At 64.0% G+C, this 53,782-nt stretch carries 62 protein-coding genes and 1 riboswitch (1 of these 63 cut by a window edge); of the genes, 21 read left to right on the top strand and 41 right to left on the bottom strand.

The genetic code is table 11. The annotated features are described in order from the left end of the window. A protein-coding gene (ileS, locus tag HYH08_RS33275) for an isoleucine--tRNA ligase (RefSeq protein WP_220014047.1) crosses the window boundary here: on the bottom strand, window positions 1-667 show its 5' portion. The gene continues 2,333 nt to the left of window position 1, outside the view; the window shows 667 of its 3,000 coding nt (coding positions 1-667); its start codon is at window positions 665-667; its stop codon lies off the left edge, out of view. 203 nt (window positions 668-870) lie between these two features. Next, window positions 871-1,842, bottom strand: coding sequence for a bifunctional riboflavin kinase/FAD synthetase (locus HYH08_RS33270; protein ID WP_220014046.1), 972 nt, complete (start codon window positions 1,840-1,842; stop codon window positions 871-873). A 230-nt stretch (window positions 1,843-2,072) separates the two neighbouring features. Here HYH08_RS33270 and HYH08_RS33265 point away from each other — a divergent pair, with 230 nt between their 5' ends. After that, window positions 2,073-2,468 (top strand): response regulator, encoded by a 396-nt coding sequence (locus tag HYH08_RS33265; RefSeq protein ID WP_220014045.1) that lies wholly within the window; start codon window positions 2,073-2,075, stop codon window positions 2,466-2,468. 142 nt (window positions 2,469-2,610) lie between these two features. Here the strand turns inward: HYH08_RS33265 and HYH08_RS33260 are convergent, their stop codons facing one another. The 9 genes from HYH08_RS33260 to uvrC form a co-directional block, all read right to left on the bottom strand. Continuing rightward, the gene (locus HYH08_RS33260; RefSeq protein ID WP_220014044.1) at window positions 2,611-3,465 is read right to left on the bottom strand and encodes a TIGR01459 family HAD-type hydrolase; all 855 of its coding nucleotides are present in this window, start codon (window positions 3,463-3,465) and stop codon (window positions 2,611-2,613) included. 15 nt (window positions 3,466-3,480) lie between these two features. Continuing rightward, window positions 3,481-4,968 (bottom strand): EAL domain-containing protein, encoded by a 1,488-nt coding sequence (locus HYH08_RS33255; protein WP_220014043.1) that lies wholly within the window; start codon window positions 4,966-4,968, stop codon window positions 3,481-3,483. Window positions 4,969-5,115: 147 nt separating this feature from the next. Beyond that, the gene (locus HYH08_RS33250; protein ID WP_220014042.1) at window positions 5,116-6,246 is read right to left on the bottom strand and encodes a YihY/virulence factor BrkB family protein; all 1,131 of its coding nucleotides are present in this window, start codon (window positions 6,244-6,246) and stop codon (window positions 5,116-5,118) included. Next, the gene (locus HYH08_RS33245) at window positions 6,247-6,834 is read right to left on the bottom strand and encodes a phage holin family protein (RefSeq protein WP_220014041.1); all 588 of its coding nucleotides are present in this window, start codon (window positions 6,832-6,834) and stop codon (window positions 6,247-6,249) included. 91 nt (window positions 6,835-6,925) lie between these two features. Continuing rightward, window positions 6,926-7,885, bottom strand: coding sequence for a 50S ribosomal protein L3 N(5)-glutamine methyltransferase (gene prmB, locus HYH08_RS33240; RefSeq protein WP_220014040.1), 960 nt, complete (start codon window positions 7,883-7,885; stop codon window positions 6,926-6,928). Further along, on the bottom strand, window positions 7,885-8,352 hold the full coding sequence (locus tag HYH08_RS33235; RefSeq protein ID WP_220014039.1) for a molybdenum cofactor biosynthesis protein MoaE: 468 nt from the start codon (window positions 8,350-8,352) through the stop codon (window positions 7,885-7,887). The genes prmB and HYH08_RS33235 overlap by 1 nt, the downstream gene beginning before the upstream one ends. A gap of 178 nt (window positions 8,353-8,530) precedes the next feature. Beyond that, the gene (gene moaD / locus HYH08_RS33230; RefSeq protein WP_018318355.1) at window positions 8,531-8,782 is read right to left on the bottom strand and encodes a molybdopterin converting factor subunit 1; all 252 of its coding nucleotides are present in this window, start codon (window positions 8,780-8,782) and stop codon (window positions 8,531-8,533) included. Beyond that, window positions 8,779-9,396, bottom strand: coding sequence for a CDP-diacylglycerol--glycerol-3-phosphate 3-phosphatidyltransferase (pgsA, locus tag HYH08_RS33225; protein ID WP_220014038.1), 618 nt, complete (start codon window positions 9,394-9,396; stop codon window positions 8,779-8,781). The genes moaD and pgsA overlap by 4 nt, the downstream gene beginning before the upstream one ends. Before the next feature lie 96 nt (window positions 9,397-9,492). After that, window positions 9,493-11,550 carry an excinuclease ABC subunit UvrC gene (gene uvrC, locus HYH08_RS33220; RefSeq protein WP_220014037.1) on the bottom strand — a complete coding sequence of 686 codons (2,058 nt, stop codon included), beginning with the start codon at window positions 11,548-11,550 and terminating at the stop codon, window positions 9,493-9,495. A gap of 249 nt (window positions 11,551-11,799) precedes the next feature. Between uvrC and HYH08_RS33215 the strand changes: the two genes are divergently transcribed. Then, window positions 11,800-12,423, top strand: a complete 624-nt coding sequence (locus HYH08_RS33215) for an outer membrane protein (RefSeq protein ID WP_220014036.1) — start codon at window positions 11,800-11,802, stop codon at window positions 12,421-12,423. A 118-nt stretch (window positions 12,424-12,541) separates the two neighbouring features. Here HYH08_RS33215 and HYH08_RS33210 read toward each other — a convergent pair whose 3' ends face one another. The 4 genes from HYH08_RS33210 to HYH08_RS33195 all read right to left on the bottom strand — a co-directional run bounded on the left by HYH08_RS33210 (window position 12,542) and on the right by HYH08_RS33195 (window position 15,333). After that, entirely contained in the window at window positions 12,542-12,757 is a 216-nt protein-coding gene (locus tag HYH08_RS33210; protein WP_008544396.1) for a cold-shock protein, read from the bottom strand. Between the two features lie 252 nt (window positions 12,758-13,009). Then, entirely contained in the window at window positions 13,010-13,870 is an 861-nt protein-coding gene (locus HYH08_RS33205; protein ID WP_220014035.1) for a 23S rRNA (adenine(2030)-N(6))-methyltransferase RlmJ, read from the bottom strand. Between the two features lie 190 nt (window positions 13,871-14,060). Next, window positions 14,061-14,753: a ribonuclease T2 family protein gene (locus HYH08_RS33200; RefSeq protein ID WP_220014034.1), complete on the bottom strand. Its 693-nt coding sequence runs from the start codon at window positions 14,751-14,753 to the stop codon at window positions 14,061-14,063. Between the two features lie 118 nt (window positions 14,754-14,871). Beyond that, window positions 14,872-15,333, bottom strand: coding sequence for a hypothetical protein (locus HYH08_RS33195; RefSeq protein WP_220014033.1), 462 nt, complete (start codon window positions 15,331-15,333; stop codon window positions 14,872-14,874). Window positions 15,334-15,516: 183 nt separating this feature from the next. Here HYH08_RS33195 and HYH08_RS33190 point away from each other — a divergent pair, with 183 nt between their 5' ends. Next, window positions 15,517-15,822 carry a hypothetical protein gene (locus tag HYH08_RS33190; RefSeq protein ID WP_220014032.1) on the top strand — a complete coding sequence of 102 codons (306 nt, stop codon included), beginning with the start codon at window positions 15,517-15,519 and terminating at the stop codon, window positions 15,820-15,822. Between the two features lie 44 nt (window positions 15,823-15,866). Beyond that, complete coding sequence (locus HYH08_RS33185; RefSeq protein ID WP_220014031.1) at window positions 15,867-16,397, top strand: DUF3617 domain-containing protein; 531 nt, start codon at window positions 15,867-15,869, stop codon at window positions 16,395-16,397. 62 nt (window positions 16,398-16,459) lie between these two features. On the opposite strand, the gene HYH08_RS33180 is transcribed toward HYH08_RS33185, so the two are convergent. Genes HYH08_RS33180 through HYH08_RS33170 form a run of 3 tightly spaced genes read right to left on the bottom strand, consistent with a single transcriptional unit; the run spans window position 16,460 to window position 19,137 of the window. Next, window positions 16,460-17,848: an ATP-binding protein gene (locus HYH08_RS33180; RefSeq protein WP_220014030.1), complete on the bottom strand. Its 1,389-nt coding sequence runs from the start codon at window positions 17,846-17,848 to the stop codon at window positions 16,460-16,462. An 18-nt stretch (window positions 17,849-17,866) separates the two neighbouring features. Beyond that, window positions 17,867-18,598 (bottom strand): response regulator, encoded by a 732-nt coding sequence (locus HYH08_RS33175; RefSeq protein ID WP_220014029.1) that lies wholly within the window; start codon window positions 18,596-18,598, stop codon window positions 17,867-17,869. Beyond that, the gene (locus tag HYH08_RS33170) at window positions 18,595-19,137 is read right to left on the bottom strand and encodes a MarR family winged helix-turn-helix transcriptional regulator (RefSeq protein ID WP_220014028.1); all 543 of its coding nucleotides are present in this window, start codon (window positions 19,135-19,137) and stop codon (window positions 18,595-18,597) included. Before HYH08_RS33170 ends, HYH08_RS33175 begins: the two co-directional genes overlap by 4 nt. A 339-nt stretch (window positions 19,138-19,476) precedes the next feature. Here HYH08_RS33170 and HYH08_RS33165 point away from each other — a divergent pair, with 339 nt between their 5' ends. The 5 genes from HYH08_RS33165 (at window position 19,477) to HYH08_RS33145 (ending at window position 23,797) form a co-directional block, all read left to right on the top strand. Further along, entirely contained in the window at window positions 19,477-20,559 is a 1,083-nt protein-coding gene (locus tag HYH08_RS33165; protein WP_220014027.1) for a branched-chain amino acid aminotransferase, read from the top strand. A gap of 160 nt (window positions 20,560-20,719) precedes the next feature. Continuing rightward, window positions 20,720-21,235, top strand: a complete 516-nt coding sequence (locus tag HYH08_RS33160) for a YegJ family protein (protein ID WP_220014026.1) — start codon at window positions 20,720-20,722, stop codon at window positions 21,233-21,235. A 39-nt stretch (window positions 21,236-21,274) separates the two neighbouring features. Beyond that, window positions 21,275-22,903 (top strand): histidine--tRNA ligase, encoded by a 1,629-nt coding sequence (gene hisS, locus HYH08_RS33155; RefSeq protein WP_220014025.1) that lies wholly within the window; start codon window positions 21,275-21,277, stop codon window positions 22,901-22,903. Between the two features lie 120 nt (window positions 22,904-23,023). After that, a complete protein-coding gene (locus HYH08_RS33150) occupies window positions 23,024-23,227 on the top strand; it encodes a tautomerase family protein (protein ID WP_008144861.1) in 204 nt (67 codons plus the stop codon). 177 nt (window positions 23,228-23,404) lie between these two features. After that, the gene (locus tag HYH08_RS33145) at window positions 23,405-23,797 is read left to right on the top strand and encodes a thioesterase family protein (RefSeq protein WP_220014024.1); all 393 of its coding nucleotides are present in this window, start codon (window positions 23,405-23,407) and stop codon (window positions 23,795-23,797) included. A gap of 3 nt (window positions 23,798-23,800) precedes the next feature. On the opposite strand, the gene proC is transcribed toward HYH08_RS33145, so the two are convergent. Together proC and HYH08_RS33135 are read right to left on the bottom strand one after the other, a co-directional pair. Beyond that, window positions 23,801-24,625 carry a pyrroline-5-carboxylate reductase gene (gene proC, locus HYH08_RS33140; RefSeq protein ID WP_220014023.1) on the bottom strand — a complete coding sequence of 275 codons (825 nt, stop codon included), beginning with the start codon at window positions 24,623-24,625 and terminating at the stop codon, window positions 23,801-23,803. A gap of 183 nt (window positions 24,626-24,808) precedes the next feature. Next, entirely contained in the window at window positions 24,809-25,309 is a 501-nt protein-coding gene (locus HYH08_RS33135) for a type III secretion system chaperone family protein (protein WP_220014022.1), read from the bottom strand. A 402-nt stretch (window positions 25,310-25,711) separates the two neighbouring features. Then, window positions 25,712-25,888: riboswitch (FMN riboswitch) on the top strand. A 75-nt stretch (window positions 25,889-25,963) separates the two neighbouring features. On the opposite strand from HYH08_RS33135, the gene HYH08_RS33130 reads away from it, so the two are divergent. Beyond that, window positions 25,964-26,509: a 6,7-dimethyl-8-ribityllumazine synthase gene (locus HYH08_RS33130; RefSeq protein ID WP_220014021.1), complete on the top strand. Its 546-nt coding sequence runs from the start codon at window positions 25,964-25,966 to the stop codon at window positions 26,507-26,509. Between the two features lie 109 nt (window positions 26,510-26,618). Here the strand turns inward: HYH08_RS33130 and HYH08_RS33125 are convergent, their stop codons facing one another. The 8 genes from HYH08_RS33125 to HYH08_RS33090 all read right to left on the bottom strand — a co-directional run bounded on the left by HYH08_RS33125 (window position 26,619) and on the right by HYH08_RS33090 (window position 34,201). Beyond that, entirely contained in the window at window positions 26,619-27,653 is a 1,035-nt protein-coding gene (locus tag HYH08_RS33125; protein WP_220014020.1) for a D-alanine--D-alanine ligase family protein, read from the bottom strand. Next, on the bottom strand, window positions 27,650-28,678 hold the full coding sequence (locus tag HYH08_RS33120) for a putative zinc-binding metallopeptidase (RefSeq protein WP_220014019.1): 1,029 nt from the start codon (window positions 28,676-28,678) through the stop codon (window positions 27,650-27,652). The genes HYH08_RS33125 and HYH08_RS33120 overlap by 4 nt, the downstream gene beginning before the upstream one ends. A gap of 151 nt (window positions 28,679-28,829) precedes the next feature. After that, entirely contained in the window at window positions 28,830-29,783 is a 954-nt protein-coding gene (locus HYH08_RS33115; protein ID WP_194464375.1) for a ribose-phosphate pyrophosphokinase, read from the bottom strand. A 194-nt stretch (window positions 29,784-29,977) separates the two neighbouring features. Continuing rightward, on the bottom strand, window positions 29,978-30,586 hold the full coding sequence (locus HYH08_RS33110) for a hypothetical protein (RefSeq protein ID WP_220014018.1): 609 nt from the start codon (window positions 30,584-30,586) through the stop codon (window positions 29,978-29,980). Between the two features lie 119 nt (window positions 30,587-30,705). Beyond that, entirely contained in the window at window positions 30,706-31,473 is a 768-nt protein-coding gene (pgeF, locus tag HYH08_RS33105; RefSeq protein WP_220014017.1) for a peptidoglycan editing factor PgeF, read from the bottom strand. Beyond that, window positions 31,473-32,588: a class I SAM-dependent methyltransferase gene (locus tag HYH08_RS33100; protein ID WP_220014016.1), complete on the bottom strand. Its 1,116-nt coding sequence runs from the start codon at window positions 32,586-32,588 to the stop codon at window positions 31,473-31,475. The genes pgeF and HYH08_RS33100 overlap by 1 nt, the downstream gene beginning before the upstream one ends. 21 nt (window positions 32,589-32,609) lie before the next feature. After that, complete coding sequence (gene lgt / locus HYH08_RS33095) at window positions 32,610-33,455, bottom strand: prolipoprotein diacylglyceryl transferase (protein WP_220014015.1); 846 nt, start codon at window positions 33,453-33,455, stop codon at window positions 32,610-32,612. A 14-nt stretch (window positions 33,456-33,469) separates the two neighbouring features. Then, the gene (locus HYH08_RS33090) at window positions 33,470-34,201 is read right to left on the bottom strand and encodes a dienelactone hydrolase family protein (protein WP_220014014.1); all 732 of its coding nucleotides are present in this window, start codon (window positions 34,199-34,201) and stop codon (window positions 33,470-33,472) included. A gap of 228 nt (window positions 34,202-34,429) precedes the next feature. On the opposite strand from HYH08_RS33090, the gene HYH08_RS33085 reads away from it, so the two are divergent. The 4 genes from HYH08_RS33085 (at window position 34,430) to ychF (ending at window position 37,416) form a co-directional block, all read left to right on the top strand. Continuing rightward, window positions 34,430-34,681, top strand: a complete 252-nt coding sequence (locus HYH08_RS33085; RefSeq protein ID WP_220014013.1) for an accessory factor UbiK family protein — start codon at window positions 34,430-34,432, stop codon at window positions 34,679-34,681. 252 nt (window positions 34,682-34,933) lie between these two features. Beyond that, the gene (locus HYH08_RS33080; protein WP_220014012.1) at window positions 34,934-35,650 is read left to right on the top strand and encodes a 50S ribosomal protein L25/general stress protein Ctc; all 717 of its coding nucleotides are present in this window, start codon (window positions 34,934-34,936) and stop codon (window positions 35,648-35,650) included. A gap of 58 nt (window positions 35,651-35,708) precedes the next feature. Next, window positions 35,709-36,314 carry an aminoacyl-tRNA hydrolase gene (gene pth / locus HYH08_RS33075; RefSeq protein WP_220014011.1) on the top strand — a complete coding sequence of 202 codons (606 nt, stop codon included), beginning with the start codon at window positions 35,709-35,711 and terminating at the stop codon, window positions 36,312-36,314. A gap of 4 nt (window positions 36,315-36,318) precedes the next feature. Further along, window positions 36,319-37,416 carry a redox-regulated ATPase YchF gene (gene ychF / locus HYH08_RS33070; protein WP_220014010.1) on the top strand — a complete coding sequence of 366 codons (1,098 nt, stop codon included), beginning with the start codon at window positions 36,319-36,321 and terminating at the stop codon, window positions 37,414-37,416. A gap of 147 nt (window positions 37,417-37,563) precedes the next feature. On the opposite strand, the gene HYH08_RS33065 is transcribed toward ychF, so the two are convergent. Further along, window positions 37,564-37,860 (bottom strand): DUF4282 domain-containing protein, encoded by a 297-nt coding sequence (locus tag HYH08_RS33065; protein WP_018648333.1) that lies wholly within the window; start codon window positions 37,858-37,860, stop codon window positions 37,564-37,566. A 171-nt stretch (window positions 37,861-38,031) separates the two neighbouring features. On the opposite strand from HYH08_RS33065, the gene HYH08_RS33060 reads away from it, so the two are divergent. The 3 genes from HYH08_RS33060 to HYH08_RS33050 all read left to right on the top strand — a co-directional run bounded on the left by HYH08_RS33060 (window position 38,032) and on the right by HYH08_RS33050 (window position 39,308). After that, window positions 38,032-38,484: a MaoC family dehydratase gene (locus HYH08_RS33060; protein ID WP_220014009.1), complete on the top strand. Its 453-nt coding sequence runs from the start codon at window positions 38,032-38,034 to the stop codon at window positions 38,482-38,484. Beyond that, a complete protein-coding gene (locus tag HYH08_RS33055) occupies window positions 38,484-38,963 on the top strand; it encodes a MaoC family dehydratase (protein ID WP_220014008.1) in 480 nt (159 codons plus the stop codon). The genes HYH08_RS33060 and HYH08_RS33055 overlap by 1 nt, the downstream gene beginning before the upstream one ends. A 198-nt stretch (window positions 38,964-39,161) precedes the next feature. Continuing rightward, window positions 39,162-39,308 carry a hypothetical protein gene (locus HYH08_RS33050; RefSeq protein ID WP_212080335.1) on the top strand — a complete coding sequence of 49 codons (147 nt, stop codon included), beginning with the start codon at window positions 39,162-39,164 and terminating at the stop codon, window positions 39,306-39,308. Window positions 39,309-39,349: 41 nt separating this feature from the next. On the opposite strand, the gene HYH08_RS33045 is transcribed toward HYH08_RS33050, so the two are convergent. From HYH08_RS33045 to HYH08_RS33020, 6 genes are all read right to left on the bottom strand, one after another. After that, on the bottom strand, window positions 39,350-39,487 hold the full coding sequence (locus HYH08_RS33045; protein ID WP_164987744.1) for a hypothetical protein: 138 nt from the start codon (window positions 39,485-39,487) through the stop codon (window positions 39,350-39,352). A gap of 322 nt (window positions 39,488-39,809) precedes the next feature. Further along, a complete protein-coding gene (locus HYH08_RS33040) occupies window positions 39,810-40,232 on the bottom strand; it encodes a hypothetical protein (RefSeq protein WP_220014007.1) in 423 nt (140 codons plus the stop codon). A gap of 239 nt (window positions 40,233-40,471) precedes the next feature. Beyond that, a complete protein-coding gene (locus HYH08_RS33035; protein WP_220014006.1) occupies window positions 40,472-41,395 on the bottom strand; it encodes a hypothetical protein in 924 nt (307 codons plus the stop codon). A 217-nt stretch (window positions 41,396-41,612) separates the two neighbouring features. After that, entirely contained in the window at window positions 41,613-42,053 is a 441-nt protein-coding gene (locus HYH08_RS33030; RefSeq protein ID WP_220014005.1) for a nuclear transport factor 2 family protein, read from the bottom strand. A 196-nt stretch (window positions 42,054-42,249) separates the two neighbouring features. Further along, the gene (locus tag HYH08_RS33025; RefSeq protein ID WP_220014004.1) at window positions 42,250-42,507 is read right to left on the bottom strand and encodes a hypothetical protein; all 258 of its coding nucleotides are present in this window, start codon (window positions 42,505-42,507) and stop codon (window positions 42,250-42,252) included. Between the two features lie 223 nt (window positions 42,508-42,730). Then, window positions 42,731-43,183, bottom strand: coding sequence for a nuclear transport factor 2 family protein (locus HYH08_RS33020; protein WP_220014003.1), 453 nt, complete (start codon window positions 43,181-43,183; stop codon window positions 42,731-42,733). 289 nt (window positions 43,184-43,472) lie between these two features. Between HYH08_RS33020 and HYH08_RS33015 the strand changes: the two genes are divergently transcribed. Continuing rightward, the gene (locus HYH08_RS33015) at window positions 43,473-43,709 is read left to right on the top strand and encodes a hypothetical protein (protein ID WP_220014002.1); all 237 of its coding nucleotides are present in this window, start codon (window positions 43,473-43,475) and stop codon (window positions 43,707-43,709) included. 280 nt (window positions 43,710-43,989) lie between these two features. After that, window positions 43,990-44,376 (top strand): hypothetical protein, encoded by a 387-nt coding sequence (locus tag HYH08_RS33010; protein WP_220014001.1) that lies wholly within the window; start codon window positions 43,990-43,992, stop codon window positions 44,374-44,376. Between the two features lie 80 nt (window positions 44,377-44,456). Here HYH08_RS33010 and HYH08_RS33005 read toward each other — a convergent pair whose 3' ends face one another. From HYH08_RS33005 to HYH08_RS32980, 6 genes are all read right to left on the bottom strand, one after another. Next, the gene (locus tag HYH08_RS33005) at window positions 44,457-46,415 is read right to left on the bottom strand and encodes an NACHT domain-containing protein (RefSeq protein WP_220014000.1); all 1,959 of its coding nucleotides are present in this window, start codon (window positions 46,413-46,415) and stop codon (window positions 44,457-44,459) included. Window positions 46,416-46,440: 25 nt separating this feature from the next. Beyond that, window positions 46,441-47,532, bottom strand: a complete 1,092-nt coding sequence (locus HYH08_RS33000; RefSeq protein WP_220013999.1) for a nucleotidyltransferase family protein — start codon at window positions 47,530-47,532, stop codon at window positions 46,441-46,443. A 67-nt stretch (window positions 47,533-47,599) separates the two neighbouring features. Beyond that, a complete protein-coding gene (uvrB, locus tag HYH08_RS32995; protein ID WP_220013998.1) occupies window positions 47,600-50,554 on the bottom strand; it encodes an excinuclease ABC subunit UvrB in 2,955 nt (984 codons plus the stop codon). A 104-nt stretch (window positions 50,555-50,658) separates the two neighbouring features. Then, window positions 50,659-50,889 (bottom strand): hypothetical protein, encoded by a 231-nt coding sequence (locus HYH08_RS32990; RefSeq protein ID WP_220013997.1) that lies wholly within the window; start codon window positions 50,887-50,889, stop codon window positions 50,659-50,661. 46 nt (window positions 50,890-50,935) lie between these two features. Then, the gene (locus HYH08_RS32985; RefSeq protein ID WP_220013996.1) at window positions 50,936-51,163 is read right to left on the bottom strand and encodes a hypothetical protein; all 228 of its coding nucleotides are present in this window, start codon (window positions 51,161-51,163) and stop codon (window positions 50,936-50,938) included. Between the two features lie 142 nt (window positions 51,164-51,305). After that, window positions 51,306-52,223, bottom strand: a complete 918-nt coding sequence (locus tag HYH08_RS32980; RefSeq protein ID WP_220014067.1) for a LysR substrate-binding domain-containing protein — start codon at window positions 52,221-52,223, stop codon at window positions 51,306-51,308. Window positions 52,224-52,487: 264 nt separating this feature from the next. Here HYH08_RS32980 and HYH08_RS32975 point away from each other — a divergent pair, with 264 nt between their 5' ends. Both HYH08_RS32975 and HYH08_RS32970 read left to right on the top strand, forming a co-directional pair. After that, window positions 52,488-53,267: a TSUP family transporter gene (locus tag HYH08_RS32975; protein WP_220013995.1), complete on the top strand. Its 780-nt coding sequence runs from the start codon at window positions 52,488-52,490 to the stop codon at window positions 53,265-53,267. Beyond that, window positions 53,264-53,494: a hypothetical protein gene (locus HYH08_RS32970; protein WP_220013994.1), complete on the top strand. Its 231-nt coding sequence runs from the start codon at window positions 53,264-53,266 to the stop codon at window positions 53,492-53,494. The genes HYH08_RS32975 and HYH08_RS32970 overlap by 4 nt, the downstream gene beginning before the upstream one ends. The last annotated feature ends 288 nt before the right edge of the window (window positions 53,495-53,782 follow it).

The following is a 53,782-nucleotide window of genomic DNA, read 5'->3' as shown; positions in this document are numbered from 1 at the left end:
TGTGGTCCTCGTACTCGACCTCGGCCTCCGCCAGCGCGGTCTTCTCGACCACGCTCCACATCACCGGCTTGGAACCGCGATAGAGCGTGCCGTTGGCCGCGAACTTCATCAGCTCACGGGCGATCTGCGCTTCGGCCGGATAGCTCATGGTCTGATAGGGATGATCCCAGTCGCCGATGATGCCGAGCCGCTTGAACTCCTCCCGCTGCACGTTGATCCAGTGCGTCGCATAGGCACGGCACTCTTTCCGGAACGCCACCATCGCGGCGGAGTCGCGGAAATCGGGCTTCTGCTTGCCCTTCTTGCGGTAGTTCTCCTCCTCGATCTTCCATTCGATCGGCAGGCCGTGGCAGTCCCAGCCGGGGACGTAATTGGAGTCGAAGCCGAGCATCTGCTGGCTCTTGGTCACGACGTCCTTGAGGATCTTGTTCAGCGCGTGCCCGATATGGATGTTGCCGTTGGCGTAGGGCGGGCCGTCATGCAGCACGAACTTGGCCCGGCCCTCCGCTTCCTTGCGCAGCTTGTCGTAGAGACCGATGTCGTTCCAGTATTTCAGGATCTCCGGCTCGCGCTGCGGCAGGCCGGCGCGCATCGGGAATTCGGTCTGCGGCAGGAACAGGGTCTTCGAATAGTCTTTAGCGTCGGACTTTTGCGGCTTTTCGGACATGAGGCTGACTGGCTCGGAAATGGCGCGGGAACGGATGGCGACATGGAATCGCGGGGGTGAAACGACGAAATCCCGGTCTTGCGCCGAGCCTTCAGGCTCAGGCGGAAGCCGGGCCGCTAATCCCTATGATGCGCCGCGCAAACATGGGCTCTCCATAGCAGGGGGCCGGGGGAAGCGCAAAGGCAGCAGGGGTCGGTTTGGCCTTAATCAATCGCCCCCAGCCGCGGAAAGGCGTCCGGGGCGGCGGCCAGCATGGCGCGGGCGCGGGCGGAATCGTCGTCCATCTGGCGGATCAGGGCCTCCAGGCTGTCGAATTTCAGCTCCTCGCGGATGAAGCCGATGAAGGCGCAGTCGAGCGCTTGGCCGTAGAGGTCGCCCTTGAAGTCGAACAGGAAGATTTCCAGCAGCGGCGCGCCATTATCAAAGGTCGGGCGGCGGCCGAAGCTTGCCACCCCGTCCAGCCGCTCGGGCCCGCGGCCGACCCGCACGGCGTAGATGCCGTGCTTGAGGCCGCAATTGGCGTCCAGGCGGATATTGGCGGTGGGGTAGCCGAGGTCGCGGCCGCGCTTCTCGCCGTGGATCACCTCGCCGGTGACGAACCAGGGCGCGCCCAGCATGGTGGTGGCCTCATTGAGGAGGCCTTCGGCCAGCGCGATCCGGATCGCGCTGGAGGAGACCGGCCGCTCGTCGATGTCGACATGCGGCTGCACGTCGACCTCGATGCCGAGCCGGGGGGCCTCGTTGACCAGCAGGCTCGGTGAGCCGACGCGCCCCTTGCCGAAATGAAAGTCGTAACCGACCGCGATCCCGCTGACGCCGAGGCGTCCGATCAGGTCATGGTGAATGAAATCTTGCGCGCTGGTGCCGGCCCGCGCCTTGTCGAAGGTCATCACCACGGCGCCGGAGAGCCCGGTGCCGGCCAGTAGCCGCAGCTTGGCCCGCTCGTCCGTCAGGCGGAATTGTGGGGTGTTCGGGCTGAAAAACCGCCGCGGATGCGGCTCGAAGGTCAACGCCAGCGCAGGGCGGCCATGCGTCCGGCCCATTTCCAGGGCTGCCGCAATGACCGCGCGATGGCCCAGGTGAACGCCGTCGAAATTGCCCATGGCGACGACGGCGCCTTTTAAAATCGCGGAATCCGGCGTGGTGTCGCGGATAACGGTAAAATGCGGAGCCATCAGGGGAATTCTCGAAGCGGCAGGACCGGTCCGGACCGTGGCTTGACCGGCCGGATGAAGTCAAGCGGCAGGGGCGGGGCGGATTGAACGAGATTTCAGTCCTTCGAGGGCGCCCGCGATTAACGCGCTGTTTAACGCCTTGGTGCTAGTGCTTGAAATGTGGAACTGCGGGGCAAGAGCCCGACAGGTCCGATTAGAGCAATCCTGGGTTTGCGTTTGGGGGAGTCGAGATGGCGGTTGATTTGTCGATGTCGGTTCTGGTGGTAGACGACTACAGCACCATGATCCGTATCATCAGGAATCTGCTGAAGCAGCTTGGCTTCGAGAATATCGATGATGCCAGCGACGGTTCGGCAGCGCTGAACAAGATGCGCAGCAAGAAGTACGGGCTCGTGATTTCCGACTGGAACATGGAGCCGATGACGGGCTACGACCTGCTGCGCGAAGTGCGCGCGGATCCGAACCTCGCCACCACGCCGTTCATCATGATCACGGCGGAATCGAAGACCGAGAACGTGATCGCGGCCAAGAAAGCCGGCGTGAACAATTACATCGTCAAGCCGTTCAACGCGGCGACGCTGAAGACCAAGATCGAGGCGGTCTTCCCGGACATGGCGAGCGCGTAAGCGCGTTTTCGTGTCCCGGACAAGGCGCGTCACTTCAGTGACGCGACGCTGAGCCGGGACCCAGCCTATCCACGACGTCACTTGCAGCTTCTGGGCCCCGGCTCTGCAGCGCTTTCGCGCTGCGTCCGGGGCACGATAGTTTCTACCACTTCAATTCGCGCATCAGCGCCTTCGGCGGGTGACCGAACAATTCCATCACCGAAGCCGGGTCGAGCTGGTCGAGGCCCTCGAACTCCTCGGCATGGATGCCGCGGGTGACGAACAGGCAGTCGATGCCGAATTCGCGCGCGCCGGTCAGATCGGTACGGACGGAATCGCCGATCGCCAGCACCTTCTTCCGGTCGATCTGGTGGCCCTGGCGCTCGCCGGCCAGCCGCATGGCGCGCTCGTAGATCGGCCGGTGCGGCTTGCCGTAGAAGATCACCTCGCCGCCGAGCTCGCGATAGAGCTCCGCGATCGCACCGGCGCAATAGATCAGCCGGTCGCCGCGCTCCACCACGATGTCGGGGTTGGCGCAGATCAGCGTCAGTTTGCGCTCGCGCGCCTGCAGCATCATGCCGCGGTAATCTTCCGGCGTTTCGGTCTCGTCGTCATAGAGACCGGTGCAGACGATATAGTCGGCCTGTTCCAGCGGCGCGGTGGTGGCATCGAGGCCGCGATAGATCGAATTGTCGCGTTCGGGGCCTAGCCAGAACATCTTGGCTCCGGGATGCTCGGCGACATAGAGCCGCGTCAAATCGCCGGAGGAGACGATGGCATCATAGGTCTCGTCGGCGACGCCGAGCTTGCGCAGCTGCCGCTGCACCGAGTCGGCCGGACGCGGCGCGTTGGTGATCAGGATCACCGTGCCGCCGCGGCTGCGATAGGTGTGCAGCGCCTCGCAGGCTTCGGGGAAGGATTCCAGCCCGTTATGGACCACGCCCCAGATGTCGCTGAGCACGACTTCGACGCCGCCCACGAGTTCGCGCAGGCTCTTGGAGAAATGCAGCGTTGTCATGATACGAGCGGCCGATCAGATACGGCGCGCGAGCGCCGCGTTTCCGGTGATGCGCTGTGCCGGAGGTACGGCTGACGTCGCGCCAGATGTCGTACCTTGGCTGGGGGAAGCGGAGCCATTGGATCCCTGAATATCCTGCGCCTGGTTCGGCGAGGCCCCGCCGGTAGCAGATGCCCCCTCGGGCCGCAATGGCCGGGGCGGGGCGAACAGGAATCCCTGGCCGAACCGCACGTCATAGTCGAGCAGGTCCACCACCGCACGTTCGCCCTCGATCCGCTCGGCGATCAGGTCGATGCCGAAACGGCCGAGCAGGTCGGAGAGGTCGGACGGGTGGATGTCCGAGGTCGAGGCCTGCCGGGGATCGAGCAGCAGCGAGGCCGGCACCTTGATGAAGCGCACGCCGCGGTCGGCGAGCTCGCGCGGCTCGATCCTGAGATCGGTGACGTGGTCGATCGAGAAGCGGAAGCCGCGCTGGGCAAGCGCTGCGAGGTTTTCGGTCTCGGTCGGGCCGAGACTGCGGAAGGTCGACTGCTTGAACTCCAGCACCAGCGACGGCGCCAGCGCCCGGTTGGCTTCGAGGAAGTCGAGGCATTGCGCAAAGCTGGTGGAATTGCCGAGCGTGGAGGCCGCGACGTTGCAGAACACGCCGACATCCTTGTTGCGCACCATCAGGCGGCGCAGCACCTGCACACAACGCAGCATCACCATGTTGTCGATGCGCCCGATCAGGCCGGAGGCCTCGGCGATGCTGATGAACTCCTCGGCGGCGATCAATTGGTCGCGCTCGTCGCGCAGGCGCGTCACCGCCTCGTAGAACCGCACCTTGCGCTGCGGCAGCGTCACCATCGGCTGGAGGAAGATGTCGATGCGGTTCTCGTCGATGGCGCCGCGCAGCGTCGCCAGCATCTGGCTCTGGTTGCGCCCGTTGGCGACCTGAACGGGATTGGCGGCCTGGGTCTGGACCACCGGCGGGGCCGGCCGCGGTGGCGGCGCGGGAAGCGGGGGAGGGGCGACCCGCTCCTCGAAGGGCGCAACCAGGTCAAGCGGCGTTTCTGGCTCCAGCCGCGCGGCCGGGCCGGAGGCCGGCACGGGCGCGCTGCCGGCCAGGAGGTCTTCATGGGCCGATACGGTGGTGGCGAGCTGCTTGACCAGTCCGCCGAGCTCGTTGATCTCGCCGACCACCGACTGGATGCGGTCGGAGTTGGTCGAATTCGACGAGGCGATACGTCCCTCGATCGCAGCCAGCCGGCGGCCGAACTCGGCGACCTGGCGGGCGAGGTCGGCGGTGCCGCGGGAGAGGTCGGCGATCTGGCCGCCGACGTCGCTGCGGTCGCGCAGCCGCATCGACACCGCGTTGTAGAGGATCAGGAAGGTCAGCGCGGTCAATGCCACGATCGCGGATTCCGTCCCGCTGATGCCGGCGACCGAGTAGAGCACAAGCCCGAGCGAGGCCGCGACCAGAACCATGCAGATGGCGATGAAGATCGTCGAAATGCGAATCATGCCGCGCGTTACGCCTCAAAGAGCTGACAGTCTCACCCGGGAAAACACGGGTCACACTGCGCGACCCGTCACGCCTCGTGCTTCCCCAAGTGGCGCGAGCCTAACATCATTGTTGATTCGAGGGGATAGCGGCCCGCTCCCAGGCGGTCAGGCCGGTGCGGCGGCGCCGACCGTGTCGGCCGAGACGGCGTCGCGGGTGCCGAGCGGCTTGGGCGGCCCCTCGGTCGTGTCCTTCAGTGTCTGCCGTTCGATCTCCGAATTCAGCTCGGCGCCGAACATGATGACGATCGCCGACATCCACATCCAGGTCATCAAACCGATCGCGGCGCCCAGCGAGCCGTAGGTCGCGTTGTAATTGGCGAATTCCGACAGATACCAGGAGAGCAGGGCCGAGCCGGCGATCCAGAGGATGGCGGCGATCACCGCGCCGAGGCTCAGCCATTGCCATCGCGGCGCATCGCGGCTGGGCGCGAAGCGGTAGAGGATTGCAAGCGCCCCCAGCAGGATGAGAAACATCAGCGGCCATCGCGCCAGCGCCACGATCAGCTTGCTTTCGGGCGCCATGCCGAGACGATTGAGCGCGAGTGGGAAGGCGACGACAACTCCCACCATCACCAGCAGCGCCACGATGCCGCCGACCGTGAAGGCCAGCGACACCATGTTGAGTTTGATGAAGCTGCGCTTCTCGCGCTCCTCATAGGCGACGTTGAGGGCGTCGAAGATCGATTTGACCCCGGCATTGGCGCTCCAGATCGCAAGCACGAGGCCGAACAGGAAGGTGGCACCCAGCGTCGTATTGCCGTTCGAGACCACGCGCGCGACCTGGTCCTCGACGATCTGGAACGAGCCTTCGGGCAGCATCGTCGCGAGCGTCTGGAGGTTGTCGCTGATCGTCTTGGGATCGGCGAACAAGCCGTAGGAGGAGACAAGCGCCGTGACCGCGGGAAAGATCGCGAGCAGCCCGAAGAACACGACGCCGCCCGCCGTGGCAAGCAGACGATCCTCATCGATGCGCTGATAAGTACGCCAGAAGATATCCTTCCAGCCCTTCCAGGGGATCTCGAACGGGCTCCTGGCACGGCGGCCGTGGCCGGGCTGCGCGGCCGCGCGCGCGGGGGGCGTTTCCGGTGAATTCGCCTCGCCTTTGCGGTGGTCTTGCGGTGGCCCGGATAGCGGCAAGCCTGTGTCCTGAAAATAGCGCTCCGCCGTCAGCACAAAGATCGCCGTCGCCGCTACCAGCAGCCAGGAGTCGATCTGTTCGGAGCGCCGCACCGGCATTTAAGCGCCCAATCTCTGGCCGTGACGCCGGCGGCGCGCCGCCGTGAACCCCGCCACGCCAATCGCGGCGAGCATCAGGCCAAGTTGCACGGGTCGGTTGGTGCGAACGGGCCAGGCTCTCGCGCCGTGGCGGCGCTCGCCCGGCGCGAGCGGCGCAAGGGGGATCGTGGTCGCGACCTCTTTCACGGCCTCTTTGACCGTCCCGCGCGGGATTCGCGGGGTCGCGATCGCGACGCGCAACCGGCTGGCCAGCGGCACGATCGGCTTGGCTTTGCGCTTCATCTGCGCCATTGCCACGCCGGTGCAGACCGCTGCCAGCACCAGCAGCAATCCCCCGGCGGCACCAAACCCCCAGAACTGCCCGTAGGTGATGGCGACCCAGCGGTACAGGGCGATCAGCCCGACGAAGAATGCCGCGATCAAGAACAGGCCCGCCACTGCAAAGAGCCCGCCTGCCACCGCGTAAGACGTCACCTTGCCGGTTGCCTGGCTGGTCTGGTCACGCAGATAGGATTGAGCGGCGCGTTTGACGTGGTTGAGCTTGAGCGCCATGCCGGCGCGCAGCAATTCGCCCGATGGCGCGAGCATGCGGTCATCCTCCGAGAGCTAAGAAATTCTTCGGGGAGTGAACGTGGCGGAATTTGACTTGTTCCGACGGAGCGCCATCCGTCGTGGCGAATCAGCCGAGATCGGCGGCCGAAATCCAGAACACCTCGCCCTCGGAATCCTCGGTGTCGAGCCAGAGCAGCGGCAGTTCCGGGAAGGCCTCCTCCACCAGATCGCGACCGCGGCCGATCTCGCAGATCAACCCGCCGCCGGGCGTCAGGTGGTCGGGTGCTTCAGCCAGGATGCGGCGGACCACGTCGAGACCATCGGCGCCGCCGTCGAAGGCGAGCTTTGGCTCGGCCCGGCATTCCGGCGGCAGCGCGGCCATGCCTTCGGCATCGACATAAGGCGGGTTGGTGATGATGAGGTCGTAGCGTGCATCGCCGAGGGGGGCGAACAGGTCGCCACGATGGAGCGTGATCCGCTCAACGAGTCCGTATTCGTCGACATTGCGCGTGGCAACCTCGATCGCGCCTTTGGAGATATCGACGACATCGATCGCCGCATACGGGAAATGATGGGCCGCGAGGATCGCAAGACATCCCGACCCCGTGCAGAGATCGAGCACGCGCTCGACGGCCGTGGGATCGTCGATCAGCGCGCCTGCGCCTTCTTCGCCGCCGAAATGCGACTCCAGCAGTTCGCCGATGAAGGAGCGCGGGACGATGACGCGTTCATCGACGTAGAACGGCAGGCCGCGCATATAGATCTTGTTGACGAGATAGGCCGCCGGTTTGCGCGTGGTGACGCGTCGATGGATGAGGTCGAGGACGGTCTTGCCTTCCGCGATCGTGACGCGGGCATGGGCAAAGCCATCGAACTGTTCGGGATTGAGGTGCAGGGCCTCGCAGACCAGGAAGGCCGCTTCCGCGACCGGATCGGTCGTGCCATGGGCAAAAGCGAGCTTTGCTTCGACGAACCGGCTCACCGCGTAGCGGACGTAATCGAGCAGCGTGACGAGCTCGCCGGAGCCCACCTTCGCAAGCTTTGGCGCGGCGCGGCCGCGCGTGGTCTTTTTCGTAGCTTTTGCCATTACGATTTCGTCCAGCGGGCGGCGGCCTCGTCGTCACGGGCGTGGGCCTCGACCCAGCCGGTGCCGGTGGCGCTCTCTTCCTTCTTCCAGAAGGGCGCGTTGGTCTTGAGATAGTCCATCAGGAACTCGGCCGCCTGGAATGCGGCCTGGCGGTGCTGCGACGCCGTCAGCACCAGCACGATGTTCTGACCGGGCACGAACCGGCCGACGCGGTGGATCACGGTGACGCCGTTCAGCGGCCAGCGCGACACAGCCTCGTCGGCATGGCGCTTGATCTCCTCCTCCGCCATGCCGGGATAATGTTCGAGCGTGAGCGCCGAGACCTTCGAACTGTCCTCCTCGGCGCGGCAGATGCCGGAAAAGCTCACGACCGCGCCGATGTCGGTGCGGCTTTTGGTCAGAATCGCGATCTCGCGCGCAATGTCGAAATCGTCTTCCTGGATGCGGATGGTGACGGGGCAGGTCATGGCTTAGCTGCTCCCACACCTCTCCCGTAGGGAGAGGTCGCGCCGGAAGCGCGGGTGAGGGGATCCGCTCTCTCGTGGGACCTGTACCCCCGTCAGCCGATTTGCTGCGCAAATCGACCTCTCCCCGTTGGGGAGAGGTGTGGCGGCCCCGTACGTTGGTCTGCTCGAGAACATTAGCCTAGCCACCGGTCATCGGCGGGAAGAACGCGATCTCGCGGGCGCCCGCGATCGCGGCGTCGGATTTGACGTGCGCATGGTCGATCGCGGTGCGGATCACCTTCGGCTTCTCGAAGGCATAGGCATAGGCCTCGCTTTGGCCGGACAGCCACGCGATCAGCTCTTCCACGGTGCGCACGGTCGCGGGCGGCTCGATGGTTTCTTCCGCCTTACCGACGCGCTCGCGCACCCAGGCAAAATACTTCACCTTCATCCCTCATCCTCCTTGATGAGGTGATGGATGCCGGCGCGGAAATAATCGTAGCCGGTGTACATGGTGAGGATGGCCGAGGCCCACAGCAGCGCCAGCCCAATCATCGAGACCACGGGCACGACCTCGTCGCCGGCGGGCCCTGCGAGCAGGAAACCGATCGCGACGAGCTGGACCGTGGTCTTCCACTTCGCAAGCTTGGTCACGGGCACACTGACGCGGAGTGCAGCGAGATATTCGCGCAGGCCCGAGACCAGGATCTCGCGGCACAGGATGACGATGGCGGCCCATAGCGACCAGCCGTGGATGATTCCGTCGGCGGCCAGCATGAGCAGGCAGGAGGCGACTAGCAGCTTGTCCGCGATCGGATCGAGCATCCGGCCGAACGCCGATTGCTGATTCCAGATTCGCGCGTAATAGCCGTCGAGGTAGTCGGTGACCGCAGCCGCAATGAAGATGGCGACCGCGAGCCAGCGCAGCCACAGCGGCTGATCCAGGATCGACTGCGCATAGATGCATCCGACTACGACCGGGATCGCGGCGATCCGGCCATAGGTCAGGATGTTCGGGAGGGACATCGCGCGGCTGGTCGTCCCTCGTGTCGTGGCGATGTTCATCCGTCCTACCAATACCGCTCGTGCCTGAAGGTCAACCGTCCCGCTCACCAAATGGGGTGCGGGGTGCGACGACCATATGACCGCGGCCCCTTTAGTTCACCCCGGCTGGGGATGGAAATAGTCGAAAATCCTGCGGGCGCTTTCGGCGCTCACCCCAGGAACCTTGCCGAGATCGGCGATCGAGGCCCGTTCGATCTCCTTCAGGGTTCCGAAATGATGCAGCAAGGCACGTTTGCGTGACGGGCCGATGCCCGGAATTTCCTGCAAACCGGCTTCGCGGATGTCCTTCTTGCGCAGCTTGCGGTGCGAGCCGATGACGAAGCGGTGGGCCTCGTCCCGCAGCCGCTGGATGAAATAGAGCACGGGGTCGCGCGGCTCCAGCTTGATCGCCTCGCGCTCCGGCATGAACAGGGTTTCGCGGCCGGCATCGCGGTCCGGGCCCTTGGCGACCGACATCAGCGATACCTGGGTCAGGCCGAGATTTGTAAAGATCTCCCGGACGGCATTGAGCTGGCCGCGGCCGCCGTCGATGATGACGAGGTCGGGCCATTGCGGGAAATCATCGTCCTTTGCTTTGGCCGCGCCCTCCTCGGGCGGGTTGATGAGGCGCTTGAAGCGGCGCTCCAGCACCTCGCGCATCATGGCGAAGTCGTCGCCCGGGGTGATCCCTTCCGACTTGATGTTGAACTTGCGGTACTGGTTCTTCACGAAACCATCGGGGCCGGCGACGATCATCGCGCCGACAGCATTGGTGCCCTGAATATGGCTGTTGTCGTAGACCTCGATGCGCTTGGGCGCATGCGGCAGGCTCAGCGTCGTCGCCATGGCGTCGAGCAGCCGGCTCTGGGTCGCGGTGTCCGCAAGCTTGCGGCCGAGCGCTTCGCGCGCATTGGTCAGCGCGTGCGCGACGAGCTCCTTCTTCTCGCCGCGCTTGGGCACGGTGACCTCGACCTTGTGGCCGGCCTTGATCGCGAGCGCGTTGGCAAGCAGCTCGCTCTCCTCGATCTCATGCGAGAGCAGGACGACCTTCGGCGGCGGCTTGTCGTCGTAGAACTGGGCGAGGAACGAGCCCAGCACTTCCTCCGGCGTGAACGTCTTCTCCGCACGCGGGAAATAGGCGCGGTTGCCCCAGTTCTGGCCGGTCCGAAAGAAGAACACCTCGACGCAGAAGAAGCCGCCCTCCTGGTGGATGGCGAACACGTCGGCCTCTTCCACCGTGCGTGGGTTGATGCCCTGCTGCGACTGGATCGCGGAGAGCGCGGCAAGACGGTCGCGGTAAAGCGCGGCGCGCTCGAATTCGAGCTCACTGGCCGCCTTCTCCATTTCGCCGGCAAGCTCCTGCTTCACCGCGTGGCTCTTGCCGGACAGGAAGTCGCTCGCCTCGCGCACCAGGGTCGTATAGCCGCCGAAATCGATCTCGCGCGTGCAGGGGCCGGCGCAGCGGCGGATCTGGTAGAGCAGGCAGGGCCGAGTACGGCTCTCGAAGAACGAGTCCGTGCAGGAGCGGATCAGGAACGCGCGCTGCAGGGCGGTGATGGTGCGGTTGACCGCGCCGGCGGAGGCGAACGGGCCGAAATAGCGGCCGGGCCGGGTCTGTGCGCCGCGATGCTTGAGGATCTGCGGCGCCCAATGGTCGCCGGTGATCAGGATGTAGGGAAACGACTTGTCGTCGCGCAGCTGGACGTTGAAGCGCGGCCGCAGCTGCTTGATGAGGTTGGCTTCCAGCAGCAGCGCCTCGGTCTCGGTGTTGGTCGAGACGATCTCCACGGTCACGGTGGCCGCGATCATGCGCAGGATACGCGCCGGCTGCGGCGCACTCTGGCGCGCATAGTTGGACAGGCGCTTTTTGACGTTCTTGGCCTTGCCGACATAGAGGACGTCGGCATTCGCGCTGAGCATGCGATAGACGCCCGGCGAGGTCGGGGCGAGCCGGACCGCGCGCTCGATCGCCTCGTGACCGGTCGCCAGCGGCTCCTCGCCGACCGCGCCGCTCTCTTCGAGGATATCGGGCAGCAGCGCATCGTCCTCGTCGTCGCCGCCTGCCGCCGCCGGATCGAGGTCCGGCGCCGCCAGCCCCTGCTGTGGGGTCTCGGCCGCAGCAGCTCGCGCCTTGCGCGCGCGGTCGTCCGGATTGTCGGTGGAATCGTGAACCATGGTGCGAATTTAGGCGCTGGGGGTGCCGATTTGAAGTTCCGGCGACGCGGCGCGCACAGGATGGCGGCGCAGTTCCCGGTAACGCTTGCTTAAGCCTGTTAACAGCGCGGTAACCCGGCTTAACAGGCCTTTAACTTAAAACTCTCGATAAATCTTACGCGAAAAAGTGGTGGTTCCGTAACCATGCGGTTTTGCCGCGCGCGGCGGCGCAGGCATCGCGGGGGACGGCAGTTGCGTTGGAGAATATCGATGAAGAGGTTCGTTGTGGGCGCAGCCGCGTTGGTTGCTGCCGGCTGGACAGCTTCGGCAGAAGCCGCCGATCTCAATTACGGTCAGCGCGCGCCCTATACCGTCAATCAGCCGCTCAATGCCTATAGCTGGGCGGGCCCTTATCTCGGCGCCAATCTCGGCTATGAGTGGGGCTCGGTGAGCAACACGCCCGTGAAGCCCTCCGGCTTCGTCGGCGGCGTGCAGGCCGGCTACAACTTCCAGAACGGCCCATGGGTGTTTGGTGTCGAGGGCGACATCCAGGCTGCCGGTGCCGACGACACGTTCGCGCCGTGGAAGTTTTCCAATCCCTGGTTCGGCACCCTGCGCGGCCGCGCGGGCTACACGTTCAGCAACGTGCTGGTCTACGGCACCGCCGGTCTCGCCTTCGGCGAGCTGCGCGCGCAGACCTTCGGCTGGACGGAGTCGCACACCAGCGCCGGCTGGACCATCGGTGCCGGTGCGGAAGTCGGCTTCGCGCCGAACTGGAGCGCCAAGCTCGAATATCTCTACGTCGACCTGTCGACGAGCCAGTTCGCAATTACAGGCGTGTCAAACGGCTATAGCGCCAGCGTTGTGCGCGCAGGCGTGAACTATCACTTCTGATAGCTGAAGAAGAAAATACCGGACGACAACCTCCCGGCCGCTCGCGGCCGGGATTTTTTTGCGCCAGATGCTCTTCGCGCCAAGTGCTCTTCGCGCCAGGCGTTGGCTTGAAATTGCGCTAGGAGAGGATGACTAAATTGACCGCCTTCGGTCCCTTCCCCTTCTTGTCCGGCTCGACTTCAAAAGTGATGCGCTGTCCTTCGGCAAGGTCCTTGAGTCCCGCCCGCTCGACAGCAGTAATATGTACGAATACATCGCGACCACCATCATCAGGCTTGATGAAGCCGTAGCCGCGCTCGCCGTTGAAAAACTTGACCGTTCCCGTCATGGCCATCGGGAAACTCCCCCTCATTGCTCCTCCGTCGCGACGCAGACTCACGTCACGACATGACCGGGCATCACGAAGCCCGGGAGAGCTGGCCATCCTTGGGCGGGCCTCATCGGCCCGGTCGGATCTTTCTTAGGCCTTCACTCCGCCGCAACCATTCGCGGAAGCGGAACGCAAAGCCAGTCACGGAAACAGCATAATACGGTTCTCGGCGGATTGACTACCGCTGCTGCATATTTTTCCCAAGAATGCGGAGTGTTACGGTCTCGGCATCTCCAATCGGAATCTGGCAGCTCCGCCCTGGCCCAGCGGCATTTCCAGTTCGGGCAGGATCGTCTTGAGCTCGCCTTGCAGCGTATAGGGCGGATTGACGATCAGCAGCCCGGCCGAGGTGAGTGCGGCTCCCTCGGCTTGCGGCGCCACGCTGAACTCGAGGCGCAGGCATTTTCCCGGCGGCTTTGCTGCGGCTGCGAGCCGGGCCACTGTTTGCGCGAGGGTGTCGGTGGCTCGGCGATTTTTGGCGGGATACCAGATTACATAGATACCGGTCGGCCATTTGGCGAAGGCGGCCGAGAAGGCCTCGCCCAGCCGTTCGAACTCGTCCTTGGCCTCGAAAGGCGGGTCGATCAGCACGAGGCCGCGCCGTTCCTTCGGCGGCACGAATGCCGGCAGCGCCATCCAGCCGTCGATGTCGACGACGCGGGCCTGCTCATCGCGGCGCAGCACGTCGATCAGCGCCTTGCGCGCCTTCGGCTCGAGTTCGCAGGCGACCAGGCGGTCCTGCGGCCTGAGCAGGCCGCGCGCGATCAGCGGGGAGCCCGGATAGGCCTTGAGCTCGCCCTTCGGATTGAAGGCGCGCACGATGTCGAGATACGGCTTGATCAGCGCCACGCTCTCGTTCGACAGGCGCGCCTGCATCAGGCGCGCGATGCCGGTCAGCCACTCGCCGCCGCGCCGCGCCTCGTCGCTTTCGAGATCATAGAGCCCGGCGCCCGCATGGGTGTCGATGATTCGGAACGCCCCTGGCTTGTCCTGGAGATAGGTCATGATGCGCGCCAGCACGATGTGCTTGATGACATCGGCGAAATTGCCGGCATGGAAGGCGTGGCGGTAGTTCATGGGAAGAGCACTACGCCACGTGACGGCCTGAGCAAAGAGGCGTGATCACGTGTCCCGGACGCGGTGCAGTGTGGAACGCTGCGCCGCAGAGCCGGGACCTAGCTGCTCCTTTATCATGGGCCCGGCTCAGCAGTGCACTACGCAGCGGTTCGCGGCGCATTGCGCTGCAGCCGAGCCACGAGAGCTGTGGCTACCCACCCCTGATCGGCGGCATCGTCACCTCGTCGCGGCGGCAGGCGCGGCGGTCGATTTCATCGCAGGCGCGGAACTGCAAATCCTTGCTGAGGCAGATGCGGACCTCGGACAGTCGCGTCCGGTTGCAGGTGACCGAGACGGCGGCATTGCTCAGGCCCGGATTGGCCTTGATGAAGGCCTCTTCGACCGCCGCAGGCGCAACGGTCTTGGCCTGCGACAGGTCGAGATATTCGGCCGGAATCTTGATCGCGGCGCGCGCTTTGCGGATCGTCTCGAAATAATTGCGGTCGGTCAGCCCGGAGCAGGTGCCGTGCTTGTCCCATTCGTTGAAGATCAGGCCCGGCGCCGGCATCAAATCGAGCATCGAGGAGACGATGCTGCGGTTCAGCCGCGGCGAGGGCCGCTGGCAATATTCCGGAAAGCCGTTCTCATATTGCGGCCACAGCCCGTGCACCACGAAAGCATAGGGCCGCCCGCTGCACTGGGCCTGGGAGCGGCCGCCGCGCTCGGCCGCCTCCTCGCAGAACGAGGGCGACCACGACAGTGACAGCACATAGAAATCGAATTCGCCCGGCACGTTCTGCCGCTTGTCCAGGGCCTTCGCGCCACCCGCCAGCATGGCCAGCCCGGTAGCAAGGGTGAGCGAGATCAGCAGACGGGAGAACGAATGCAATCTGGAATGAAACATGGCGACGCCCCTCAACTAGACTGTGTAACCAGCCTAGCAGGCAACGAGAACATTTCAAGAACAAATTTCGAGCGACGAACTGTGGGCCGCTTGATCGGCCGAAGCAGGGTCTTTCGAATCAGGGCTTGGCGGCGCGGCAGGCCGGGTTGTAGGCCCAGTTGCGATCGAGCCCGACCACGCACCATTCGACCCCGTTGCCGTAGCCGGCGAAGCCGCCATCCTCGACGATCGAGAAATGCACCTTGCGCACCTTGCCGTCCGTGAGCATGGCCTCACCGGTGCAATAGCGGCGCGGAATGTTGTCGGACTGCCAGGGCCGGAAGGCGACCTCGTGAATGGCTGAGAAGCCGGTGATCTTCAACGAGGAATTCCAGAACGAGCTTTCCTTCTCCCAGAACTGGGTGGCGATCGTCGGCAACGCCTTGTCGCAATCGGCAACAGTGCCGTCATAGCGCGGCCCGCTCAGCCAGAAGTTCAGCTCGAACGGGTTGGCGGCTTTGGCCTCACCGAGCGACAGCGCTCCGAACATGAGGCCGAGCAGGGCGGCGAAGCGGAGCGATTTCAGGGAGAGGGCGCGCATGGGCAATCCGGACAGCTAAGGTCTTTCGAGGGTCGGACGGTGCCGCGAAGGCCGGGGGAGGTCAAGTGCAGCGCGGCAACACTTGGCGAGGAGTTGACCACGACGTCGCGCCGGCAGGGCTTCGGTTCTTTTCACGGACTTCTCGGCACCGTAAAGTGCCAGCAACCAATTGGAGTAACGGGAATGCGAATCATTGCGGCCGCCGGCCTTCTGGCCAGCCTGGTTGTCTCGAGTCTGATGGCGAGCCAGCCGGCGCGCGCCGATCTGCTTCCGGTGCCTCCGTTCAAGGGCAACGACACCGGCGGCATCATCGCCTATTCGATGGCAACCCAGACCGATGCGCGGCAGGTCGCGGTCGATCATTGCGCGCGCTACGGCAAGGTCGTGAAATTCCTCGCCATCCAGGCTTACGAGGGCGGTTACATCTCGTTCGCCTGCCGCTGGGTGCCCTATGGCGCCGCCGACCAGCCGATCCGCACGCTGTACTGAGGCGTTGTCGTAACGACCCGATTTCTCCGCCGGGAGCTTCCCACATGACGCGCAAACTTGCTTTGCTCGGCTCGTCCCTTTGCTTTGTGTTGTCGGCAGGCGTTGCCTGTGCCGACGATCTGCCGGTGCGCAAGGCAGGCCTGTGGGAAATGAAAATGGTCAGGACCGGCTCGGCGATGCCCGAGATGACCATGCAGCATTGCACCGACGAGACCGTCGACAAGGAGATGGCCAACAACGTCTCCCCGATGGCCAAGCAGATCTGCTCCAGGCAGGACGTCAAGAAGACTGCGACCGGCTATGTCAGCGATTCCGAGTGCAGCGTCGCCGGCATCAGCACGACCTCGCATGCCGAGATCACGGGCGATTTCAACTCGGCCTACACGGTGAAGACCACCTCCCATGCGCAAGGCGGAGCCGCCGGTGCCGCGGGACGTGATACCACCATGCAGCTCGAAGCGAAGTGGCTCGGCGCCTGCAAGCCGGAGCAGAAACCCGGCGACATCGTCATGCCCGGCGGCTTCAAGATGAACGTGCGCGACATGGATAAGCTGAAGGCGTTGTTGCCGAAGTAGGGTCGTCGCCGCGTAACCGGTGGGCTTCCTCGCCCCGCAAGCGGGGAAAGGTGAAGAACCAGCTACACCGGTATTCGCACGCTCGCCCTCAATCCTCCCATCGGGCTGTCGCTGAGCGTGATGTCGCCGCCATGCGAGCGGGCGATGTCGCGGGCGATCGCGAGGCCAAGGCCGGTGCCCCCTTCGTCCTGGTTGCGGGCGTTGTCGAGCCGCAGGAACGGCTTGAAAACCTCCTCGCGCAAATGCGCGGGGATGCCGGGTCCGTCGTCGTCGACCGTCACGGTCAAATAACGGTGATCGCGCTGGCCGGTGATGGCGATGCTCTTGCCGTAGCGGGCGGCGTTGGTGACGAGATTGGCGAGGCAGCGCTTGAACGAGGCCGGCTTCACCGTGACCACGGGCAGGCCGTTGAAGGCGACGGTCGCGGCGTGGCCGTGGCGTTCGGCGTCGCTGCGCAGCTCCTCGAGCGCCTGCGACATGTCGGTCGGCTGTGACTGCTCACCGGAATCGCCGCGGGCAAAGGCCAGGTAATCCTCCAGCATCATCGACATCTCGTCGACATCCTTGCGCATGCCCTCGAGCTCGGGGCTGTCGCCGATCAGCGCCAGCTCGAGCTTGAAGCGGGTCAGGATGGTGCGCAGATCGTGGCTGACGCCGGCGAGCATCGCGGTGCGCTGTTCCATCGTGCGCTCGATGCGCGATTTCATTTCCAGGAAGGCGACCGCCGCACGCCGCACCTCGCGCGCGCCGCGCGGTCTGAAGTTCGGCGCCTCGCGGCCTTTGCCGAAGCTTTCTGCGGCATCCGCAAGGCGCAGGATCGGCTTGATCTGGTTGCGCAGGAACAGCACGGCGACGATCAGCAGGATCGAGGACGTGCCGACCATCCAGAACAGGAAGATTTCCGAGTTCGAGGCATAGGCGGCGCTGCGCTGCGCGAACACCCGCATCACGGCATCGTCGAGCTGGATGCGGATCTCGACCAGGTTGGAGCGGCCGACCGTGTCGATCCAGAACGAGCGGCCGATCTGGCGGCCGAGCTGCACCGACAGCGTCTGATCGAGCAGCGAGAAGAACGGCTTTGGTCCCGGCGGCGGCATGTCGCCGGCGGGCAGGAAGTCGACGACGAGGCCGAGGCGTTGCTGCGCGATGCGGCGGATCTCGTTGCGGTCCTTGTCCTGCGGATAGCCCTTGTAGACGTCGATCAGCGCGGCGATGTCCTGCACCACCGCGGCCGACAGGCGGCGCGTCACCGTGTTCCAGTGCCGCTCCATGAACACGAAGGCGACGACCGATTGCAGGATCACCATCGGCACGATCATGATGAGCAGCGCGCGGGCGTAGAGGCCGGTCGGCATCCAGCCCTTGAACGCGTTGCCCATCCAGCCATTGGCGGCGGAGACGCGGCCGGCCGCGCTCTTCAGAAGCGTCAGGCCGGTGTCGATCGTGCTCATCTCGCGCGCTTCACTTGACTATGGCGAGGCCACCAGGCGGTAGCCGATGCCGCGCACCGCCTGCAGGAACAGCGGATTGGCGGGATCGGTCTCGATCTTGCGCCTGAGGCGGTTGATCTGCACGTCGACGGCGCGCTCGTTGACGCTGCCGTTGCCGGTCAGCGCACTGCGCGGCACGGTCTCGCCCGGGGTCTCAGAGAGAATGCGCAGCATCTCGCGCTCGCGGTCGGTGAGGTGAATGACCTCCTCGCCCTGGCGCAATTCGCCGCGATCCAGATGATAGACGTAGGGGCCGAACGCGATCTTCTCGATCGCCACGGTTTGCGGCGGCGGTGCGGCGCGCTTGAGGATGTTGTTGATGCGCAGCGCCAGCTCGCGCGGCTCGAACGGTTTTGCGACGTAGTCGTCGGCGCCGATTTGCAGGCCTTCGATGCGGGCCTCCGCTTCGTGCCGCGCCGTCAGCATCACGATCGGCACCGAGGAGGAGGTCCGGATGAAGCGGGCGAGGTCGAAGCCGGTCTCGCCGGGCATCATCACGTCGAGGATGAGCAAGTCGAAATGCAGGCCCAGCAACTTCGAGCGCGCATCGCCGGCGCTTGCGGCGGTGGTGACGCGGTAGCCTTCGGCGGCGAGGAAACGCGAGAGCAGATCGCGGATGCGGCGGTCATCGTCGACCAGCAGCAGATGTGGGGCGTCGTCGGCCGGCTCAATCGGCGGACGGGCGAGCGTGGCAGCGAGCGGCACGGTCACTCCTTGCTGTCTTGATTGACGTTGGCGAAGATCGTCTCCAGCACCTTGTCCGGGTCGTCGCGGTCGATCATCGCGCGCAGGAAGCGCTTCACCGTCTCGGCGTCCTGGGGCGCCATCTCGGCGAGCGCCCTGGTGATCCGCGTGGTCTGGAGCCCGGCGAGCTTCTGCACCAGCGCTTCGCCCTTGGGGGTCGCAAAGAGCAGCCGCTGACGGCGGTCATTGTCGCCGGTCTTCTGCACGATGTAGCCCTCGTCCAGCAGCTGCTTGAGCACCCGGCCGAGCGACTGTTTCGTGATGCGCAGGACGTCGAGCAGGTCGGCGACCTTGAGCCCGGGATAGCGATAGACGAAATGCATGACCCGGTGATGGGCCCGGCCGAAACCGAACGCCTCCAGCTCCTGGTCGGGATCGCCGACGAAATCGCGATAGGCGAAGAACAGCAGCTCGATGATATCCCAGCGCAAATTGCCTCCGTCACCTGCGGCCGGCCGAGGCTCGGCAGCGTCTTGAGAGGGAGTCGCGAAATTTATGTCAGGCATATTGACGTATCTTGGGTTCAATGTTACAAAACGATCGACCCGCACGAAATTTTAGATCGTTTCGTGGCGGGCGGCATCGAAGCAGGGGCGGCCGGAGTGAGCCGGACAGGCGGCGACGGCCGAAGCAGATCTACCGTGCGATTGTCGAGCGGCATTTCGGCAAAACATACTGGACTTCCGCCTTCCGCAAAAGCATGTCCTCAGCGGCATGCTGGCCACGGAAACCGGCCGTAACAAGGCTGGCGGCATTCCGGCCAGAAACCCAATCAAGCCAGCCGGGCCCAAACAGGGCAGGCGGGCGCCAGATCAGCGCCGCCACCGGCAGCGGGAGGCAAGGACATGAGCATGAAATTCGACATCCAGCCCGCATCCAATCCGACGTCCGAAAAGGACCGCGTCGCCAAGCTGGTGGACCCCGGCTTCGGGCGGGTCTTCACCGATCATATGGCGGTCGTCCGCTACAACCAGGCCAAGGGCGGCTGGTACGAGGCAAAGATCGAGGCGCGCACGAACTTCCAGATGGATCCGGCCGGCGCGGTGCTGCACTACGCCCAGGAAATCTTCGAAGGCCTCAAGGCCTATAAGCGCGATGATGGCGGCGTGAACCTGTTCCGTCCCGACGCCAATGCGCGCCGCTTCAAGGACTCCGCCGACCGCATGGCGATGGCGCAGTTGCCGGAGGACGTCTTCATCGAGGCGGTCGAGCAGGTCGTCCGCATCGATCGCGCCTGGATGCCGGGCGGCGAGGGCAGCCTCTACCTGCGTCCTTTCATGATCGCGAGCGAGACCTTCCTCGGCGTCAAGCCGTCGTCCGAGTACATTTTTGCGGTGATCGCCTCGCCGGTCGGCTCGTACTTCAAGGGCGGACCCGCCCCGGTCTCGATCTGGGTCTCCGAGAACTACACCCGCGCTGCGATCGGCGGCACCGGCGCGGTCAAATGCGGCGGCAATTATGCGGCGAGCCTGCGCGCCCAGGCTGAAGCGATCCAGCACGGCTGCGACCAGGTCGTCTTTCTCGATGCGGTCGAGCGCAAATACATCGAGGAGCTCGGCGGCATGAACGTGTTCTTCGTGTTCGACGACGGCTCGCTCTCGACGCCGCCGCTCGGCACCATCCTGCCCGGCATCACCCGCGACTCCATCATCACGCTCGCCCGCGATGCCGGAAAGACCGTGCGGGAGGAACCATATTCGCTCGACCAGTGGCGCAAGGATGCGGCCTCCGGCCGGCTGAAGGAGGCCTTTGCCTGCGGCACCGCCGCCGTCATCTCGCCGATCGGCAAGGTGCGCTCGGTCAGCGGCGATTTCGAGATCTCGGGCGGCGCCGCCGGCCCCGTCGCCATGGGCCTGCGCAAGCAGCTCGTCGACATCCAATACGGCCGCACCAACGATCCCCACAACTGGATCCGCAAGGTGTTTTGATGCTCCGTGCCCCGGCGGGAGCGCCGGGGCCAAGCTGGCGAAAAGGATCGGCGGCGCAGGCGATCCTTTTGTCTGGACGGCGCTAACCCTTAGTTGTTGAAATCATCAGTGCAACTATGTGACAATGGCTGGGACATTAGGGTTCTCAGACATTGCGGTCATGGCCTCCCCTCTCCAGTCCATCAAATGGGCCGTATCCGCTGTCGTCACGGCAGCGGCTGTCTTCGGTATTCTAACATTGAGGCCCAGGTCCACCGTGGAGGCGGCGGACTGGGTCATCCGTGTGGCCGACACAGACCCCGAGATGAATGCAGCGATCGCTCGCGCACGCGCCACGCTGCCGGTGTTCTGGGCTTCCTATAACGCGCCGAAACGCACAGAGACGGAGCACACCCTCAAGGTGCGATTTCAGACCGCTGGGGATGACGAGTACATCTGGGTGAGTGACGTGAAGAAGCTTCCGGGTGGGGACTATGCAGCGCGTTTTGCCGACACACCGCGGAACCTGCCCGGAAAGCGGTTCGGAGACCTCACTGAGTTCAAGGATGCCGACATCTCCGATTGGATGTTCATGCGCAACGACAAGATCGTCGGCGGCGAAACCATCAAGCCACTGCTGAAATCCATGCCGAAACCCGACGCTGACGCGCTGCGGGCGCGGATGGAGCAGCCGTAGGGCAGTTGCCGCCCCGCCCGTCGGCTGGTAAACGCCCGCATGGCCGAAAAACCCAAAAAACCCCAGAAACTGAAGGCGCGGCTGCCGCGCGGGCTCGAGGATCGCGATCCCGCCGCGATCCGGGCGACGCGCGAGATGGTCGAGAAGATCCGCGCCGTCTACGAGCTCTATGGTTTCGAGCCGGTGGAGACGCCGGCGATGGAATATACCGACGCGCTCGGAAAATTCCTGCCCGACCAGGACCGTCCGAACGAGGGCGTATTCTCGTTCCAGGACGACGACGAGCAGTGGATCAGCCTGCGCTACGACCTGACCGCGCCGCTCGCCCGCTATGTCGGCGAGCGCTACGGCACCGACGGTCTGGTGCTGCCCTATCGCAGCTACCGGGTCGGCTACGTCTTCCGCAACGAAAAACCCGGCCCCGGCCGCTTCCGCCAGTTCATGCAGTTCGACGCCGACACCGTCGGCTCGGCGACGCCGGCGGCGGATGCCGAGATCTGCATGATGGCCGCGGACACGATGGAAAAGCTGGGTATTGAGCGTGGTCAGTACGTTGTGAAGGTAAATAACCGCAAAGTGCTCGACGGCGTAATGGAATCGATCGGGATTGGCGGTACCGAAAATTTCGGACGTCGTCTCACTGTATTGCGAGCCATTGATAAATTTGATCGGCTAGGCGAGGCAGGTGTCCGAGACTTGCTTGGCGCCGGACGTAAGGACGAGAGCGGGGATTTCACTCACGGCGCACATTTGTCGGACTCAGCCATCGGCGTGATTCTAAGCTTCATCACCGGGCACGGTGAAACTTGGGCTGATACAACTATGTGGCATCAGCCTACTGACGACGAATGGATTAGAACAGGCGAAGAGATGGCAGAGGTTACCTCTCTTCCCGCTAAGCCTAACAAGCGATACTTCTACAACAACTCCAAGTTGCTAGAAGGTTGGCAGGAGCTCGTTTCTGAGTCTGCGGTTGGGCGGGAGGGAATAAGCGAGCTGCGCCAAATTCTCACGATGATGGAAGCAGCTGGCTACGGCTCGAAGCGCTTCAGAATTACAGCTGAGACGGTGCGCGGCCTCGAATATTACACCGGCCCGGTCTACGAGGTCGAGCTGCTGCTCGAGACCAAGGACGAGAAGGGGCGTCCCGTGCGCTTCGGCTCTGTGGGTGGCGGCGGGCGCTATGATGGTCTGGTCTCGCGCTTCCGCGGCGAGCCGGTGCCGGCGACCGGTTTCTCGATTGGCGTCTCGCGCCTCCAGGCTGCGCTGACCCTGCTCGGCAAGCTCGACACGCGCCGCGAATTCGGGCCCGTCGTCGTCACCGTGTTCGACCGCGACCGTGTCGCCGACTACCAGAAGATGGTGGCGTCTTTGCGTAGCGCCGGCATCCGCGCCGAGCTCTATCTCGGCAATCCCAAGAACATGGGCAACCAGCTCAAATATGCCGACCGTCGCAACTCGCCTTGCGTGATCATCCAGGGCTCGGATGAAAAGGCGCGCGGCGAGCTGCAGATCAAGGATCTGGTCGAGGGCGCCAAGGCGGCGGCCGCGATCGCCTCCAACCAGGAATGGCGCGAGACGCGCCCCGCGCAGTTCTCGTGCAGCGAGGCCGATCTGGTTTTAAAGGTGCGTGAGGTCCTCGCGCGCCATGACGTGAGCTGGGGCTAGCCATTCGTTTCGATCGTCGTGCCCGGGCTTGTCCCGGGCACCCACGTCTTGTTTGATAGCGAATCCGTGGATGGCCGGGACAAGCCCGGCCATGACGGAGAGGCGAGAGGGAGACATAATATGCCTGAGATCACCGTCAGCATGGCCGAAGGCCGCACCGACGAGCAGAAGGCCGGCATGATGCGCGACATCACGCAGGCACTCGTGAAGAATCTCGGCGTCGACGCCGATGCCGTCGTCATCCAGATCAACGAAGCCCCGCTCCGCCACAAGATGAAGGGCGGCAAGACCTTTGTGGAGCGCGCGGCGGCGGCGAAGAAGTAGGCGCTGCCGGTTCGGCAAACACAACTGTCGTCCCCGCGAACGCGGGGACCCATAACCACAGGAGGTGGTTATGGGTCTAACTGGTAATTCCGAATCTTCGCCAAACTAAATCCTGTGGCTATGGGTCCCGGATCTGCGCTGCGCTTGTCCGGGACGACAGCGGAGTGTGAGGCCCCCATGGACGCACGCGATTTCATCAAGGTCGGCATGAGCGCCGAGCGCATGCTGGTGGTGCCGGCCGAACGCACGGTCGGGCACTTCGTGCCGGGCATGCCGTTTGTGTATGCGACGCCGATGATGATCCTGGAAATGGAGCTGACCTCGGGCGATGCGATCCGCTCCGCGCTTCAACCGGGCTGGGTCACGGTTGGCACCGAGGTGGACATCAGGCATCTCGCGGCGGCCCTTGTCGGAGCGACGGTGCGCACCACCGCAAAAGTCGTTGCCGTCGAGCGCCGGGTCATCCGTTTCGACGTCGAAGCATTCGAGGGCACGCGCAAGCTCGGCGAAGGCCGTCACGCGCGCGGGCTCGTCAATGTCGAGATGTTCAACAAGCGGTTGGGCGCGTAGCCGCTACTTCGCCAATTCCTTCGACCGCTTCGTCGCTGCCGCAATCGCGCGGATCATGAGGTCGCGCAGGCCAGGCTCGCCCATCAGCACGCCGAGCGCGGCGGCCGTGGTGCCGCCGGGCGAGGTGACGTTCTGGCGCAGCGTGGCGGAGGGAAGCTCGGACTGGTGCAGCAATTCGCCGGAGCCGGCGACGGTTTCGCGCGCGAGCTTGGTCGCGAGCGCTTCGGGCAATCCCGCCTCGACACCGGCGCGCGCCAGCTCCTCGGCGAGCAGGAACACATAGGCCGGGCCCGAGCCCGAGACGGCGGTCACCGCGTCCATCAGGCCTTCATCCTCGACCCATTCGACCGAGCCGGTGGCGCGCAGCAGCGCATCGGCCAGCGCGCGTTGCCCGGTGCTGACAGTCTTCGCAGCGACGGCCACCGTGATGCCGCGGCCGATCGCGGCCGGCGTGTTCGGCATCGCGCGCACCACGGCGCCGCCGCAGACCTCTTCGAGCGCGGCGATCGTGGTTCCCGCCATGATCGAGACCACGGAGGTCTTCTCCGAGACGAACGATCTCAGCCTGGCGCCGGCCTCGCGGAACATCTGCGGCTTCACGGCGACGACCATCGTCTCGACAAAGCCTGCCGCCTTCGCGTCGGGATTGAGCACGACGCCCTTGGAGGCCAGCGCGGTGATTTCGGGCGAGAGATGCGGGTCGACCACGGCGACGCGGCGCGGATCGAGCCCGCCCGCCAGCCATCCGGTCAGCATCGCGCCGCCCATCTTGCCGGCGCCGGCGAGCAGGATGGTGCCGGTGATGTTTTTGAGAGTGCTGTCTGCCATCGCTGTTGCCACAAATGAAACTGTCGTCCCTGCGAATGCAGGGACCCATAACCACGATTGTTTCTAGTGGATGGAGGTGTTGGCAACAAGCACCGCACGATACGGAGAAATCACGCGGTCTGGATCCCGGATCTGCGCGCCCGGGCGCGCTTGTCCGGGACGACAGCGGAGGGGAAGGAGCGACTACGCCTCTCCCACCGTATCGAACATCGCGGCGTCCATCGCCTGCGCGGTGGTCTTGCCGGCCCACACCACGAACTGGAACGCCGGGAAGTAGCGCTCGCAGGCGTGGATGGCGCCGGCGAGCATGGCTTCGCATTGCGCGGTCGAGGCGGTGAGCCCGCCCGGCAGCACCAGGGCTTGGCGGTGCATGATCATGCCGGTGTTGGTCCAGAGATCGAAGTGCCCGACCCACAACTGCTCGTTGACGGCAGCGACGAGCCGCTGCACTTCGTTCCGCCGCGCGTGCGGAATCTTCATGTCGAACGCGCAGGCCAGATGCAGCGCCTCGATATCCCCCATCCAGGTGAAGGAGATCTGGTAGTCGGTCCACTGTCCCTTCGAGACAATGGTGAGTTCGTCTTCGCCGGAGCGTTCGAACGGCCAGTTGTTGCTGGCCGCGATATCCTCGACCACCGCCAGCGGGTGATTTCGGGAATCGATGGTGCCTTCGAGCAGGGACATGCCGTCTCGACCTCTTGCCTTCTTGTTGTCTTTGATACGCACGCGGTTGGGGCCGGCGCGCGCTCCCTACACATCGGCGATCCCCGGAGTCGCTTTCGCGATCCTTCGGATCAACGCGGCCTGTCGCGGATCAAGTGATGTGATTTGCGGAATCTGCGCAACTGGGTCCCGAGTCCGTCCACAAGCCATGACTCGTTCGTCCACAGCTCATCTCCGCCACAATCGTTAACGATTGAGAACAAACCGGAATCGGATTCCCGAAAGCAGCCAATCGTTAATTCCGCCGCGCGATGACCGAACCGCCGTGACGGTATGGGACCATGCGGTTTTTTGCTGCGGAACATGCTTGCTGCGGCCCCTCGCCGGGGTCATATTTCGGTCAGGCCGTTCATTCCGGACGGCCGATGTTCTCAGGGCGGGGTGAAAGTCCCCACCGGCGGTAAGGGCCGAAAGGCCTAAGCCCGCGAGCGCCTTCCCCCAAGGATCTTCCTGAAAAGGAATTTTGACCGAAGGGAAGGGTCAGCAGATTCGGTGCAACTCCGAAGCCGACGGTTAAAGTCCGGATGAAAGAGAACGGTCGGTGGCAGACGCATCGCAAGGTGCGGCTGTTTGTCGTTCCGTGTGCCCTGATTCTGGTCCTTTGAAGGGAAAGCCATGAATCAGATGTTGCAAGATACCCAAACCGAAACCTCCCAAACTCAACCGCCGGTTCCCGTGACCGAGCATCCGCGTTTCGCCAAGCCGCAGCGGGTGGCCTTCGTGCAGGCCTGCTGGCACCGCGACGTCGTCGAGGAGGCCCGCATCGCCTTCATGAGGGAGGCCGAGGCGCGCCACCTCACCCATGTCGACGTGTTCGAGGTGCCGGGCTCGTTCGAGATCCCGCTGCATGCGCAGGTGCTCGCCAAGACGCGGCGCTACACCGCGATCGTCGCGGCCGGCCTCGTCGTCGACGGCGGCATCTATCGCCACGAATTCGTCGCCGACACCGTGATCAAGGCGCTGATGGACGTGCAGCTCCGGACCGAGGTGCCGGTGTTCTCCGCCGTGCTGACGCCGCAGCAATTCCACGAGACCGAAGTGCACTACGATTTCTTCCGCAGGCATTTCACGATCAAGGGCATCGAGGTCGCGGCCGCCTGCGCCGAGACGTTGCATGGCCTGGAGCGTCTGCGCGGCCAGGTCGCGGCGGGGATCGTGTAGCCGCTCCTTCACACGCCGCTGATTGCCAGTCCCGCCGCCGTCCCTATGAAGTCGGCGGCGGGACGAGATCGTGCCGCTATATCGCCATGGCGGCGCAACGGCCCCCAGCTCACCCCAGCGACACGCCCGCTTTCGCCCGGCTGATCCCCAGTGTCAGGATGCGATGGAGTAAGTCCGTATATTTCAGCCCGTCATGCTGAGCCGCCGTGGCGAATTCCTGGCTCTTGGCGATTTCAGGGTTGGGGTTGGCTTCAATAAAATACGGCGTGCCGTCGGCGGCGAGACGGAAATCGATGCGCGCGTAGCCGTCGAGGCCGAGCGCGCGGTAGATGCGCTTAGCGGCGCGCTGGATGCGCGCGGTGACCTCGGGCGCAAGGTCTTTCGCAGGCCCGTCGACGATGCCGAGCTTCTCCTGATAGTCGGTGTCGTGCTTGGCCTTTTCGGTCGCGATGTGCCGTGAGCTGCGGCCGCCCATGTTGCCGAATTTCAGCTCCCACACCGGCAGCACGCGCAGCCGGTTGTTGCCGAGCACGCCGACATAGAGCTCGCGCCCCTCGATGAACTGCTCGGCGATGGCAGCGGTCTCGATCCGCTCATGGATGAAGGCGACGCGCTCGGCGAGCTTCTCGTCGGTGTCGACGATGGAGGCCTGGGAAATGCCGGCAGATCCATCCATGTTCAGGGCCTTGACGATCAGCGGCAGCGCGAGATGCTTCGGCCGCTTCACCTTGCGGCGCATAGGAAAGACCGCGAAGGCGGGCGCTGCGATGCGGCGGTGGTGCACCAGCGTCTTCGACAAATCCTTGCCCCGCGCCAGGATCAGGCCGCGCGGATTGCAGCCGGTATAAGGCACCTTCATCAACTCGAGATAGCTGGCGATGTGCTGGTCGTAGGCGACGTTGTTGTGGAATTCCTCGAGCAGCGTGAACACCACGTGCGGCTTGAACTGCTCGATGGCTTCGCGGATCGGCCTGATTTCCTCCTGCGCGCCGAGCACGCGAACCTCATGTTTGGCTGCGCGCAGGGTACTGACGACGTCGTATTCCGTTTTCCAGTTGTTGATCTCCTGCGGCGTGTAGCCATCGGAGGAGTCCGGAGGCAGGAAGTCCGGATGCATCAACACGAGAATGCGGAGCCGTCTCATAGCGCGATCCATTTGCGCCGAGACGGGCCAAACAGCGCGTGCATCGTCTTGGCGGTCACGAGGACAGTGAAATCGAGAACGAGCTTCTGTTCGGGGCCGACTGCGCGCAGATCGAGCTCGCGGCAGCGGGAGATCATGTCGTCGAGCACGGCATCGAGCGTGAGCTGGTTCTCGCCCGTCCACCGCGCGACCAGCTGCCTGATCTGGGCCCGGTGCCGCCGGATCAGGGCCGAAGCCGGCTTTGACCGGTGATGCCGTGGATCGGCGGAAAACAACCGGGAGAGATCGCGGTCATAGGTCTTCGGTGGGGTGAAGGCGTAGAACGCCTGCTTCTTCTTGTAATGGTCGGCGAGCGTCTGTCTGAGCTTGCCGAGGGGATCGACACGCTCGCGTGTCGTGATCTCCGGCCGCTTGCCTGCGATCTCGCCCATCAGCTCGTCAACATATTCGAGCTTCCTCAGTGCCGGCCAGCCTTCATACCGCGTCCGCCAGTTCGAGCGCGGCCGCAGCCACACTGCAAAGGTCTCGGCGAAATCCTCGTCCGGATGACTCTGCGCGTACCACAGCCGGAGGTGCTGGACGTAGCGCCGGCTCGCGGGATTGGGCCGGTAGTAGCGCGGGTAATGTTTCGACGACGGTCCGAACAATTGCTGCCAGCGCCGGCGCCGCTGCAACTGAAAGCCGTGCTGGATGGCGTGGCCCGCCTCGTGACGGAGGATGGCCATGCACTCGCGCCAGGTCCCCCCCTCGACGTCGAACATCATCTTCTTCTCGAGCTTCATCAGGCGCGGATGGGCGAGATAGAAGGGGATGGCGATGCCGGGCACGCCGCCCGGACTGAACCACTCGCTCGAGATCCAGGTGTGCGGCTTGAGCCGGATGCCGCGCTCCTCCAGTTCCTCGTTAAGCGTGGCGACGCAGTCCTCGAGCCAGGTGCCTTCGACGGTGACCCTGAGGCTGCTCAGGCGTTGCTGCAGCAGCTCGTCGTCCGACAGCTTTTCCCAAGCGAATGTCCGGCGCGGCATCAGGGACCCAGGAAGTGACTCGGTGTCACGATGATGTCATGGGCGGTGGCCAGCAACAACCCATGGGGCTGAGGCTGCTGTCACGCGTCGTGAGGAACGGGAGACGCTCGCACTCCCTCGCCCCGCAAGCGGGGAGAGGCGAAGAAGAAAACTAATCGAACAGGCTCGACACCGACTCTTCCGCTGCGGTGCGCGCGATGGCGTCGGAGATCAGGCTGGCGATCGGCAGTGTGCGGATGTTCGGAGCCTTGGTCACCGCCTCGGTCGGCAGGATCGAGTCGGTGATCACGAGCTCCTTCAGCCTGGAGCCGGCGATACGGGCCGCGGCGCCGCCGGAGAGCACGCCGTGGGTGATGTAGGCGTAGACGTCCTTGGCGCCCTTGGCGATCAGCGCGTCGGCCGCGTTCACCAGCGTGCCGCCGGAGTCCACGATGTCGTCGACCAGAATGCAGCTGTAACCGGAGACGTCGCCGATCACATTCATGACTTCGGATTCACCCGGACGCTCGCGGCGCTTGTCGACGATCGCGAGCGGGGTGTTGATGCGCTTGGCGAGGCCGCGGGCGCGGGCCACGCCGCCGACGTCGGGCGAGACCACCATCACCTTGCCGAGGTCGAAACGTTCGCGGATGTCGCGCACCATCAGCGGGGCCGCGAACAGATTGTCGGTCGGGATGTCGAAGAAGCCCTGGATCTGGCCGGCATGCAGGTCGAGCGTCATGACGCGGTCGACGCCGGCATGGGTGATCAGATTGGCGACGAGCTTGGCCGAGATCGGGGTGCGCGAGCCGGAGCGGCGGTCCTGCCTGGCATAGCCGAAATAGGGGATCACGGCGGTGATGCGGCGCGCCGAGGAGCGGCGCAGCGCGTCGGTGATGATCAGCAGCTCCATCAGATTGTCGTTGGCCGGAAACGACGTCGACTGGATGATGAAGGCGTCCGAGCCGCGGATGTTCTCCTGAACCTCGACGAAGATTTCCATGTCTGCGAAGCGCCGGACCACTGCCTTGGTCAGCGGCATGTCGAGGCCCTGCGCGATGGCCTGGGCGAGAGCCGGATTGGAATTGCCGGCGACGAGCTTGATGGAGCCGTTCTTGGCCGACATGGACGCTTCCTCCCGCGCTTTGCTGGATACGACGTTCAACATCAGAGAATACCCACAGGCAGCACGGTTACGACGGGCGAGGAAATATCAGGCCGGGGCGTGCGATGGCAACCCGGGATGCTACGTTTTCCCTCTGAAAATCCTGAGTCTGGCCAACGGCTTGGCCGCAAGTTGAGCCCGTGGTTTAGCGGGGGTTAGCGCTCGGCATAGCCGAGCGCGGAGGCCGGCATATCCGCCGCCTCCGGAATCATGCTTGCCACCGCCGGTCCCCGCAGGCCCGGAACGGCGCTCGGAGCATCCGGTGTGCCGTTGATCATGTTGGAAAGTCCGCTGAATCCGGCCTGGGCGATCTTCCGCAGCACGAGGTCGTCGGCGGCAGACCAGGGATCGCGGCCGCCCTTGGCCGAGGTCGGTTCCTCGCCGGACAGGCGCAGCGCCCGCTGCTGGTTGGCGTCATAGACGTCCCAGACCCAGGCGATCACGGTCTTGCCGCGCACCACCTGGGCGGAGAGGTAGCTGCGCACGCGATAGGCAGCCGAGCCCTCGCGGGAGACCACGGACAGGCTGCGCAGCTTGGATTCGCTGTCGAGCACGCCGACCATGCGGTCGAACACCTGTGGCGGCGGGCCGTCGATCGATTCGAAGGCGACCGTCGCCCCGGAGCCGGCGCTCGGCGCCATCGCGTAAGAGTTGGCGGCACTGCCGCCGCCGGCGCAGCCGCCAAGCGCGGCCGCCGCCGCCAGCAGCATGACCGCCAGCACGCGCGAACCCGCGCGGCGCAAGATGGATGACGCTTCCCTCATTGAGGGCAGCGATATCGTTAAAATCGATTAAGGTCTAGGGCAGGCACGACACAGATCCGAGGCATTGCGGGCGCGATATTTGTGCATCGCTCTGGAATGAAACGACGTTGCCTGTGTGTTCACGCTTCGAGCGCGATCGCGTGAACGTGCCGGCCGTAGTCCGGCTCCTTGCGGTGCACCGAGCGGCGATAGCTGAAGAAGCGTTCGTCGGCGTAGGTATCGAGGCCGAGGTCGTCGATCATCAAAATGCCGGCGGCCTCCAGCCGCTTGCGGATGAAGCCGGCGAGATCGAACATCGCGTGACCCTCGCGCACCGACGGGATGAAGAACATGGCGTTGTCCGCATCCGCCTCGATGAAGCGCACCACGAACTCGTTGCCGACCTCGTAGCTGTCCTGCCGGATCAAGGGGCCGATCGCAGCGATGATGCCGCTGCGCGTGGCGCCGAGCTTTTCCATCGCAGAGATGGTGGATTCCAGCACGCCGGTCAGCGCGCCCTTCCAGCCGGCATGCGCACCGCCGATCACGCGCGCAGTGGGATCGACGAACAGCACCGGGCCGCAATCGGCGGCGGAGACGCCGAGCGCGATGCCGGGCGTCTTCGTCACCAGTGCATCACCCTTCGGCCGCGGTGCGCTTGGCCACGGTGTCTCGGCAACGAGCACGTCGGGCGAATGGATCTGGTGCAGGCTGAGGAAGCGCTCCGGCGCAACGCCGACATGCTCGGCCATGCGGCGGCGGTTCTCCGTGACGTGGGACTGATCGTCGTTGGAGCCGAGCCCGCCGTTCAGCGCGGCATAGATGCCATTGGAGACGCCGCCTTCACGGGTGAAGAAGGCATGGCGCAGGCCGGGCACCGCCGACAGCAGCGACGAGGTGAGTGTCATCAATTGCCTCCGGCCCGTTCGAGATCGCTGAGGCCTGCAATGCCTGTCAGCCGCGGCTCGGAGATGCCGAGCACCTTGAACATCGATCCCATGCCGCCGCGCCCCGTATCGGTCAGCCGCTTCAGCGCCACGGAAATGTCGGTGGCGACTTCAGGCGTCGCCTTCGCCATCAGCGCGGCGGCACGCGTATCGATGCCGACGCGCTTGAGGAAATCGCCTTGCGTGACCGGTCCGTGCACCCGGGCGCCGACATCTTCGGCGGCCCGCGCGAGCGCCTGGAAGTCGACATGAGCGGTGACATCGGCCTGGCCCGGCGCCTTCAGGGGATCGGTGAAGGTGTGACGCGCGATCGCCTGGAAGGTGTCGCCGGCATCGCTGCGCAGATGTCCGTAGTCGATGATCAATGCCGCGCCGTCCTGGTCGCGCACGCGCCTCGCAAGCTTCATGATCTCGCCGTCGGGGCGCCATTCGAACACCGCGCCGACGGGTGCGGCGCGCACCAGGGGCGGCAGCAGCACGTCGAAGCGCGGCGTCGGTTCGGCGGCTGTGCCGAACTGAAGCTTGCCGTTGGGATCGATCTCGATCACGCGCTCATGCCAGCCGTTTTCAAGCTTCACCATCTGGTGGATCGGCAGCACGTCGAAATATTCGTTGGCAAGGATAATGCTCGGTCCCTCGGGCACGTCGTCGATGCTGTCGTGCCAGGCGATGTTGCGCACGCCCGACAGCGTCGCGCTCTGCCGCTCGCGCAGCACCGGGTTGACCTCGACCAGATGGATGCTCAGCGCCTGGTAAAGCGGTGGCAGCACGCGGAGTGCACGCAGCGCATCCGCCATCATGGTGCCGCGGCCGGGGCCGAGCTCGATCAGCCGCAAAAACTGCGGCGAGCCCATCTGCTTCCACACCGAGGCGGTCCACAGGCCCAGGAGCTCGCCGAACATCTGGCTGACCTCGGGCGACGTGGTGAAGTCGCCTTCACGCCCGAGCGGATCGCGCGAGATGTAGTAGCCAAAGCGCGGATGCATCAGGCACAGTTCCATGTACCGCCAGACCGGCATGGGACCTGAGGATTTGATCAGCGCCTTGATCTCGTCGAGTAGCGGCTGGTCGGTCACGGCGTGCTTTCTCGAAATGAATTAACTGACGGCCTCGATCGGCTTCGGCGCCCCGCGCCGCACTGCCAATACAATAAGTATGAGGCCTACAATAAGCATCGGGATCGACAACAGCATGCCCATGGTTAACCCGCCCCAGAGGAAGCCGAGCTGGGCGTCCGGCTCGCGGAAATGCTCGCCGGCGATCCGGGTCAGGCCATAGATCAGGATGAAGCTGCCAAGGATCATGCCGGGCCGCTTCAGCGCCCCGAAGCGGATCATGATCGCGAGCACGGTGAACAGCAAAATGCCTTCCATGCCGGCTTCGTAGAGCTGGCTCGGATGGCGCGGCAGCTGGGTCGGGTCATTGGGGAAGATCATCGCCCAGGGCAGCTCGGGGTCGGTGGCGCGGCCCCACAATTCGCCGTTGATGAAATTGGCAATGCGCCCGAGCAGCAGCCCGACCGGTGCGACGGCGGTGGTGATGTCGCCCAGCGACAGGATCGGGATGCGGCTGCGCCAGGCGAACCACATCACCGCGACGACGCAGCCGAGGAAGCCCCCATGGAAGGACATGCCGCCCTCCCACAATTTGAAGATCGCCGCCGGGTTCTGGATGAAGAACGGCAAATTGTAGAACAGCACATAGCCGGTGCGGCCGCCGAGGATGATGCCGAGCGTGACCCAAAGGATGAAATCGTCGATCTGCACCAGCGACATCGGCGCCGGCCCGCCCCACAGGCGCTCTTTCTTCAGCAACGAGCGCGCATAGAGCCAGCCGAACACGATGCCGCTGATATAGGCGAGCGCATACCAGCGGATCGCGAAGGGGCCGATCTCGAGGGCAATGGGCTTGAACTTGGGGAAGTCGATCAGCAGAGGAAGCATCAGGCCTTCTACGTCTAGACGAGATTGCGGCGATAGAGCGCCAGCAGACGCTCCCAGTGCCGTTCGGCGGCGTCGCGGTCGTAGACCGGGCGCTTGGGAAACGCAAAACCGTGATGCGTGCCGGGATAGATCTCGACCTCGGCTTTCGCGCCGCTCATGCCCTGCTTGACCTTCTCGATGATTTCGGCCGGGGCATAGATGTCGGTCTCGGCGCAGGCGAAATAGAGCTCGGCCCTGGTCTTGCCGGCGGCGAGATGCGGGCTGTTGTCTTCGTCGGTTGCCAGATGCGTGCCGTAGATCGACGCGGCCGCCTTGACGCGATCGGCAAAATGGGTGGCTGCGTTGACGGCGTAGCGGCCGCTCATGCAGTAGCCAACGGTGCCGACGATTTTCGTGTTCGCAGCCGGCTGGCCCTCGGCATAGGTGAGCAGTGCCCTGGTATCGTCCATGACCATGGGAATGTTGATCGAGGCCATCAGCGCGAACATGCGCTTGCGTTCGGGTGCATTCGGATCGGCCGGCAGCGCGCCGAGCTCCATCACGCCGGAGCGGTAGTAGAGGTTCGGCAGCATCACGTAATAGCCCGAGGTCGCAAGGCGCCGCGCCATGTCGCGCAGCTCTTCGCGGATCGCCGGCGCATCCATGTAGAACAGGATGACCGGAAACGGCCCGCCGCGTTCGGGATGGGTGATGAAGGTTGCGGTGTGGCCGTCCTTGGTCGGGATCGCGATCTGCTGGTCGATCATCTCGTGCTCTTTCTGATTCTTGTTAGGCCGGGACGTTGAATACGATTGCAAGGAAACCGGTTCATGACAAGGATACCGCCGCTTCACCCTTGAACCATCGGGTGCGGATTGCCATTGTCTTTTCGCGTGTTCGCGCAAAGTTTATGCTGAGGCCGCCAAGAGAACGATCAAGAGAACGATCAAGAGAACGATCAAGAGAACGATCAAGAGACCGATCAGGAGACCGACATGACCCAGACCAACAACCGGTTTTTCGACGAGATCGGCCGCCTGATGAACGACGCCGCCGGCGCCGCCCAGGGCGTCAAGCGCGAGTTCGATACCGTGATGCGCAACCAGGCCGAGAAATTCCTGCGCGACATGGACCTCGTCAAGCGCGAGGAATTCGAGGCGGTCAAGGACATGGCCCGCCTGGCGCGCGAGGAGAACGAGGCCCTGAAAGCGCGGATTGCGGCGCTGGAGGCCAAGCTCGGGGGATAGACACGGGTCCCGTAGCCCGGATGGAGCGAAGCGAAATCCGGGGAGCTAGGCCTGCGGAACAAACTCCGGATTGCGCTCCGCTCCATCCGGGCTACCGGTACCTACCGCCAGCCCATTCTCCTTGTCATTTCCGCATCTTCCGGGTAAAAGCCCGCCACGTTCGCGGCCCCCGCACCCCTGGAGGCTTGCTGCGAGCTATGCCATGGGCCGCGCTGCGGCCCATTAACTTTTGCAAAAACAAGGACTTAGACTATGGCGACGACCGTCAAGGAATTGAAGGCGACCGCACGTCCGAAGAGCGGCAAGGGGGCCGCCCGGGCTGAGCGTCGCGCCGGGCGCGTGCCCGGAGTGATCTATGGCAACAACCAGCCCCCCGTCACGATCTCGATCGAAGATCGCGAACTGCGCCAGCGCATCCTCGCCGGCCGGTTCCTGACCACGCTGGTGGACATCGATCTCGAGGGCAAGAAGCACCGCGTGATTCCGCGCGACTATCACCTCGATCCGGTCAGGGATTTCCCGATCCACGTGGACTTCATGCGGCTCGGCGAAGGCGCCACCATCCGCATCAGCGTTCCCTTGCATGTCGTGAAGTCGGAATCCTCCCCGGGCGTGAAGCGCGGCGGCACCGTCAACATCGTCGCGCACGCCATCGAGCTCGAATGCGGTGTCGAGAGCATTCCGCAGTACATCGAGGCTGACGTCGGCACGCTCGAAATCGGTCACTCGCTGCATCTGTCGGACGTCAAGCTGCCGGCCGGCGTGAAGGCGCTGACCCGCGAGGACGCGACCCTCGTCACCATCGTGCCGCCGTCCGGCTACGCCGAAGAGCAGAAGGCTGCGGCTGCTGCGGCGGCTCCGGGTGCTGCTGCGGCTGCTCCGGCGGCAGGCGCTGCGGCTCCGGCTGCAGGCGCTGCTGCACCGGCTGCTGCTGCCAAGGCTCCTGCCGGCGGCGACAAGAAGAAGTAATCTCTCAAAGCTGGCGCGCGGTCTTTGATCGCGCGCCGAGCGAGGGGCGCGCCGCGTCATGCGACTTTTTGTTGGGCTCGGCAATCCCGGCGCGAAATACGCACGTAACCGGCACAATATCGGCTTCATGGCCGTCGACGAAATCGCGCGGCGCCACAGCTTTTCGCCGTGGCGCCGTCGCTTTCAGGGCGAGACCTCGGAAGGTACGCTCGGACCTGAGCGCGTCATCCTGCTCAAGCCCACGACCTATATGAACGACTCCGGACGCGCGGTGCAGGAAGCCGCAAGCTTCTTCAAGATCGCGCCGGGTGACGTCACCGTGTTCCACGACGAGCTCGAACTGCCGCCGGGCAAGGTGCGGGTGAAGATCGGCGGCGGCATCGCTGGCCACAACGGCCTGCGCTCGATCTCGGCGCATATCGGCAACGACTATCGCCGTGTCAGGCTCGGGATCGGTCATCCCGGCGTCAAGGAACTGGTGCACGGCCACGTGCTGTCGGACTTCGCCAAGGCCGACAACGACTGGGTGACGACGCTGTGCGATGCGGTCGCCGAGCACGCGGCACTGGTCGCCAAGGGCACGGACGCGACCTTCGCCAACAGGGTGCATCTCGCGATGCAGGCGAAGGGATTTTTGACCAAGGACGAGAACGGCAAGGAATAGGCTCGTGGGATTCAAATGCGGAATCGTCGGACTGCCCAATGTCGGCAAGTCGACCTTGTTCAATGCGCTGACCGAGACGGCCGCGGCGCAGGCCGCGAACTATCCGTTCTGCACCATCGAGCCGAATGTCGGTGAGGTCGCGGTGCCGGACCCGCGGCTGGACAAGCTCGCGGCGATCGCCAAATCCGGCCAGATCATCCCGACCCGGCTGACCTTCGTCGACATCGCCGGCCTCGTGCGCGGCGCCTCCAAGGGTGAAGGCCTCGGCAACCAGTTTTTGGCCAACATCCGCGAGGTCGACGCCATCGCGCATGTCGTGCGCTGCTTCGAGGATTCCGACATCACCCATGTCGAGGGCAAGATCGCACCGCTCGCCGATATCGAGACCATCGAGACCGAGCTCATGCTCGCCGATCTCGACAGCCTCGAGAAGCGTGTCGACAACCTGACCAAGAAAGCCAAGGGCAACGACAAGGACGCCAAGGAGCAGCTCGACCTCGTCAACCGCACGCTGGTGCTGCTGCGCGAAGGCAAGCCCGCGCGCCTGGTCGAGCGCAAGGCGGAGGAGGAGCGTGCCTTCGGCATGCTCGGCCTGCTGTCGTCAAAACCCGTGCTTTACGTTTGCAACGTCGAGGAAGGCTCGGCCGCGACCGGCAATTCGTTCTCCAAGGCGGTGCAGGACCAGGCCGCCAAGGAAGGCGCCGTCGCCGTCGTCATCTCCGCCAAGATCGAATCCGAGATTGCCACCATCTCGCGCGAAGAGCGCGCCGACTTCCTGGAGACGCTGGGTCTCGAAGAGGCCGGCCTCGATCGCCTGATCCGCGCCGGCTACACGCTGCTCGACCTCATCACCTATTTCACGGTGGGCCCAAAGGAAGCGCGCGCCTGGACCATCCATCGCGGCACTAAGGCGCCGGCGGCAGCCGGTGTGATCCACACCGACTTCGAGAAAGGCTTCATCCGCGCCGAGACTATCGCGTATGAGGATTACGTCGCGCTCGGCGGCGAAGCCGGTGCCCGCGATGCCGGCAAGCTGCGCCTCGAAGGCAAGGAATACGTCGTCGCCGACGGCGACGTGATGCATTTCCGGTTTAATACTTAGCGCGCATCTCGTGCCCCGGACGCAGCGCAGCGCTTCTTCAGCGGTGCGCTGCAGAGCCGGGGCCCAGAAGTCTTGATTGCCGACGCATGGGTCCCGGCTCTGCGTCGCGTCATTCCATGCCGCGCCGCGTCCGGGACACGAGAGCCGTCACCGCATCCCGCCGCCTTGATCCCTGATCGCGCCGAGATGCTCGTTGATGCGGAATACGATCAGGATCAGCTCCGCGACGATGCGCGAGAACACGATTCCAACGACGACGCTCGCGATCGAGGACAGCAGCACCAGGAAGCCGCCGAACGGGCTGATCGCCATCGCTGCTAACCCTGAGAAAATGCCGGAGAGGCCGAACAGGCAGATCAGCGCGATCACCAGCCAGTAGAAGGTCTTGATGATGGTCGGCGTGATGAAGCGGTCCCATTGGAACAGGTCGCTGAATGAAAACATTGCTCTCCCCAAAGGCAACATCGAGCCTTCAAATTCGGGCTTCGGTCCCCGGTTCGCCCGACTCAAGACCAAACCCGCCGCGTCCTATGTAGCACGAGCCATGCGGGCCGGCGGGTTGAGATTGCCGCAAAGTGCGGCCACAATCTGTCATTCCCTCCAAGCTTTCCCAAGATGACCCTGACCTTCGAAGATTTCCCGCCCGGCCGTTTCGGAACATTCGGCCCGCGCCACGTCACCCGCGACGAGATCTTGGCCTTTGCCGCCGAGTTCGATCCGCAGCCGATGCACCTCGACGAGGACGCCGCCAGCAAGAGCATGCTGCGCGGCCTGTCCGGCTCGGGCTGGCACCTCTGCTCGCTGATGATGCGGATGATGGCCGACGGCTTCATCACCCGCGCCGCATCGCTGGGATCTCCGGGGGTCGACGAGGTGCGCTGGCTGTCGCCGCTCAGGCCCGGCGACGACCTGACGCTCGATGTCGACGTGCTGGAGGCGCGTACCTCGAAGAGCCGCCCCGAACTCGGCATCGTCAAGTTCAAGTGCACCGTGCGCAACGCGGCGGGGCAGACTCTCGCCGAGATGACCTCGCCGATCCTGATCAAGCGGCGCGAGGGAGCGGCCTGATGAAATTCTTCGACGACATCGCCATCGGCCAGCGCCGCGAGATCGGCGCCTATACCTTCACGGCGGAGTCCATCAAGACGTTCGCCGAAAAGTTCGATCCGCAGCGCTTTCACCTCGACGAGGAGGAAGGCAAGAACTCGCTGTTCGGCGGGCTCGCCGCCTCCGGCTGGCATGTCGGCTCGGCCTGCATGAGTCTGCTTGTCGCCGACGGCCAGCGCCTGGCGCGGGAAGCCGCCTCGCGAGGCGAGGAGGTCGCGGTGTGGGGCCCGTCGCCCGGCTTTCGCGATCTGCGCTGGATCAGGCCGGTGCTCGCCGGCGACACGATTTCTTACGTCAACGTCGTCATCGACAAGCGCACCTCGGCCTCGCGCCCCGGCTGGGGCATTCTGACCGCCCGCACCACCGGCACCAATCAGCGCGGCGAAGAGGTCTATTCCATCACCGCCAGCGCCTTCGTGCCGATGCGCGCGAAGGCTTAGATCTGTTCCAGGATGAACGGACGAAATGAGCGGCGAGTGTTGCCCGCGCGCTATGGACGCGATTCCGGGCGGCTGCCATAAGCCTGCGCAACATGGTTATCCGCGAGCTAATCGCGCGGAACCATCGAGTTGCTAACCAATTATGAACCTGTCGCTGTCTATTTGAAACGAATTGGCAGAGTACAGGGGACGAGGACCATGGCTGACCGCGGCGCACTCAAGTTTGTTGGATTTATCTTCGCGACCGCGACGCTGGCCGTGATGCTGGTCGCCGGCATGGTGGTGAAAGGCTATGCCGACGGCGCCTACACCCTGGAAGCCTCGACCGTCGACGCCAGCCGTTAACGGCTCGTTAACTCTTGGGGGCCGCGCGCGGCCCTCCACCCTCAGCGGCTATAGACGAACGCCAGCACCGCGATCGCAACCGCCAGCAATCCGACAAAGCGCAGCATGATCGTGCCGAACTGGTTTGGCGCGGGCCGCATCGGTATCGGGTCCGTGGTGTCGGGCCGAATGCTTTCCATCTGAATGTCCCCCGGCCCGGCCGTCGTTGGCACGGGCGCCTGGCGTTGGTCGAAGCGAAGGGGTGGTCGGTTCAATAGTGAACTCTCGGCGGGATGCGCAACTGCTGCCCAATCCTCCGCTGTCATGCCCCGCGAAGGCGGGGCATCCAGTACGCCGCGGCCTCTCGGTTCTAGCCTCGCTGCCTCTGGAATACTGGATCACCCGCTTTCGCGGGTGATGACACCTGTCTTGAGGAGTAGGACGTGCGCTCTCAAGCACCCAGAATCAAAACCGCCGCGCTCCTTCCGGAACGCGGCGGCCGGTGATGCTTGGCGGCAGTGCTTAGCTATTCCGCAGGCCGTCGGCGGCGCGCTTCCACTGCGAGACGTTGTCGGCGATCATGCGGGTCGACTTCATCGCGGCCTGGCTGAGCTGGGCGTAGCCGGAGATCTCGCGCTGGACGCGCTGGCCTTCGGCATGGAGTAGGTCGCGCAGGCTCTCGAGCTCGGAGATCAGGTTCTCGATCTCGGCGAGCGAGGTGCCGGCGACGCGCTGGATCAGCGAGTTGACGTTGTTGACGGTGGCTTCCGCGCTCGGATCGAGCGGCGGCGCGTCGCTGGTCGATGCGGCCGGACGGCGCAGATAGGCGATGTCATTGCGGACGAAGTCGCGGATGCCGGCTTCGACTTCCGTCACCGCGGCGAGATTGCTGTCGACGGTTTCGGTCTCGGCGGCTTCGATCTTTTCCGGACGAATGGCGTTCATCGGTGTTCCCCTGTTCGCGTTGAGCGCAGCGCGAGTGTCCCCCGCACGACGAATTCGGTCACCCGACTAGGGCGTCGGATTTTGACCGCAACTTGGCCGAGATACGGCAAGGGCAGACGATTCGGGGGCTTTGCCGTGGCGTATGGTTAGGAGAGTCTAAACACCGCCGCAGTGGCGTGATTGCGCGGCTCGACCGGTGCTTCACTCTCTCGCCCCGCAAGCGGGGCGAGGTAAGAAAGCTACCAGCTCTTCTTGAAGCCGGCGGTCACGCTCTTGTTGATCGTGCCTTGCGAGGTCTCGCCGACCGAGCCGGAGACGGTGACGTTGTCGAACAGCTTCTGCTCGGCGCCGACCTTGCGCAGCCATTTGTCGTCGGTGGTCGATAGGGTCTGGCCAGCGGTGATGCTGGTGCCGGTGTCGGTAATGGTGACCTTGGCGGACTGGTCGGTGCCGTAATTGCGGGTGACGTGGCCGCCGACGCCGGGGAGGGCGGTCGTGCCCTGCTGGTTGACGCTGTAGCCGTTCTGCAAGGTCAACTGCGTGTCGCCCGTCAGCGGCACCGATTTGGTCAGCGAGGCTCCGAGCTTGCTTTGTTCGGAGCCGGGATCGACGCGCGCTTCGACCGCGGTTTTGTCCCAGATCGCACCCGCGCCCGGCGCGGTCGCGGCCGCCCAGGCGCTGCCGGAGGATTGCGGCAGGTTGCCGCCATTGGCGGCTTTCTGTGCCAGCAGTTCGGACATCGTCCGGGGCTCGCTCGCAACAGTCATGTCGGCGCCGATCCGCGTGTCCCAGAACTCGAACACCGATTGCTTCACGGTCACCGCCGACGAGCCGTTGGTGTTGGTGTTCGACGACCAGGCCAGGCCACTATTGGCGGCCGCCTGGGCGCGCTTCTTGGCGGCGATGATGTCGTTGGGCGTGCCGGCGTCGATGGCGAGCTGGCTCCAGTCGAGCTTGTCGACGTCGATGCCTCTCATGATGTCGGGATCGTTGGCGCTGGGGGCCTCCGCCGTCTCGGCCTCGTCGTCGTCCGGCACGGCTGCCGCGGAGGGGGCGGGGGAGAAGGGCGGAATGATCTGCGCCTGTAACGTCAGCACCGAGCCCAGAATGAACGCAGCCGCCAGCGGCAGCCTGGTCCAGCCAAAACCTGTCTTGAATTCCATTGCCTTGCCCGCGAGCCCAGTTCGCGCACGATGCGGAACTATCGTTGCGAAATTGTGGCGCCGTCCCTAGCCAGAATGACGTACCAACGGGCCGCGCGCAAGGCGCGCGCCCGACGAGAGCATCTTCATGACATCATCCGGCGGGGCTGGAGGCCAGACCGCGTCATGGGTGCATCAATCGATCGGTCCCGACAAGCGGGGCCCGTTGGTGTCCCCCTCAGCCGACGCTGGTCATTCTTGGCAGATGAATGGCGCGGCCGAGTGCCTGCTCGACCAGATCGAAGCTGTCGATCAGGACGCGCATGCTGATCAGCTTGCCCGCCCTGAACTGGGCGAACTGTGCGACCCGCAAGCTGATCGGCTTGTTGGAATCGAGCGCGGTGAGCGAATAGCGCAGCATCGACGCCGCGGAATCGACGCCCAGCATGATGCTCTCGCGGTCGAAGCGGCGAACCCTGAAATTGTCGGCGAGCTGGCGGATGACGTCGAGCACGGCGTCCTTGCCCTGGCGCGCGCCGAGGAACGGAAACATGTCGATCGGGCCGTAGAGTGCCCATTCGACGTCCTCGTCGATCAGGGCCTCGATATCCTCGAAATGCCGGTCGTTGATCGCGCGATGCAATGCGCGCGAGAAACGCCAGAGGCTGTGCTCTGTCATTTGGGGCAGTCCTGACGCTGGCTTGCGGAAAAAACGGGAAACAACCCCGTGCACGGCAATGTGCGCCGGGGCCGCTCAACTCATTTGTATGCAAATAAAATACGGGATTTCGGCCAAAACGCAATTCACGTTTTCGCAATGCACAATTGATCGCTCTTTGTAAGATTTACAATAGAACCCCGTAATCTTCCGGTCTCTATTTGCCCGCGGGTTCCCGTTCGATCGCGATCGCATCGTCCCGCAGCGCCAGCAGGGCGAACAGCACCGCGCCGCCGATGCCTCCGATCACCGCTCCCAGTGGCATGAAGGTGAAGAACACCAGCATGCCGCTATAGCCCTCGAAGCTCGTGGTCTGCGCGATTTCCACCCAGGCCAGCCCCGCCCCGATGCCGAGCGCCGCCCCGCCGAGCGCGCCCAGGAATAGCCCCAACATTGCAAGCAATACGACTTTCATCGGCAAGCCCCAGCCGGCGCGCACAACGCCCCGGGATGGGTCTGAATCGCGGGGAGGGAGGTTCAACGCTTAACCTCTCCCCGCTTGCGGGGAGAGGTCGACGCGCGCAGCGCGGCGGGTGAGGGGGTGCAGGTATATCGAAGACCGCTCGCGGGGAGAGAGGCCCCTCACCCCAACCCTCTCCCCGTAAGAACGGGGAGAGGGGGCGCAGCGGTGATCGCCGCTACACCCCGTCCACCCCCGCCCCCACAATCAGCGGCCCGATCTCCCGCTCCAGAACCTGCTGCACCAGATCGTAGGAATCGATGATCTCGCGGATCTGCGCCACCAGCCCGCCGCGGAAGCTGTAGAACACCGCCATGTCGAACTGCACGATGCGGCCGTTGCTGCGCTTCTTGAAATAAGTGTGCATGTAGGTCGCGACCTCGTCGCCGTCGGCGAGGATGTGCGGCGCCTTGTAGCGGACCTCCGAATAGCGCGACCAGATCGTCTGCCAGAGTTCGCGCAGCTCCTGCTTGCCATGGCGCGGCACCATGTGCGGCAGCACGTCGATCGGCGCGTGGGTGAGGAAGTCGACGTCGTCGGTGCAGCAGGCCAGCGCGGCCTCGATATCGCCGCGCGCGAAGGCGTCGAGCAGATGCAGCACGCGTTGCCTGTTCAGCTTCTCGACACTCATGCTGCGCCCGCCCTCATTGGCCGCGGATGGCAAACGCTATCGTGCGGTGCGCCGGTCCATCAATCCGCAAAAACACAGGGCTCATTGCAGCTTGAGACGCGCGAGCACAATGCCTGGTTCATGGGGTGCAATCATGGATTGTGCGCATGGCCGCATACACGAATTTTGCTCGGCTCCCGCGTCGTCGTGATGACGCCGCGTGCGCATCGGCCGGGCCTGCCGCGCCTCGGGAACCCGGAGCTCCCAGCGTTCGTTGATGTCAAGGCATCGCATCCGGAGACATCGACCCATGAAATCCCAGCTTCTCGCCGTCACTGCCGCGCTTCTCATGCTCGGCGCCAGCTCGGCCGCCAACGCCAAGGGCTGCATCAAGGGCGCCATCGTCGGCGGCGTCGCCGGCCACTATGCCGGCCATCACGGCGTCCTCGGCGCCGCCGCCGGCTGCCTCTACGGTAGGCACCACGCCAAAGAGCAGGAGAAGCAGCAGCAACAGCAGAGCCAGGTCAACGGGCAGGGCAAGCTGTAGCCCTTCGTCCGGGATGCGCGACCCCGTCGCCCCGGCGGCGGTCTACTCCCTCGCCCCGCTTGCGGGGAGAGGGTGGGGGTGAGGGGGACTCTCCCCGGGGACGGTGACAGCTAGACTCGCGGAGAGTCCCCCTCACCCGAATTCGAGCTGCGCTCGAATTCGACCTCTCTCCGCAAGCGGGGCGAGGTGAAAAGCCACCTCGCGACCCGCGTGACCCGCCTCACATCATCCCGCTCCCAGCGCGGCTATCGTCACCGGCATGTCATCAGGGAGACGTGCCATGGCCGCCATCGCCACCGCCAGAAAGTCCCGCCTGCACAACGCGATCGAAGGCCTCGCGCTGACCGCGATCCTGCAGAGCTTTCCGACCTTCGCCGCCGCCGCCTTCCTGCTTAAGCTCGCCGGCAACCATGACCTCTCCGGCGACCCCGGCGTCGCCATCTTCGTCGCCATCGCCTCGCTCGCCCATGCGATGCTGGCCGTGACCGTGGGTCCAAGCTTCCCGCACCTGTTCAAGACCGTCTACGAACCAAAGTTCTTCGAGGCCCATCTGTCGCTGTCCGACAAAATCACGGCCTGGCGCACCCAGCCCGTCGCCTCGCTCCAGCTCATGACCATCGTGCTGCTGTTGTCGGTGATGGCCGTGGTGACGGCGAGCGTGGGGTGAGGAGCCGATCGCTTTCCTTCGTTCTTGCGAACATGTGATGTCCGCTCGCCTCAACGGTGGTCCCGGGCTGATAAAATGCGTCAATGCCTTGTAGCATCCGCCTTTGGAATATCTTCTGGATCCAATCCGTTTGGGAGTTCCGGTAGCGCAGGCTCAAGACTTGCAACAAACCCGCTCGATTGGCCTTCGTTCTCACGGTTGATCTGAAATTCCCCCTCCAGGGCAAGCAACAGTGACAGTGATTGGATTGCTTGGCTTGGTGACTCGTCGAAAGCCTTGCACAAGGCATGATTTGCAGATCCGTCGCGTACCTTATGAATTGCCTCGAGTAGTTCGGACAGCGAGTTGGCCCATTCTGCGCCATTCGCATCCGGCCCATTGACGACTAACCGCCAAATAGAAGCGCTCCCCGTCTGAACTTCCACAGATTTTGCTTCAGCAAACATGCTCTCAATCAGGACTCTGCAATAGAGCGCGAAGCCATCGACAACGTTGGGGTCGATTGTGAGACGTTGACTGAGGGACTCGCATAGTCCAATCGCTAAGCCAGCGCGATAAGGTGGTGCGGCATTCAGTGCTTCCGCGACGATATCGGACGCATCGCTCGATAAGGCCGTCATGAATCGCAGCATTCGTGTCGATTTTTTATCCGAAGAGCCTGAAATTCTTCCTATGGATTCAGAAAATTTCGAACCAAGCCGGTCGATCCAATGCAGACAAGTGTAGAATTCTTGGATCAGCCTGTGTCGGAATGACCAAGTTCCGTCATCTCCCCGCCTGATCATGCTGGTGTGTTGCTCTAATAGAGCGAGTACTGTTGCAGGCGCTTTATCGGGATAGACGCGCTTCAGCTGATCCGCAACTTCTTGCGTGGAGAAGTGTCCAGAAGCAGAGTTAACATGATGAGCTAGAATTCTGAGCAAGTTCGTTTTTCGAGCCGGCGATAGCTCCGCATTCTTTGATCTCACTATTCCCCTCACTGCGTCCCACTCATCGACCAGCGCTTCCATCATTGCAGCAATAGACTCGGTTATGAAGTGAGGGCTCAATTCCTTGCGCACATAGCGAGCTAATAGCAACGTCAGCAGAAGTGGATTGCCGACCAAGTCAAGGAGGTAGGCCTCAGAGGCCAAGCGAGTCCAAAAGGGCTTCCAAGGTCTTTGACCGTGAAGTTTATGGAAAATTATCTCGCGGACTTGCGCCTGATTGAAGGGACGAAGCTCAAAATCGGTAAATTCAGCGAGCGGGCGCGTCTCTACCCCGGTTCTGGTTGAAAGTAGGAACGAACAATTTGCGTATTGCCGCACAAATAATCGCAAGTCGTGTAGCGCGGTATCTCGAACATCATTGGAGATTTCGTCGATGCCATCGAGCGCAAAAGTCAACTCTCCCCGTTCGGCGAAATAGTAGAAATTGTCCGCAAGCCAATCGCCTTTTAGGTCAACGAGAGCTCTTTTTGCGCACACCTCAAAACTATCGCTCTTACGCCAGTCTCGTAGCGCGATGTAAACTGGAATATTTGTCTGTTGCGAACTTGTGCTCGCCGTGCGGGCGATCTGCAGCATGAAATGTCGTAGTAGAGTCGTCTTGCCGGCGCCAGCCGACCCGGAAATGATTGCGCGGCGTGCATTCTTTGCGTGCATTAACGGGACGAGCTTTTTTTGGCTCCTGTTGTAAAGGGTCGGCTCGACAAAAGTCGCAGGAAGATAGCAACGCTGTTCGGGTAGAATTGCTTCAGAAAATGAATACGCCGAATAGAATAGAGCCAGATAGTGCTCAGTTGCGCCGAATACGCGCGGCGCAAGTTCTGCATGACTCTCTTTAGGTTCTTCCAGTATAGCAAAAGAGCAATGGTCTGTTTCGTTGGAAACGAATATTAGAGCGGGCATCTCCTTCCCGGCAAATAGTACTTGCCCGTTTATCTTTTTGTGACGGTCAGTTAGCGCCGAGCCGAGTTCGTCCGCATCGGGCAAGGGGAGATCGCATCTCAACCAATCTTGATCGACCACAAAGATTGCCCCCCGCTGTTCGACGGGCAAGCACTTAGGTTTCGATGATGGAGGATTATTCATTGAGTAAGCCGCCAACTAAGGGTTCAAAATAGGTATCCCAAGCGACCGAAAGGCCGAGCCCGATCATGCATTCTCGGTAGGTCTGTATCACAGTCGGGTATTGTGCAGGAGACGAGCAGTTGCCGAGCACCTGCGCCTTTATGTAGTGAGATCTTATCTGGAGTCGCATGCTGGGCAATGCACCGACTAGATCTGTGGTAAGGCACGCTCTGGTCTCGGGCGTCAGTTGATAGCCGCGCGCAACGAATTTAATCGTTCGGATAAATATCTGAGCATGTTGATGGTGGTTAGCGCTGCCGCATATAAACGACAGGAGCTTCTGCTGAGCGTCCGAAATCCCTCTGCCCGTAGGATCGATAAGAACGTCGTTGATTGGCTCGTAATAAACTGCATTGCACGAAAAGTCTCGATGTCGGACGTCTCGCTCAAACCCGACACCAAAGATCGCGTCTTTGGTACCCGGCAGGCTATCAGAGAAGAGCTTTAAATCGATGTGCGGGTCGCCACTTCTTTTAGATCCACCGATGCTGATATATCCACGTTCTTTCGAGAGGGAGGGGTCATATCGAAACATGCTCGGTAGAAACTTCTTAGCGTGCACTAACGGCATCGTAGTTACCACGTCTATATCGTTCGCATTGCCGCCGTTCAGAGTGTCGCGCACAGTGCCGCCAACAACATAAGCCTCGAATCCTCGCGACCAAATTTCTTCGATTAAGTTTCGATAGGTCGGTCCCGGAGGTATGCGTCTTGCCAGCAACTGTCCGAACCGTTGCGACGTTGCGTTATCTGGTCGAACGATTTTGCCGCCGGCAGGCAAGGTCATCCAATTTGGGCCCATCCGCGTGAATGGATCGCAGAGACGAATCTCTTCAAACGATTTGGTAGTCCCGTTACCAAAATCGTTGAGGATCACGGCGTTCCCTTCGATATCGTGCCCAGTCATTACTCCGCTAACCTGGTGGGCTTCGGCGAACCAGCAAACCCTGTCTCCTGGTCTTGGCAGTGGGCAATTGGGCAATTTGAGGGAATTGGGGTCGACTAGCTGAATCACATCAAACAATGCCTCGATGATAAAGCTCAAGCATTCTCGATCATCAATTCGATTGCAACAGGAAATTCAGCTACCCTGGGTTTTGTCTGGTGCTGGGCTACCTCTTCTTCCACCCACCCCTTCGCCCCGGCGCGCCACCCGTCGACTTCGGCGCGGGCCCAAACTCCGGTCCCGACTGCCTTGAATCCGTCGGCTGAATGATCCGGCTCGTGATGCCGAACGGCTTTGCCGGCAGCGTCGGCTTCTCGCGATAGGGCAGGGACTCCGGCCCGTGCATCTCGTCGAGATGCGGCTTGTGCACCTTCGAGCCGCTGCCTCCGCCGCTGGCTTTCAGCGCGGAGCTTACGGTCTTTTTCTTCATGGCACTGACCGGCAGGTTGGCCGCATCGCCGTACTTCTTCGCGCCGGCATAGGCCCCCGCCTTGCCTGCCACCGCGCGCTGCTTCGCCGTCGGATCGTCCACGACCGCAAGCTCGGTCGCGCGCAGGCGCTTGACCTCGTCGCGGAGGCGGGCGGCTTCCTCGAAGTTCAAATCGGCGGCGGCCTCGCGCATCCTTGTTTCGAGGTCGGCGAGCACCGCTTCAAAGTTGTGGCCGATCGAGATGACGTCGTCGGTCATGTCGTGGCCGCCGACCTCGACCAGCACGTGGTCGCGCTCATAGACCGAGTTGAGGATGTCGCCGATCTGCTTCTTCACGCTCTCCGGCGTGATGCCGTTGGCATTGTTGTACTCGACCTGCTTTTCGCGGCGGCGGTTGGTTTCCGCGATGGCGCGCTCCATCGAGCCGGTCATCTGGTCGGCATAGAGGATCACCTTGCCGTCGACGTTGCGCGCGGCGCGGCCGATGGTCTGGATCAGCGAGGTCTCACTGCGCAAAAAACCTTCCTTGTCGGCGTCGAGAATCGCGACCAGCGCGCATTCGGGAATGTCGAGGCCTTCGCGGAGCAGGTTGATGCCGACCAGCGCGTCGAAGGCGCCGAGGCGGAGGTCGCGGATGATCTCGATGCGCTCGATGGTGTCGATGTCGCTGTGCATGTAGCGGACGCGGATGCCCTGCTCGTGCAGATATTCGGTGAGGTCCTCCGCCATGCGTTTCGTCAGCACCGTGATCAGCGAGCGATAGCCGGCTTGCGCGGTCGCACGCACCTCGCCGACGAGGTCGTCCACCTGCGTGCGGGCCGGGCGGATGTCGACGGGCGGATCAATCAGCCCCGTGGGGCGAATGACCTGCTCGACGAACACGCCGCCGCTCTCGTTCAGCTCCCAGCCGCCCGGTGTTGCCGACACCGCAATGGTCTGCGGCCGCATCATGTCCCACTCTTCGAAGCGCAGCGGGCGGTTGTCCATGCAGGAGGGCAGGCGGAAGCCGTATTCGGCCAGCGTTGCCTTGCGGCGGAAGTCGCCGCGGAACATGGCGCCGATCTGCGGGATGGTGACGTGGCTCTCGTCGGCGAAGATCAGCGCGTTGTCGGGGACGTATTCGAACAGCGTCGGCGGCGGCTCGCCGGGGCGGCGGCCGGTGAGATAGCGCGAATAGTTCTCGATACCGGCACAGCTGCCCGTCGCCTCCATCATCTCGAGGTCGAAGGTGGTGCGCTGCTCCAACCGTTGTGCTTCCAGCAGGCGCCCCTGGTTGTTGAGCTGGTCCAGCCGCAGCTTCAGCTCGGACTTGATCGACTTGATCGCCTGCACCAGCGTCGGGCGCGGCGTGACATAGTGCGAGTTGGCGTACATCTTGATGAATTCGAGCTCGTCCTGCTTGTGGCCGGTGAGCGGGTCGAACTCCTCGATGGTCTCGATGGTGTCGCCGAACAGGTTCACGCGCCAGGCGCGGTCTTCATAGTGCGCCGGGAAGATGTCGATGACGTCGCCGCGCACGCGAAACGTGCCGCGGGTGAAATCGGCCTGGGTGCGCTTGTACTGGAGCGCGACGAGGTCGGCGATCAGCTGGCGCTGGTCGATGCGCTCGCCCTTCTTCAGCGCGAACGTCATCGCGGTGTAGGTCTCGACCGAGCCGATACCGTAGATGCAGGACACCGACGCGACGATGATGACGTCGTCGCGTTCGAGCAGCGCGCGCGTCGCCGAGTGGCGCATGCGGTCGATCTGCTCGTTGATCGACGAATCCTTCTCGATATAGGTGTCGGTGCGCGGGACGTAGGCTTCCGGCTGGTAGTAGTCGTAATAGGAGACGAAATATTCGACGGCGTTGTCCGGGAAGAAGTTCTTGAACTCGCCATAGAGCTGGGCGGCGAGCGTCTTGTTCGGCGCGAGGATCAGGGCAGGGCGCTGCGTCGCCTCGATCACCTTGGCCATGGTGTAGGTCTTGCCGGAGCCGGTGACGCCGAGCAGCACCTGCGAGCGGTCGTTGCGCTCGATGCCCTCGACCAGTTCCTTGATCGCGGTCGGCTGGTCGCCGCGCGGCTCGTAGGACGATTTGATCTCGAAGCGCACGCCGCCTTCGGACTTTTCCGGCCGCGGCGGGCGGTGCGGCGTCCACACCTTCGTGGAGCCGTCGCCCTTGCGGAACTCCGGCCGGCCCTCGCGGATCAGTGATTCCAGCGCATCCGCCGTGGCCTTGACGCCGAGCGCCTCCATCTTGGAGCGCGGCGGCCGCGCCAGCGCCTCGGCGTCATCCTCTTCAGTGGGAAGACCGAGCTGACGCGCCAGTTCCGGATCGAGCGTCGGGATCGTAGCGGCCGTGCCGTAATTGGCCTGCGGCGCCTCGTCAAAGCCTTCGGACGCGCGGGCCCCCACCGGCTGCGGATTGGGCCGCCGCGGCATCGGTTTGACGTTGTCCTGCGGAAACTCCTTCGGCGTCGAAGCCCGCGCGCGATGCGCCGCGGCCTCGCCGCCGGCGCGGCGGTCGCGCGAATTGTCCGGCGGCGGCTGCAACCCGGTGCCCGATCCAAGCCCGGCATCGCCGCGATTGATCGCGGGATTCAGCAGTTCGGCCAGCGCCGGCCCGATCGGCTGCACATCGGGCCGGTGTGCCTTCGAATTCGGGGCCTTGGTTTTGGGGGATTTCGGGGGAGCAGGTTTCTTCGCCATGGGGCGAATATGGGACGAGTCCGCCCCTCAGAAAAGGGCGAAAGCCCGTTCGTGCTCAGGCTGCTGACAGCAGGTTGGCAGCAGGGCGCAGCCGCCTCCCGCGCTCACGCCGCCGGCAGCGGCCCCTCGTCGTCCTCGGTCGTTCCGTGCGGCTCGAGGATGTCGAGATGGATGCCGCCGCAATCGGTGCAGCGCATGGTCCAGTACTCGCACCCGGCACGGCCGCCGATCACGCGGAGCACCGTGAGGTCGCCGTCGCATTCCGGACAGTTCGACATCACCGTGCGGGCATAGATCCTGGGCCGCGAAGCGTTCTCGAATTCGATGACGGACATGATCGGTTCCCCCTGTTTACGCCGCCTGTCTCGAAGTTCTGCTGGTCTATTCGTCGTCGCTGTCGTCCGCGCGCCTGCGGAAGCGATCGATGTGGTGCTTGGCATCGGCAATCGCAGCGTCGCGATCGGGCCAGGCGAAGCCGACTTCCATGGCCGGAAACAGCACGCCGTCGATGGCAACCAGGCTGAGATCGGCACGGCGGATACGGGCGTGCCAGAGGCCTTTGCCGGCCTCGAAGGATTCAATGTCAAAGCCGTCATAGAGGGTCGTCATTGGTAGTCCCCAGAGTGTTTGGTTCGCGTGTTTTGGTCGCGTGTCGTGGTGGAGCGCCTTGTTGGAGGGTCAGGGGACCACATCTGCGGATTTGGGGATGTGAAGCCGTTCACAAGCGGCCGGTTTTTTTGCGCTTCGGCGCTCAGTTCCGGGCTGACGTCCGGCCGGTCCGCTTCGCCGGCCGGGTGGCAGGTTCCGCGGCGGCCCGCATGATCCAGCGGCGGAATGCGGCGAAGTCGCGCTGCTCGGTCTGGAAGCTGCGGTAGAGCAGGTACCAGCGCATGCCCTTGGGGACGGAGAGGTCGAACGGGGCGACCAGCCGGCCGGCGGCGAGATCATCGTCGATATAAGGCCGGATGCCCATGGCGATGCCGAGCCCGTCGGCGGCGGCCTGGAGCGCCTGGCCGTAGAACTGGAATTCCGGGCCGCGCGCGTTGATCCGGGCAAGGCTGGCGGCCTTGAGCCAGATCGGCCAATCCTCGGGGGAATGGGCGACGCGGATCAGGCTCGGGGCCTTGAGGTCCGCCGGGCGCTTCAGGGCGCTGGCAAGCCGGGGCACGCAGACCGGCGTGAGATCGCCGGCGAACAGCGGCTCCGCCACCAAGCCCGGCCAATCGCCGGTGCCGAGCTTGATGCCGCAATTCCAGTCCTCGCCGAACGGCACCAGCGCGCCGCCGGTGGTGAAGCGCACTTCGATGTCGGGCTCCTCGCTGCGAAACTCCGACAGACGCGGGATCAGCCAGCGCATCGCGAACGTATGTCCGACGCCGATGGTGAGCACGCGCACGCTGGAGGGCGCCGTCACCTGCGCGGTGAGGCTCGCCAGCGCATCGAAGATCGGCGTCAGCCCGCTTTGATAGGCCCGGCCCGCCTGCGTCAGCACGAGCTTGTTGGCCTTGCGCTCGAACAGCGCGGCGCCGAGGCGTTCTTCCAAGAGATGCACCATGCGGCTGACGGCGGCCGCCGACACGTTGAGCTCGAGCCCGGCCGCAGCAAAGCTGCCGGTCCGCGCCGCCGCTTCGAATGCCTTGATGCCGTTGAGAAACAGCAGCCGCCGCAAATCATCCACCCTCAGGAAAGCTGATGCCAGGGCAAGATAACTCAGTTTGCGAAGACGGGGCAAGCGAGGCACGTTTCCCTTCGCCTCTCCCCGCGTGCGGGGAGAGGCCGACACGCGGAACGCGTGGCGGGTGAGGGGGAGTCTCCACTAGTCCGACTGTCACCGTCCCCGCGGAGACTCCCCCTCACCCCACCCTCTCCCCGCAGGCGGGGCGAGGGAGTGAAATAGTTTGCGTCCCTGACCTGCCAACAGGAGAATCCCCACGTGACGCCCATCATGATCGCTGCCCTCGGATTGCTGATGGTCGCGACCGCGTTCCTGTCGGGGCTGTTCGGCATGGCGGGCGGGCTGATCCTGATCGGCGTGCTGCTGGCCCTGATGCCGTTGCCGACCGCGATGGTGCTGCACGCGATCACGCAGATGGCGTCGAACGGCTGGCGCGCGTTGCTCTGGCGCGCCCATATCCGCTGGCGGCCGGTGGCGAACTACATGGTCGGCGCTGCCGTCGCGCTCGCGGCCTGGTCGCTGACCCGCTACGTGCCGGACAAGCCGATGGCGCTGCTGCTGCTCGGCGTCACCCCGTTCATGGCGCGGCTGCTGCCGACGAATATCAAGCCGGACCCTGACAAGCTCTGGCAGGGCACGGTGTATGGCACGATCTGCATGGGCCTGATGCTGATGACCGGCGTCTCTGGTCCTTTGCTCGACACCTTCTTTCTCGGCGGCGATTTCGGCCGGCGCGAGAAGGTCGCGACCAAGGCGATGTGCCAGCTCGTCAGCCATTTCACGAAACTGATCTATTTCGGCGGCATCATCGACCAGGCTGCGAGCCTCGATCCCGTGCTCGCCGGCGTTGCGATTTTGGCCTCGATGCTCGGCACCACGCTGGCGCGGCGCATCCTGGAAGCCATGACCGATCAGCAATTCATCGCCTGGTCGAACAAGCTGATCACCACCATCGCCTGCTACTACATCGCCTATGGCGGCTGGCTCATGCTCCGGACGCCGGTGCTGGCCGCCTTGACCAAGGGAGGTTTGCAATGAGCGAGACCGCCGATCCGCTGGTGCTGGATTTCGTCGAATGGGTCGCGCGCGAGCCGCGCGCCTATGCCGAGGTGATCGCGACCTGGAAAACCTCGTGCCCGCGCCTCACCATCTGGGAAGATGCCGCCGAGCACGGCTATGTCGCGCGTGAGACGGTGCCCGGCATCGGGCTGGTGATCGCGGTGACGGAAGGCGGCGAGAAGTTCCTGCGCACAAATGGGCGATGAGCCTCCGCTTTCTCCACGCCTTCGCTGTAATCATCCGCGAAGGCGGATGATCCAGTAGTCGCTGGCAGCAGTGTGTCTCACGATCGCTGCGGCGTACTGGATGCCCCGCCTTCGCGGGGCATGACAGCGGAGCTGATGTGCGCATCTCTCTCCACATCGTCATTGCGAGCGCCAGCGAAGCAATCCAGAATGTCTCCGCGGCGGCAGACTGGATTGCTTCGCTGCGCTCGCAACTGTGCATGTTCACTAATTCGCTGATCGAATTCATCCTGTTGAGGGAGAATTCTG

It is taken from the genome of Bradyrhizobium sp. BR 10289 (assembly GCF_019455385.1).
Taxonomy (GTDB): domain Bacteria; phylum Pseudomonadota; class Alphaproteobacteria; order Rhizobiales; family Xanthobacteraceae; genus Bradyrhizobium.
The sequence above is the reverse complement of the archived record's forward strand: the minus strand, read 5'-3'. Positions and strand labels throughout refer to the sequence as shown.

Bases quoted from the DNA above. Each gene is read 5' to 3' on its own strand.
- HYH08_RS33125 (WP_220014020.1), bottom strand. From the start codon at position 27,653: ATGAGACGGCTCCGCATTCTCGTGTTGATGCATCCGGACTTCCTGCCT.
- pth (WP_220014011.1), top strand. From the start codon at position 35,709: ATGCGACTTTTTGTTGGGCTCGGCAATCCCGGCGCGAAATACGCACGT.
- HYH08_RS33135 (WP_220014022.1), bottom strand. From the start codon at position 25,309: ATGTCCCTGCTCGAAGGCACCATCGATTCCCGAAATCACCCGCTGGCG.
- HYH08_RS33040 (WP_220014007.1), bottom strand. From the start codon at position 40,232: ATGAACGCCATTCGTCCGGAAAAGATCGAAGCCGCCGAGACCGAAACC.
- HYH08_RS33205 (WP_220014035.1), bottom strand. From the start codon at position 13,870: ATGAACTACCGCCACGCCTTCCATGCCGGCAATTTCGCCGATGTCATC.
- uvrC (WP_220014037.1), bottom strand. From the start codon at position 11,550: ATGGTTCACGATTCCACCGACAATCCGGACGACCGCGCGCGCAAGGCG.
- HYH08_RS33045 (WP_164987744.1), bottom strand. From the start codon at position 39,487: ATGGAAAGCATTCGGCCCGACACCACGGACCCGATACCGATGCGGCCC.
- HYH08_RS33050 (WP_212080335.1), top strand. From the start codon at position 39,162: ATGGCTGACCGCGGCGCACTCAAGTTTGTTGGATTTATCTTCGCGACC.
- HYH08_RS33200 (WP_220014034.1), bottom strand. From the start codon at position 14,753: ATGTTTCATTCCAGATTGCATTCGTTCTCCCGTCTGCTGATCTCGCTC.
- HYH08_RS33245 (WP_220014041.1), bottom strand. From the start codon at position 6,834: ATGCTCGCGCCATCGGGCGAATTGCTGCGCGCCGGCATGGCGCTCAAG.
- pgeF (WP_220014017.1), bottom strand. From the start codon at position 31,473: ATGACACTCACCTCGTCGCTGCTGTCGGCGGTGCCCGGCCTGCGCCAT.
- HYH08_RS33265 (WP_220014045.1), top strand. From the start codon at position 2,073: ATGGCGGTTGATTTGTCGATGTCGGTTCTGGTGGTAGACGACTACAGC.
- HYH08_RS33090 (WP_220014014.1), bottom strand. From the start codon at position 34,201: ATGATCGACCAGCAGATCGCGATCCCGACCAAGGACGGCCACACCGCA.
- HYH08_RS33020 (WP_220014003.1), bottom strand. From the start codon at position 43,183: ATGAGTGTCGAGAAGCTGAACAGGCAACGCGTGCTGCATCTGCTCGAC.
- HYH08_RS33060 (WP_220014009.1), top strand. From the start codon at position 38,032: ATGACCCTGACCTTCGAAGATTTCCCGCCCGGCCGTTTCGGAACATTC.
- HYH08_RS33115 (WP_194464375.1), bottom strand. From the start codon at position 29,783: ATGTCGGCCAAGAACGGCTCCATCAAGCTCGTCGCCGGCAATTCCAAT.
- HYH08_RS32985 (WP_220013996.1), bottom strand. From the start codon at position 51,163: ATGACGACCCTCTATGACGGCTTTGACATTGAATCCTTCGAGGCCGGC.
- HYH08_RS33185 (WP_220014031.1), top strand. From the start codon at position 15,867: ATGACGCGCAAACTTGCTTTGCTCGGCTCGTCCCTTTGCTTTGTGTTG.
- HYH08_RS33010 (WP_220014001.1), top strand. From the start codon at position 43,990: ATGGCCGCCATCGCCACCGCCAGAAAGTCCCGCCTGCACAACGCGATC.
- HYH08_RS33065 (WP_018648333.1), bottom strand. From the start codon at position 37,860: ATGTTTTCATTCAGCGACCTGTTCCAATGGGACCGCTTCATCACGCCG.
- pgsA (WP_220014038.1), bottom strand. From the start codon at position 9,396: ATGAACATCGCCACGACACGAGGGACGACCAGCCGCGCGATGTCCCTC.
- HYH08_RS33190 (WP_220014032.1), top strand. From the start codon at position 15,517: ATGCGAATCATTGCGGCCGCCGGCCTTCTGGCCAGCCTGGTTGTCTCG.
- HYH08_RS32970 (WP_220013994.1), top strand. From the start codon at position 53,264: ATGAGCGAGACCGCCGATCCGCTGGTGCTGGATTTCGTCGAATGGGTC.
- HYH08_RS33080 (WP_220014012.1), top strand. From the start codon at position 34,934: ATGGCGACGACCGTCAAGGAATTGAAGGCGACCGCACGTCCGAAGAGC.
- HYH08_RS33215 (WP_220014036.1), top strand. From the start codon at position 11,800: ATGAAGAGGTTCGTTGTGGGCGCAGCCGCGTTGGTTGCTGCCGGCTGG.
- HYH08_RS33035 (WP_220014006.1), bottom strand. From the start codon at position 41,395: ATGGAATTCAAGACAGGTTTTGGCTGGACCAGGCTGCCGCTGGCGGCT.
- proC (WP_220014023.1), bottom strand. From the start codon at position 24,625: ATGGCAGACAGCACTCTCAAAAACATCACCGGCACCATCCTGCTCGCC.
- HYH08_RS33160 (WP_220014026.1), top strand. From the start codon at position 20,720: ATGGCCTCCCCTCTCCAGTCCATCAAATGGGCCGTATCCGCTGTCGTC.
- uvrB (WP_220013998.1), bottom strand. From the start codon at position 50,554: ATGGCGAAGAAACCTGCTCCCCCGAAATCCCCCAAAACCAAGGCCCCG.
- HYH08_RS33130 (WP_220014021.1), top strand. From the start codon at position 25,964: ATGAATCAGATGTTGCAAGATACCCAAACCGAAACCTCCCAAACTCAA.
- HYH08_RS33260 (WP_220014044.1), bottom strand. From the start codon at position 3,465: ATGACAACGCTGCATTTCTCCAAGAGCCTGCGCGAACTCGTGGGCGGC.
- HYH08_RS33110 (WP_220014018.1), bottom strand. From the start codon at position 30,586: ATGAGGGAAGCGTCATCCATCTTGCGCCGCGCGGGTTCGCGCGTGCTG.
- HYH08_RS33250 (WP_220014042.1), bottom strand. From the start codon at position 6,246: ATGCCGGTGCGGCGCTCCGAACAGATCGACTCCTGGCTGCTGGTAGCG.
- HYH08_RS33025 (WP_220014004.1), bottom strand. From the start codon at position 42,507: ATGAAAGTCGTATTGCTTGCAATGTTGGGGCTATTCCTGGGCGCGCTC.
- HYH08_RS33255 (WP_220014043.1), bottom strand. From the start codon at position 4,968: ATGATTCGCATTTCGACGATCTTCATCGCCATCTGCATGGTTCTGGTC.
- hisS (WP_220014025.1), top strand. From the start codon at position 21,275: ATGGCCGAAAAACCCAAAAAACCCCAGAAACTGAAGGCGCGGCTGCCG.
- HYH08_RS33195 (WP_220014033.1), bottom strand. From the start codon at position 15,333: ATGCGCGCCCTCTCCCTGAAATCGCTCCGCTTCGCCGCCCTGCTCGGC.
- HYH08_RS33270 (WP_220014046.1), bottom strand. From the start codon at position 1,842: ATGGCTCCGCATTTTACCGTTATCCGCGACACCACGCCGGATTCCGCG.
- HYH08_RS33055 (WP_220014008.1), top strand. From the start codon at position 38,484: ATGAAATTCTTCGACGACATCGCCATCGGCCAGCGCCGCGAGATCGGC.
- lgt (WP_220014015.1), bottom strand. From the start codon at position 33,455: ATGCTTCCTCTGCTGATCGACTTCCCCAAGTTCAAGCCCATTGCCCTC.
- moaD (WP_018318355.1), bottom strand. From the start codon at position 8,782: ATGAAGGTGAAGTATTTTGCCTGGGTGCGCGAGCGCGTCGGTAAGGCG.
- HYH08_RS33180 (WP_220014030.1), bottom strand. From the start codon at position 17,848: ATGAGCACGATCGACACCGGCCTGACGCTTCTGAAGAGCGCGGCCGGC.
- HYH08_RS33170 (WP_220014028.1), bottom strand. From the start codon at position 19,137: ATGCCTGACATAAATTTCGCGACTCCCTCTCAAGACGCTGCCGAGCCT.
- HYH08_RS33120 (WP_220014019.1), bottom strand. From the start codon at position 28,678: ATGCCGCGCCGGACATTCGCTTGGGAAAAGCTGTCGGACGACGAGCTG.
- HYH08_RS33085 (WP_220014013.1), top strand. From the start codon at position 34,430: ATGACCCAGACCAACAACCGGTTTTTCGACGAGATCGGCCGCCTGATG.
- prmB (WP_220014040.1), bottom strand. From the start codon at position 7,885: ATGGCAAAAGCTACGAAAAAGACCACGCGCGGCCGCGCCGCGCCAAAG.
- HYH08_RS33015 (WP_220014002.1), top strand. From the start codon at position 43,473: ATGAAATCCCAGCTTCTCGCCGTCACTGCCGCGCTTCTCATGCTCGGC.
- HYH08_RS33210 (WP_008544396.1), bottom strand. From the start codon at position 12,757: ATGGCCATGACGGGAACGGTCAAGTTTTTCAACGGCGAGCGCGGCTAC.
- HYH08_RS33145 (WP_220014024.1), top strand. From the start codon at position 23,405: ATGGACGCACGCGATTTCATCAAGGTCGGCATGAGCGCCGAGCGCATG.
- HYH08_RS33165 (WP_220014027.1), top strand. From the start codon at position 19,477: ATGAGCATGAAATTCGACATCCAGCCCGCATCCAATCCGACGTCCGAA.
- HYH08_RS33150 (WP_008144861.1), top strand. From the start codon at position 23,024: ATGCCTGAGATCACCGTCAGCATGGCCGAAGGCCGCACCGACGAGCAG.
- HYH08_RS33030 (WP_220014005.1), bottom strand. From the start codon at position 42,053: ATGACAGAGCACAGCCTCTGGCGTTTCTCGCGCGCATTGCATCGCGCG.
- HYH08_RS33235 (WP_220014039.1), bottom strand. From the start codon at position 8,352: ATGACCTGCCCCGTCACCATCCGCATCCAGGAAGACGATTTCGACATT.
- HYH08_RS32990 (WP_220013997.1), bottom strand. From the start codon at position 50,889: ATGTCCGTCATCGAATTCGAGAACGCTTCGCGGCCCAGGATCTATGCC.